Source organism: Aeromicrobium endophyticum, assembly GCF_003586285.1.
GTDB classification, from domain to species: Bacteria; Actinomycetota; Actinomycetes; order Propionibacteriales; family Nocardioidaceae; genus Aeromicrobium; species Aeromicrobium endophyticum.
The window spans coordinates 1-54,000 of the sequence record NZ_QUBR01000002.1 but is presented as its reverse complement, the minus strand read 5'-3'; the positions used below and the strand labels follow the sequence as shown (position 1 = coordinate 54,000).

Here is a 54,000-nt window from a genome sequence, read left to right as displayed (position 1 = left end):
CGTCCTCGAGCGCGTCCATCGCCTTGCGCTCGCCGTCGAAGACCCGGGCCGTGCCGGTGAAGACGTCGGAGTCGAAGCCGGCGCTCTTGACGACGGCGCCCTCGGGAGCCAGCGTGCCGTGCAGGATCGTGAGGCCGCCCGTCTTGTGGATCGGCTTGTCGATCGCGCGGATGACGTCGCCGTCGATGCGCTGCTCGATGTGGGCGAGGTTCTCGGCCATGGTCTTGCCGGTGACCGTCAGGCAGTCGCCGTGCATCAGGCCCGCGTCGAGCAGCGCCTTCATGATGACCGGGATGCCGCCCACCTTGTCGACGTCGTTCATGACGTAGCGGCCGAACGGCTTCAGGTCGCCCAGGTGGGGCACCTTGTCGCCGATGCGGCTGAAGTCCTCGAGCGTCAGGTCGACCTCGGCCTCGCGGGCGATCGCCAGCAGGTGCAGCACGGCGTTGGTCGAGCCGCCCAGCGCCATGACGACCGTGATGGCGTTCTCGAACGCCTGCTTGGTCAGGATGTCGCGAGCCGTGATGCCCTTGCGGAGCAGCTCGACGACGGCCTCGCCCGAGGCGATGGCGTACTCGTCGCGGCGGCTGTCGATCGCCGGCGGAGCCGACGAGCCGGGCAGGCTCATGCCGAGCGCCTCGGCGGCCGACGCCATGGTGTTGGCGGTGTACATGCCGCCGCAGGCACCCTCGCCGGGGCAGATCGCGCGTTCGATCTTGTCGACCTGCTCGCGCGACATCCTGCCCGCCAGGCACGCGCCGACGGCCTCGAAGGCGTCGATGATCGTGACGTCCTTGCCGTCGACGTTGCCGGGCATGATCGAGCCGGCGTAGACGAAGACGCTCGCGAGGTCGAGGCGGGCGGCGGCCATGAGCATGCCGGGCAGGCTCTTGTCGCAGCCGGCGAGCAGCACCGAGCCGTCGAGGCGCTCGGCCATCATGACGGTCTCGACGGAGTCGGCGATGACCTCACGGCTGACGAGCGAGAAGTGCATGCCCTCGTGGCCCATCGAGATGCCGTCGGAGACCGAGATGGTGCCGAACTCGAGCGGATAGCCGCCGCCGGCGTGCACGCCTTCCTTGGCGCGCTTGGCCAGGCGGTCGAGCGACAGGTTGCACGGGGTGATCTCGTTCCAGCTGGACGCGACGCCGATCTGGGGCTTGACCCAGTCGTCGTCGCCCATGCCGACGGCCCGCAGCATGCCTCGCGACGCGGTGGCCTCGAGGCCATCGGTGACGGTGCGGCTGCGCGGCTTGATGTCGATCTCGTTCTCGGGAGGCATGGTGCACAGATTACGCCGTGGTCTCGATCGCCGGTCTGCGAGTCCGCTCAGAAGAGCGGGACGAACACCAGGGCCAGGCCCCAGCTGACGAAGCTGCCGACGAGCACGTACTCGGCACGCAGGCCGTCGGCGTTGTCGCGGGAGATCTCGGGGAACCGCAGGATGCCCTTCGCGGCGACGACGATCGCGATCGCGGCGAGGTTGCCGCTGAGCGCGCACGCCAGCACGAACCACCGCTCGAGCGGGCCGAGCACGCGTCCACCCTTGAGCTCGGCCCCCTGCGCGAGCACCTGCGGTCCGGTGGCCTGGAGGACGCGCCGGACCACGACGTTGGCGGCGGTGGACAGGAACAGCACGACGCCCAGCCCCAGGGCCGCGCGGTCGATCGGCACGTCGGCCAGGCGCGGGATCGGCAGGTCGTCGTACCAGCCTCGGGCCGGCACGTCGTCGAACGTCCACCACCCCGACGAGACCACGAGGAGGACGACCACGACACCCAGGAGCGTCACGCCGGCCGACGAGTCGTGGCCCGCCGCGACGACCCACACGACGAGCACGACGGTGAGCAGCGCCGCGAGCCACACGGTGTGCCAGCCGGCCCCGAGCAGGAGCAGGCCTGCCACCGCGACCAGCACCCCCGAGCCGATCTTCCATCGGCGCACCAGGTCGGCGACACCGATGCTCGCCAGCAGCACCGCGAGCACGCTCATGCCGTGCCTCCGGACGCCTGGGCGATCGACTCGAGCAGCGCGCCGATGCCGGCACGGTGCCGTTGCGAGACGGCCGACGGCGAGATGCCCTCGTCGGCGGCCAGCTGCGTCAGCGACCGCCCTCGCAGCTGGCCGAGCGCGATGCGCCGCTGGCGCCCGTCGAAGCCGCTGACGAGGTCGTCGCGGACCAGCAGGTAGGCCTGGGCCATGTCGGGTGCCTCCGTCGTGTCGTCGCGCACGATCCACGTGCGCAGCCCCGGCAGCTGGCGGCTGCGGTCCTTGGCCGTGTCGACGGCCTGGCGTGCCGACCACCAGGCGGGGCCGTCCTGGGTCAGACCGTAGTTGGACTCACCGACGATCTCGATCCCTCCGACCCCGATGCCGAACCGGCAGTCCATCGATTCCGGCAGCGCCAGCCGCACCAGCACCGTGGCGAGCATCGCGCTGGAGAGGTCGGCGTAGACGCCCTGCAGCTCGTCGCCGATCGTCGGCTCGAGCGGCTGCTCGGCGTCGACCATCTCGTTGGCGACGGCCAAGGCGGTCGTCAGGTGTCGCTGCGCCTCGCTGCGCGACGCCTGCTCGCGCGAGCCCACCAGGTCGCCGATCACGGCGTGGAGCTGAGGTGAAGCGGGACGGTTCATCTGGCCATAGTGAAGCATTTGACTTCATTTCACAAGATTGAAGCATTTAACTTCATTCTCGGTGGACGGTCACGCGATCTCGGACAGACGTCCCGCGGCCAGCCGGTCGACGAGATCGGCCCACACGAGGTTCACCCCGGTCTCGAGCGGCGTCGCCAGCATCCGCTCGATGCGCGGGTCGGGGTCCGACCGCAGCCGGAGATCCACGGGCGAGTCCGATCCTGCCGCGAGCAGGTGCACCAGGGGCAGGGGATGCCCCGCGACCTGCTCGACCATCGCGATGAGCTCGGCGATGCTGACCGACCGCCCCGAGCACACGATGCGACGCACGCAGGACACCTGGTCGGACGACGCCATGGCGACGACGTCATCGGCCACGATCCTGGCCGCGTCGTCGACGTAGACGAAGTCGCGCAGCGTCTCCAACGGCGCGAACACCGTCGCCGGACGACCCATCAGCATGCTGAGGCACAGCTGCGTCACCAGGCCTTGGCGCTTGGTCAGGTCCTGGCCCGGGCCGTAGGCGTTGGAGAGACGTCCGATCGTGACGTCGACGTGCCCGCCCGACAGCTCTTCGAGGGCGTCCTCCTGCGCCAGCTTGGCTCGCCCGTACGCGTTGAGCGGCACCGGGGTCGTCGAGAGCCCGAACGGAGGACGCTGCGACCCGGCGTACGTCCCACCGGCCGACGACACGAGGTAGACGCCGCCCCTCCCCCGCGGGAGCACCTGCTCGCCGCTGGCGCAGAACCGGCGGAAGGTGGCCACCTCGAGGTCGAGGACGTCCTCTCCGGTGAGCATCACGCCCGAGCCCGCCGCCCACACCACGGCCCACGGACGCCCGTCGGCCCAGGCCACGAACCGGCTCAGCTCGGCGTCGAGCACGTGCGGCGCGTCGGGGGTGCCCCAGGGCACGGGCACGGCGTCGAACACGTCCAGCTCGGGCCGCCGCGCGATGGCCGATCCGACCAGCCCGCCCCGACCGACGACCCACGTCCTGACACGCTCCATCAGGCGGTCGGATCGTCCTCGGGCTCGGCGCCCGGGAACGCGAGAGCCGGGTCGCGGGTCACCAGGAAGTTCGAGCGCCCCATCGAGCGGGCCGCGATCATGCCGATGTACTCGGCGATGACGCCCAGCGAGAGCAGCACGAGCCCGCCCCCGACCAGCGCCAGCACCGTCAGGGTCGTCCAGCCACGGACCTCGACCTCGCCGAACAGCTTCTGGACCGAGTAGAAGATGCCCAGGCAGAAGCCCACCACGGCGGAGAACATGCCGAGGGCCGCGATCATCCGCAGCGGCTTGGTGCCCGACGACAGCACCAGGCGCCAGAAGTGCGACAGCAGACGCCGGGTCGAGTAGTTGGTCGCCGGCCGGCCCTCGACACGCATCGGCAGGTCGACGTCGGTGGCCAGCGGGATGGCCCAAGCCAAGGCGACGTCGAGGTAGACGCCCGGGCCGACCGACGCCGCCACGACCCGACCGGCGCCTCCGGCGACCAGACGGAAGCTGTGGAAGTCGACGACCGGGGCGGAGTCGCCCATCAGCACCTTGAACATCCACTTGGCCCCCCGCGAGGCGGCGTTGCGGAGCATGCCGTGCGGCGGCTCGTTGGACGGCCTGGCGTAGACCAGCTGACGTCGCGACGCGTACGCGCGGTCGAGCATCGCGGGGATGTGGGCAGGGTCGTGCTGCCCGTCCTCGTCCATCGTGACGATCCAGTCGGCGCCGGTGGCGAGCATGCCGGCGCACGTCGCCGGGTGCTGCCCGTAGTTGCGCGACAACCACACGGGGCGCACCCACGAGTGCGTGCGAGCCAGCTCGCGGATGACGTCGTCGCTGCGGTCGGGACCGTGGTCCCACGCCAGGACGACCGACTCGACGACGTACGAGAGCCCCGCCTCGGTGCGTCCGGCCGTCGTCATGACCGACAGCTCGTCGATCAGCGCGGGCAACGTCTGCGATCCGCTGTAGACGGGGATGACCACGGCCACCGAGATGGGCTGGCGACCTGGTGCTGGCATGCACGAAAACGTAGCAGCAGCGCCGAGCATGCCTCGCCTCCGTGGAGCCGGCGGCGCCGAACCTAGACTGACCGGCATGACCATCGCCTTCGTCACCAGCTCGGCCCACGGCGCGTTCGACGCCGACCTGCCCCTCCTCGTCGCCGCCGCCGAGGCGCGGGGCGCGGGCGGCGAGATCGTCGTCTGGGACGACCCGTCGATCGACTGGACGGGCTACGAGGTCGTCGTCGTGCGCTCGTGCTGGGACTACCTGTCCCGCCGGGACGAGTTCCTCGCGTGGGCCGCATCGGTGCCCCACCTGCACAACGACGTCGACGTCCTGACGTGGAACACCGACAAGTCCTACCTGCGACAGCTCGAGGCCGCAGGCGTCCCCATCATCGAGACGCGGTGGGACGTGGCGCCGGGCGACGACATCGGCGACCACGCCGAGTGGGTCGTCAAGCCGACGATCTCGGCCGGCTCGAAGGACACGGCCCGCTGGGGCACCCGCGACGAGGTGTGGGAGCACAGCGCGTCGCTGGTCGCGGCCGGACGCAGCTCGATGACCCAGCCCTACATCTCGTCGGTCGACGACGAGGGCGAGACGGCGATGCTGCACTTCTCCGGCTCGTTCTCCCACGCGATCCGCAAGGGCCCGCTGCTCGAGCGCGGCGAGGGGGTCCGGCAGGACCGCGACAGCCGCGAGTCCATCACGCCGCGCACGCCCACGCCGGCGCAGCTGGAGGTCTCCGAGCACGCGATCGCGACGGCGTGCGAGGCCATCGGTCTCGACCGTCCACCGCTGTACGCCCGGGTCGACCTCGTCACGGCCGCCGACGGCTCGCCACTGCTGATCGAGCTCGAGCTGGCCGAGCCCAGCGTGTTCCTGCCCTGCTCGGACGGCGCGGCCGAGCGCTTCGTCGACGCGGCACTCGCCCGGGCCTGACGCTTCCCCAGCATCCGCCTGGCATTGCAGAGCCTCGGCGCCCCGTGGACAATCGGCGCGTGACCACACCCACCGCCGCGCTGGTGCGCTACTACGACGTGGCCAGCGCCGACGGCACCCGTCTGCGCGCCTGGACCAACGACGGCGACGGCCCGGCCGTGCTCGTCTCGAACGGCCTCGGCACCAATCCGCACGCTTGGCCGTCGTTGCTGCGAGCCGGCAGCGGCGTGCGTGTCGTGGGGTGGAACCACCGCGGCACGGGTGGGTCCGCCCGCCCCGACGACGGACGCGTCGACCTCGACTCGCTCGTCGAGGACGCCCTCGCCGTGATGGACGACGCGGGCATGGGGCGCGTCGTGGTCGCCAGCTGGTCGACCGGCGTCACGGTCGCCTTCGAGCTGGCCACCCGGCACCCCGACCGGGTCGCCGGCATCCTCGCGGTCGCCGGCGTGCCCGGCAACACCTTCTCGACGATGCTCTCGCCGCTGCGCGTGCCGCCCGTGCTGGGCCGGACGCTGATGGTGGGGCTGGCCCGGTCGGCGACGGTCACGGGCCATGCCTTGGCCCCCGTCACCCGCAAGCTGCCGTGGACCAACCTCACGACCGACCTCGTCCGGTGGTCGCACCTGATCTCACCGGCCGCCGACACCGCCGAGCTGCGCACCCTGCTGCAGGAGTTCTTCACGACTCATCCGGCCTGGTACGCCAAGCTCGCGCTGAGCGTCGCCGAGCACGAGCGGGTCTCACTGAGCGACGTCGACGTGCCCGTCACGTTCGTGGCAGCGCGCTGGGACGTCTTCACCGGCGCACGCGACATGCTGACGGCGTCGCAGCGGGTGAAGGGATCGCGCTACCGCGAGGTCAACGCGACGCACTTCGTGCCGGTCGAGCACCCCGACCTCGTGCTCCACGAGCTGAAGGAGCTCCTGGCGCGCGTCGGCTGAGCTGCCCTGCCCGCGGCGGTGGACACTCCACCGAATCCCTGATGGCGGTGGAACATCCACCGTATGGCGGCGAAATCCGCGTCATACGGTGGTGGATCCACCGGTTCCGGAAAAAGGTGGATCATCCACCGCCACCCTGGGGGCTACGACAGCTTCTCGAGGATGAGCTCGCGGACGCGACCCGCGTCGGCCTGACCGCGCATCTCCTTCATGACCGCGCCGATCAGCGCACCGGCCACGCCGAGGTTGCCGGAGCGGATCTTGGCGGCGGCGTCGGGATCGCCCTCGATCGCCCGGTCGACGGCCGCGCCGAGCGCGCCGTCGTCAGAGACGACCTCGAGCTTGCGGGAGACCACGACCTCCTCGGGCGTGCCCTCCCCCGCGATGACGCCGTCGAACACCGATCGCGCGAGCTTGTCGTTGATGCGCTTGGCGTCGATCAAGCCCTGGATCTCGGCGACCTGCGCGGGGGTGATGCCGAGCGCATCGAGGTCGCGGCCGGTCTCGTTGGCGCGACGCGCCATCTCGCCGAGCCACCACTTCTTGGCCGCCTGCGGCGTCGTGCCGGCCTCGACGGTCGCCACGATCAGGTCGAGCGCACCGGCACCGATCGTGTCGCGCATGTCGAGGTCGGAGAAGCCCCAGTCGTTCTGGAGGCGGGCGCGCCGGACGGCCGGCGGCTCGGGCAGCGTGGCTCGCAGCTCCTCGACCCACTCGCGCGACGGCGAGACGGGCGCGAGGTCGGGCTCCGGGAAGTAGCGGTAGTCGTCGGCGTCGGACTTCTCGCGTCCCGACAGCGTCGTGCCGGTGTCCTCCTGGAAGTGCCGGGTCTCCTGCACGACCGTGCCGCCGGCGTCGAGGATGCCCGCGTGGCGCGAGATCTCGAAGCGGACGGCCCGCTCGACCGAGCGGAACGAGTTGACGTTCTTGGTCTCCGAGCGGGTGCCGAGCACGTCGCTGCCCTTGGGCTTGAGCGACAGGTTGACGTCGGCGCGCAGCGAGCCCTGGTCCATGCGGACGTCGGAGACGCCGAGGCCGCCGATGAGGTCGCGCACGTACGAGACGTAGGCGCGGGCGACGGCAGGAGCCTTCTCGGGCGGCACCTCGATCGTGCGGGTGACGATCTCGATCAGCGGGATGCCCGCCCGGTTGTAGTCGACCAGCGAGAAGTCGGCGCCGTGGATGCGTCCGGTGGAGCCGCCGACGTGCAGCGCCTTGCCGGTGTCCTCCTCCATGTGGGCGCGCTCGATCTCGATGCGGAACGTCTCACCCTCGACCTCGACCTCGACCCATCCGTCGTGCGCGATGGGCTCGTCGTACTGCGACGTCTGGAAGTTCTTCGGCATGTCGGGGTAGAAGTAGTTCTTGCGCGCGAAGCGGCACCACTCGGCGATCGAGCAGTTGAGCGCGAGGCCCATGCGGATCGCGGACTCGACGGCCTTGGCGTTGACGACCGGCAGCGCGCCCGGCAGTGCCAGGCACACGGGGCAGACCTGCGTGTTGGGCTCGGCGCCGAACTCGGTGGGGCAGCCGCAGAACATCTTGGTCGCGGTGTTGAGCTCGATGTGGATCTCGAGACCCATGACGGGGTCGTAGCGGCTGATCGCCTCGTCGAAGGGGACCAGGACGTCGGTGCTCATCGGGTTGCCTCCAGCTCGGGTGCGCGGGACAGCAGCGTGCCGCCCCACTTCTGCTCGAGCAGCTGCTCGAGAGCGGCCGCCGCGTTGTAGAGGCGGTCGTCGGCCTTCTGCGGGGCCAGGAATTGCAGGCCGACCGGCAGGCCGTCCTCGTCGGCCAGGCCGACCGGGAGCGACAGGCCCGGGATGCCGACCAGGTTGGCCGGGATGGTGGCGATGTCGCCGAGGTACATCGCCAGCGGGTCGTCCAGCTTGTCGCCCAGCGGGTAGGCGGTGGTGGGCGACGTGGGAGACACCAGCACGTCGACGTCGGCAAACGCGGCGTCGAAGTCGCGCGCCAAGATGGTGCGGACCTTCTGGGCCGAGCCGTAGTAGGCGTCGTAGTAGCCGCTCGACAGCGCGTAGGTGCCGAGGATGATGCGGCGCTTGACCTCGTCGCCGAAGCCCGCGTCGCGGCTGGACGCCATGACCTGCTCGGCGCTGGGGTCGTCGACCCCCGCCGGCGGCACGCGCACGCCGTAGCGCATCGCGTCGAACTTGGCGAGGTTGCTGCTCGCCTCGCTCGGCATGACGAGGTAGTAGGCGCCGAGCGCGTACGAGATGCTCGGGATCGAGACCTCGACGACCTCGGCACCCGCGGACGTCAGCAGCTCGACGGCCTCGGTGAAGCGGGCCTCGACGCCGGGCTGGAAGCCCTCGCCGCCGAGCTCGCGGACGATGCCGACGCGCAGGCCCTTGACGTCGGCGCGACGCGCCGCGGCGACCACGGCCGGAACGGCGTCGGGGATGCTCGTGGAGTCCATGGGGTCGTGACCCGCGATGAGCTCGTGCAGCAGGGCCGCGTCGAGCACCGTGCGGGTGACGGGCCCGGCCTGGTCGAGGCTGCTGGCCATCGCGACCAGACCGTAGCGGCTGACGCCGCCGTAGGTCGGCTTGACGCCGACCGTGCCGGTGAGCGCGCCGGGCTGGCGGATCGAGCCTCCGGTGTCGGTGCCGATCGCGAGGGGTGCCTCGAAGGCGGCCACGGCAGCGGCCGAGCCGCCGCCCGAGCCGCCGGGGATGCGCGTGGTGTCCCACGGGTTGTGGGTCGGGCCGTACGCGGAGTGCTCGGTCGAGGAGCCCATCGCGAACTCGTCCATGTTGGTCTTGCCGAGGATCGGCAGGCCGGCGGACCTGATCTTGGCGGTGACCGTGGCGTCGTACGGAGGGATCCAGCCGTCGAGGATCTTGGAGCCGCAGGTGGTGGGCATGCCCCGGGTGGCGAGGACGTCCTTGACCGCGATCGGCACACCGGCGAGGTACGACAGCTGCTCGCCCTTGGCGCGGCGGTCGTCGATGTCGGCCGCGGTGGCCAGCGCACCCTCGGCGTCGACGTGCAGGAACGCGTGGATCGAGCCGTCGACGGAGCCGATGCGGTCGACGAGCGCCTGGGTCACCTCGACGGAGGAGACCTCCTTGGACGCGAGCGACTGCGCGAGCTCGTCGGCGGTCTTGCGGGTCAGGTCGCTGCTCATCAGCTCTCCCCCAGGATCTTCGGCACCAGGAAGCGCTGCTGGTCGGACGCCGGCGCGGCCGCGAGGGCGTCCTCGGGCGACAGGCTGGGACGCACGACGTCGTCGCGGAACACGTTGTCGACGGGCACCGGGTGGCTCATCGCGGGCACGTCGGCGCCGGCGGCCTCCTGGACGCTCGCGACGTGCTCGAGGATCGCCGGCAGCTCGGTGGCGAGGTGGTCGAGCTCAGCGTCGCTGAGGTCGATGCGGGCGAGGCCGGCCAGATGGACGACGTCCTCGCGCGAGATACCCGTGACGGGCTCAGACATACAGATCCTTTGAGTCTCAGTCTTCGTGTTGCAGTCTTTGACAGTGGTCGCACTGGTGTGGGTGACCGAGACCATCCTAGTGACCGCGCTCCATCCCTCCGACGGGGCGTCGCGGAGCCGCGGACCACCGTGTTCTCTGCCAAGATCGGACGATGGACTCGACGCGACTCACCCGATTCGACCGCGCTGGCCTCACCTTCGACGTCATCGACTCCGGGCCCGTCGACGGCGCTCCCGTCGTCCTGCTGCACGGCTTCCCGCAGCGGGCGACGGCCTGGGCCGGGGTCTCCGAGAGGCTGCACGCCGCGGGCCTGCGCACGTACGCGCTCGACCAGCGCGGGTACTCCCCCGGCGCGCGGCCGCTGTCGCGGTTCGCCTACACGGTCGACGAGCTCGTGGCCGACGTGATGGCGCTGGTCGAGGCCATCGGCGCGCCCGTGCACCTGGTCGGTCACGACTGGGGATCGGGCGTGGCGTGGGCGGTCACGGCCCGGCACCCGGCATCCGTGCGATCGCTGACGGCGGTCTCCGTGGCACACCCCGGCGCGTTCATGCGGTCGATGGTGAGCAGCAGCCAGGCATTGAGGTCGTACTACATGCTGATGTTCCAGCTGCCGGTGCTGCCCGAGCGGGTGCTGAGCCGTCGAGGCGGTCTGGGCGAGCGGATGCTGCGGGCGTCCGGCATGGACACACCGATGATCGAGACGTTCCGCGACGAGATCGTCGCCGACGGCGCCTTGCGCGGCGGCCTGGGCTACTACCGCTCGCTACCTCGGTCGGCGCGCAGCTTCGCCGGACGGGTGTCGGTGCCGACCACCTACGTGTGGAGCGACGGCGACACGGCCCTCGTGCGCCGCGGTGCCGAGCTGACGCCGCAGTTCGTCACCGGGCCGTACGAGCTGGAGGTCCTGTCGGGCGCGACCCACTGGATCCTCGACCAGAACCCCGACGAGCTGGCCGAGATCATCCGGCGCCGCATCGCGTCTGCCTAGACGTCGTCCTGGGCGACGTCCTCGTCGCGCCGGAACGAGAACGACCTGTGCCCGACGAAGCTCAGCAACGTCGTGATCAGCACCACGACCGCCTGAGCCGCGAGGGGCGGCACGCCAGCGACCTCCACCAGGACGGGCAGGACGACGGCGTTGATCCCGATCGACACCGCGTAGACCGTCACGAAACGGACGAAGTCGCGCATGACCTGTCCCTGCACCTTGAAGACGAGGCGGCGGTAGAGGACGAAGGCCACCGAGATGCCGATCGCGTACGAGCCCACCAGGCTCAGCAGGTAGCCGAAGCGCACCTCGTGGAAGACCCACAGCGTCAGCGCGCTGAAGGTCACGTAGCCCAGGACGGTGTTGAAGCCGCCGACGGCCAGGAACCGCACCCTCTGGTCGTCGACGAGGCCGCGGACCGTCGACGACCCCGAGCCGGACGGCCGGCTCACGACACCGTCTCCTGCTCGGCAGGCGTCTCGGACGCCGACGCGCGTGCACCGCGGAACCGCTCCCAGCGCGTGCGCGGCGACCACAGGCGGAAGCTGTCGCACGGCACAGCGGTGCTCAGCGGCACGCCGGCCACGACGTCGCGCAGGCAGGCCTGGCAGTTGCCCTGGTGGTGGACGTGGGCGTGCCCGCACTTCAGGCAGCCCTCGTCATCGTCGATGGGCAACGGCCAGAGCAGGTGGACGCACAGCAGCGTCGGGGCACCGACGACGATCCCGATCCAGTTGCCGAGCTGCCACAGCCAGGCGCCGACAGCTGCGCACGCGACGACCTGGATCGCGACGTCGAACGCCAGCGACACGGCAGGCGGCAGACGTGGGACTCGCATGCGCGACCGTAGCAACGTCACGGCTCAGTCCGGGGTCGGCGCGAGGAAGGCGTGCACCTGGGCCACGGCACCGGCACCCTCGCCACTGGCCGACGCGACGCGCTTCATCGAGCCGGCCCGGATGTCGCCCGCCGCGAAGACGCCCGGCACGGTGGTCTCGAGCGGCGCCGGCGGCAGACCGTCGCGCCAGTGCGTCTTCGGGATGTCGCGCCCCGTGAGCACGAACCCTCGAGCGTCACGCGCAACCTCGTCGGGCAGCCAGTCGCAGCCCGGCTCGGCCCCCAGCAGCAGGAACAGACCGTCGGCCGGCCTGCGACGCGAACTGTCGTCGGTCTCGAGCTCGACCCACTCCAGGCGCCCGTCGCCACCACCGTCGGACACCCGCGTGCGGGTCATCACCGTGATGTCGTCGTGCGTGGCGATCTCGTCGACGAGGTAGGCCGACATCGTCTCGGCGAGGGTCGGGCGGCGCACCACGATGGCCACGCTCCGCGCGAAGCGGGCGAGGTGCAGGGCAGCCTGACCGGCGGAGTTGCCGCCGCCGACGATGACGACGTCGCGGCCCTCCATCTCGCGGGCGACGCTGGTGGCCGCTCCGTAGTAGACGCCCATGCCCACGAGCGCCTCGAGCGCCGGCACCCCGAGCCGGCGGTACCGGACGCCGCAGGCGATCAGCACGGCGCGGGCGCGCAGCACCCCGTCGTCGTACGACACCTCGTGCAGGTCGCCCAGCGTGAGGCCGTCAGCCGCTCGTCCGGTGAAGATGCGTGCCCCGAACCGGGTGGCCTGCAGCCGGGCCCGGAAGGCCAGCCGCATGCCCGAGACGCCCCGCGGGAAGCCGAGGTAGTTGCGGATCATCGAGCTGGTGCCCGCCTGGCCGCCCACCGCCTCGGGGTCGAGGACGACGGTGCGCAGGCCCTCCGACGCGCCGTACACCGCTGCTGCGAGGCCGGCCGGTCCGGCGCCGACGATCAGCAGGTCGGCGACGTAGTCGTCGCCCAGGTCGCTCGGCGCGCCGTAGAAGCCGCTCGCCACCGAGCGGTCGGTCGCCGCCGTGATCGTGGGTCTCCCGAAGGCCGACACCAGCGGGAGCGGCGCGTCGTCGCCGACCTCGGCGAACAGCTCGCGCGCGACGTCGCTGCCCGGACGGTAGCGGGTCCATGGCACCGCCATGCGGTCGAGGAAGTCGCGGATGCCGGCGACCGACGGCTGATGACCGTCGTCGACGATGCGGACACCGGCGACCTCGGGGGTCGAGGCCGTCGTGGCCCACTCGGACAGGTACTCGGTGATCGCGGTGTGGAACTCCTCGTCACGCGGTCCCTGCGGGATCAGCAGGTAGGTGTCGAGGCGTCCCACCGCCAGCGCGGGACGCAGCACCTCCAGCGCCTCCCGGAACGTGCCGGACGACACCAGCACGATGCGCCGGCTGGTCGGCGACAGGCGGCGCAGCTCGTCGACCAGGTCGAGCGCGTCGCCGTCCAGCGCGTGGTCGACGCCCAGCAGCGCGATGCGGCGGCCGTCGGCGACCAGCTCGGTGGCGGCCTCCACGCAGCCCCCGGGGCCCAGCAGGGTGCGGACGTCGTAGTCGCGGGCGTACCGGCTGCGGAACTCGCTCTCGAGCACGTCACGACTCGCCTCGGTGGCGGCGAGGAGGATGACCGGCTTCTGCCGCGGAGACTCTGTCATGGCGTGAAAGTAGCAGTCCCTAGGGTGGAGCCATGCCACCCCAGAAGCCGGTCGACCTCGGACCCCTCGACGCCGTCGCGTTCCTGTGCGAGGTCGCGATGGTCGTTCTCCTCGTGCTGGCCGGGCACGGCTTCGTCGACGGGTGGCGCGGCTGGGCCGCGGGCGTGTTCCTGGCGCTCGTCGCGATCGGCATCTGGGCGCAGTGGATGGCACCCACGTCGGTGCGCCGCCTCGAGCTGCCCACGCGCCTGGTCGTGCAGATCATGCTGTTCCTGACGACGGCCCTCTACGCCGCCGCCGGCGGGCTGCTGTGGCCCGGTCTGGTCTTCGCGGTGGTCGCGATCACCGTGTTCGTCGCGCTGTCGCGTCAGGACGCCTGACCCAGTGGCAGGCTGAGCGTGCTGCGGAACTCCCGCGGCGTCCCGTCGAACGGGTCGGTGAAGGCCACCTGCTCGGCCAGCAGCTGCAACGGCTTCGTGAAGTCGTCGATCGCGACGTCGCGCACGACGGGGTACAGCGGGTCGTCGACGATCGGGATGCCCAGGCCCGCGAGGTGCACCCTCAGCTGGTGCGTGCGACCCGTGCGGGGTGTCAGGCGGTAGCGCCCCACACCGTCCACCTCGTCCACCAGCTCGACGAGCGTCTCGGCATTGACCCGCTCCCCCGCGACCACCTCGGCCTGCCAGCTGCCGCGCCGCTTGACGATGTGGTTGGCGACGGTCGTCGGCAGCGCCAGGTCAGGACGGACGGGAGCCAGGGCGCCGTACGTCTTGCGCACGGCCCCCGCCTGGAACAGCGACTGGTACGGCCCGCGCCACCGTCGCTGCGTCGCCAGCAGCAGCAGGCCCGACGTGATGCGGTCGAGCCGGTGCAGCGGCGACAGCTCAGGCAGCCCCAGCTCGTCGCGCAGGCGCACGACGACACTCTGGCGGACGTGCTGCCCCCGCGGGATCGACGACAGGAACGCCGGCTTGTCGACCACCACGAGTCGCTCGTCGCGGTGCACCACGCGGATCTGGCCCGGCACCTCGACCTCGTCGGGCAGGTCGCGGTGGAACCAGACGAACGTGTGCGGCGCATACGGCTCGTCGTCGCGCACCGGGGTGAGGTCGTCGTGCACGAACCGCCGCTCGGCCAGCATCGCGTCGACGTCGACGCGCTCGGGCAGCCGCTCGCGCAGCCAGGCGCCCATCGTGGGCCACGGGTCAGCACGCGGCACTCCGCGGTCGGGGGTGCGCAGCCAGGCTGCGGCCAGCCCGTGCCGCGGGGGCAGCGGTGAGCGCGGCGGCACTACTCGGGCAGCAGCCTGCTGCGCAGCGGCGGCAGCTCGGGGCGGACCGACTGGAACGGTCGGCCGCGGAAGAACATGATGTGCTCCTCGTCGTCCCACCGCGAGCTGATCAGCTCGTCCAGCTCTCCGAGAGCGATGGCGAGTCCGTCGCCGGCCCCCCAGGCGTCCTCACCCGAGTCTCTCTCGGCGAAGGCCTCGCACTGGTCGACGAAGTCGCGCCACTGCTGGGGGGTCAGGTGGATCGTCACGATCTCGCCGTCCTCGTCGACGACCTCGACCCGCCCGTGCGAGACCTGGTTGACGTTGACGTAGTCGCGGACCAGCGACTGCTGGAGCGTCCGCCACAGCCCGGTCGTGTCGGACGCCGCCTGACGGTGGGGCGCCGGCGGACGTGCCTCGCCGCTGCGGGCGCCCTGCCAGGTGCCGACGATGTAGGCGGCGCAGGAGCTTGCGTCGACGAGCCCGCTCGCCTCGCGCCAGGCGCGGTCGAACAGCAGCCTCGCCGTGACGGCCTGGCCGCCGTACAGGACCGAGACCTCGAGGTCGTCGAAGCCGTCGTCGGACGGCACCACGCGGAGCCCGACGACGCGGTAGTCGCGGCCGTATCCGTCGTGACGGTCGATGCCGTCGGAGGGATCGTCGGCGTCGAACAGCCTCTGCAGCGCAGAGAGCAGCTCGGCCACCCGCTCGTCGTCGGTCATGCGGGCACCGGTCGGCAGTCGGGGTTGAACACGCGGTTCGTCGACGGCGGGTCGTCGAGCAGCCGGGACGCCGACGGGACCGGGCGGCGGGCGAGCTCGCCGCCGCAGTTCGGGCACCTGCCGCGCAGCACCGTCGTCGCGCACTCGAGGCACCACGTGCACTCGTAGCTGCAGATCATGACGTCGGGTGATGTCGGGTCGAGGTCGGTGTCGCAGCACTCGCAGCTCGGGCGGATGTCCAGCATGGGTCCAGTATGAGGCTCAACCGGCCGGTTCGCGGCCCCCCTGTCACCGATGCGGTCGCTCGGGGGCGTCGAGGATGCGACTGACCTCGTCGGACTCGTAGAACGGCGCGAGCTCGGCCCGCAGCAACCGCTCGAGCTCGCCGGACTCGAGCAACGCGCCGACGGCACCAGGGGCGAACCGCACCGCGTCGGCCACCAGGTCGTCGCGGTCGAGCCCGAGCTCGTGCAGCAGCTCGAGCGGCGTGTACCCGCCGAAGGCTTCGAAGAAGCCGTCGACCACGGCGTGGCCGAGAGCGACGACCTGCGGGGCGCGCAGCACCGAGGCCACGAGATCGTGAGCGGCGTCGACGACGCCCGCCAGCTGCTCGACGTCCGCGTCGTCGCCCAGGCCGCGCAGCTGCTCGGCCGCCGCGAGGTCCCACACCTGCAGCACCGCGTCGCGGGTCGTGGGGTCGCGCAGCGTGTCGACGATGATGCGGTTGAGCCGGCGGACGGCGAGCGTGCCGCCCTTGCCCGCGGTGTCGGCCAGCAGCCCGTCGAGCTGCTTGTCGGCGGCTCCGACCATGCCGGCTGCGGCCCGCGTGCCCAGCGAGAGCAGGGAACCGAGCCCCGGCACCTTGTCGGCGACGGCCTGGTTCGCGGCGATCGCCTCGCCGACGATGCGACCCATGAACCGCGTCGCCGTCGCCCCGACGAGAGGGCTGGCGGTGAGTCGTTCCAGCGCGCGCTCGAGGGCAGGGGTCAGCGCGAGGGTCTCGTCGAGCAGCCGCTCGACCTCGGCCCGGTCGACGACGTCCGACAACGCGAACGGCTCGGGCGGCCCCGCCAGCACCAGGTCGCGTCCCAGCTCGACGAAGGCAGCGACTGCCGGGCTGGCCGGGACGTCGGTGAGGGCGCGGGTCACCACGGCCTTGACGGCGTCCGCGTCGGCCAGGTCGGCGAGCTGGCGCCTGCCCGCAGTGTCGAGCAGCGCCGAGACCACCCGGGCGACCGTCGCCTCGAGCTCGACGCCGGTCAGGCGGGCGAGGTGGAAGGCGACCTGTGCGTCGAGCAGTCGGTCGGCGGGCGTCGGATCCTCGGTGGGCACGTCACGACGGTACGGCACGCCCGAGCGCCTGCACGGCGATCGACGTGCCGCAGCTCCGTCCCGTCGTCAGGTCGGCGTCAGACCTCCGTCAGGCCGGACCGGACCTCGTCGAGGGCCTCGGGCAGCGCGACCTGCGGCGACCAGCCCCACCCGTGCGCGCGGTCGGCCACGATCCGGCCCGTCCAGGCGGCCGACTCGTCCCACACCGGCGAGACGCCGACGGCGTCGGCCACCACCTGGTGGTAGTCGGCGACTCGAGCAGGCCCGGCGGCGACATTGACGGGCGTGCACTCGCCCGCGACCGGTCCGGAGGCCACGTCGTCCGACGTCGGGATGCTCGCGGCCGCGACATCGGCGATCAGCGCCGCAAGGTCGGTGACGTGGACCCACGGGAACGACTGGTCGGCGACGGCGTGCCGCTGCGACTCGTGCTCGCGCATCCCGGCGGGACGCAGCGTGTTCCAGACCGAGGTCTCGCCGGCCCCCAGGATGGCCGGCGGACGCACCAGCACCCGCGTGATGCCGTCGACACCTGCCAGCGCGGCGTCGGTGTCGCGCTTGGTGACGCTGTAGTCGTTGGCGTCGTCACCGACCAGCGCCGAGCCCTCGCTGACGTCGCCGGCGCCGGGCGACCGGTCGTAGACAGCCGCTGTCGACACGTGCACGAGCAGGGGGACGCCCGCGCCGGCGGCTGCCCGCGCGATCGTCGTCGTGCCGACGACACCGATCTCGTGCTGGACGTCGCGGTCGGAGCCCATCGGGTGCACCGTCGTGACGACGGCGTCCGCGCCGTCGACGGCGTGCGCGGCGAACGACTCGTCGGTGAAGTCCCCGACCACCTCGGTGACGTCGGGATGCGCGGGCGCCGTGCCGGACCGACGTACGACGGCGCGCACGGTCGCTCCGCGGCTGACGAGGGCGTGGCACACCTGAGCGCCGACGAAGCCGTTGGCGCCGGTGACGACGACCGTGGGGCGATGGAAGCTGTCAGGACTCGATGAGGACGTCATGCTCCCCACTGTGCCACCGCGACCCAGCGCACCCGCCCGACACCGGCACGAGGCGGGGGTGGACGGCCGGGACGCCCTCAGGCCGGCTGGATGAGGTCCCAGCCGTTGCCGTACAGGTCGTCGAAGACCGCGACGGTGCCATAGGGCTCGTGCCGCGGCTGCTCGCGGAAGCGCACGCCCGCCGCCGTCATGTGCCGGTGGTCGCGCTCGAAGTCGTCGGTCTCGAGGAAGAACAGCACGGCTCCCCCACCCTGCCGGCCCACCGCAGCACGCTGGTCGTCGTCGGTCGCGGGCTTGAGCACGAGCGATGCCCCGGCCCCGCCGCGAGGTGCCACGACGGTGCGGCGGCGGTCGGGACCGATCTCGTCGGCGACCACCTCGAAGCCCAGCTGCTCGCGGAAGAACGTGAGTGCCTCGTCGATGTCGTGCACGAGGTAGTTCAGCGAGGCGATCGACGACATCACGCCTCCTCGGCGGCGGCGTCGACTGCGTCGTCGTCCGCGTCGTCGTCCGGGGTCGGCGGCGGGCCCTCGGCGAGCAGCTTCTCGAAGCCCTCCTCGTCGAGGATGGGCCGGCCCAGCTCTTCGGCCTTGTCGGCCTTGGAGCCGGCGTTCTCGCCGACGACGACGAAATCGGTCTTCTTGGACACCGAGCCCGAGGCCTTGCCGCCGCGGGCGATGATCGCCTCCTTGACGGAGTCGCGGGTGAAGCGCTCGAGCGATCCGGTGACGACGATCGTCAGGCCCTCGAGCGTGCGCGGGATCGACTCGTCGCGCTCGTCGGCCATGACCACGCCCGCCTCGCGCCACTGCCTGACGATGTCGACGTGCCAGTCGACGGAGAACCAGTCGACGACGGCCTCGGCGATCGTCGGACCGACCCCGTCGACCGCCGAGAGGGTCTGCACCGGGTCGTCGACCGTCAGCACCTGCTGGATGGCTTCCATCGTCGCGAAGTGCGTGGCCAGCGCGCGGGCCGCGGTGGGCCCGACGTGACGGATCGACAGGGCCACCAGCACTCGCCACAAGGGCTGGGTCTTGGCCTTCTGGAGGTTCTCGAGCAGGGCGTGGCCGTTGGCGCTGAGCACCCGCTCGCCGGCACCGTCCTCGAGCTCGTTCTTCTTGGCGGCGCGCGTGTAGAGCGGGACGCGCAACAGCTGCTGCTCGGTCAACGAGAACAGTCCGCCCTCGTCGACCAGCACCCCGGCCTCGAGCAGCGCGGTGGCTCCCTCCCAGCCGAACACCTCGATGTCGAAGGCTCCTCGGCCGCCGACGTGCGTGAGTCGCTCGCGCAGCTGCGAGGGGCAGCTGCGCGTGTTGGGGCACCGGACGTCCTTGTCACCCTCGCGCGACGGGGCCAGCGGCGTGCCGCACGACGGACAGTCGGTCGGGAAGACGAACTCGCGCTCGGAGCCGTCGCGCAGCGCCACGACCGGCCCGACGATCTCGGGGATGACGTCGCCGGCCTTGCGCAGCACGACCATGTCGCCGATGAGGACGCCCTTGCGCTTGACCTCGTGCTGGTTGTGGAGGGTGGCCATCTCGACCGTCGAACCCGCGACGCGGATCGGCTCCATGACGCCATAGGGCGTGACCCGGCCCGTGCGGCCGACGTTGACGCGGATGTCGAGCAGACGGGTGTTGACCTCTTCGGGCGGGTACTTCCAGGCGATCGCCCACCGCGGAGCCCGCGAGGTGGACCCGAGCCGCCGCTGGCGGTCGACCTGGTCGACCTTGACGACGACGCCGTCGATCTCGTGGGCGACGTCGTGACGGTGCTCGCCGTAGTAGGCGATGAACTCCTCGACCGCCTTCAGGTCGGGCACGACCTTGGCGCGGTCGCTCGTGGGCAGGCCCCACGCCTCGAGCGCCTCGTACGCCTGGCTCTGCCGCTCGGGGCTGAACCCCTCGCGGTAGCCGAGGCCGTGGCACACCATCGACAGCGGACGGCTCGCCGTGACCGAGACGTCCTTCATGCGCAGGGTGCCGGCGGCCGCGTTGCGGGGGTTGGAGAACGGGGTCTTGCCCGACTCGGCCCACGCGGCGTTGAACTCCTCGAACTCCTGGGTCGGGAAGAACACCTCGCCCCGCACCTCGACGTAGGCCGGCACGGGGAACTCGTCGGACGGCGTGAGCACGTGCGGGATGACCTTGATGGTGCGCACGTTGTTGGTGACGTCCTCGCCGACGCGTCCGTCGCCGCGCGTGACCCCTCGGGTGAGCTTGCCGTTCTCGTACGTCAGCGAGATGGCCAGCCCGTCGACCTTGAGCTCGCACAGGAACTCGGCGTCGTCGACCCCCTCGCGGAGCAGCCGGCCGTGCCAGGCCTCGAGCTCTTCGGTGGAGAAGGCGTTGTCGAGGCTGTAGAGCCGCTCGCGGTGCTCGTAGGCCTCGAACGACGACGACGGGCGACCCCCCACCGTCTGGGTCGGCGAGTCGGGCGTGCGCAGCTCGGGCAGCTGCTCCTCGATCTGCTCGAGCTCGCGCATGAGCTGGTCGTACTCGGCGTCGGACACGGTGGGCGAGTCGTCGACGTAGTAGCGCTCACGGTGCTCGGTGAGCGTCTCGGCCAGCGTCTTGTGCTGCTGCCTGAGCTCGTCGTCGGTCGCCATGCCCCGACTTTATCGCCGACGGCGGACACTCACGCGGTGGTCGGCGCCGCTCAGCCCTCGAGGCGCTCGGCCGTGGCGGCGGCGAGCTGCAAGGCACGTCCTGCCCACTGGGGTGAGCCGCCCGCCAGCCCGCACGTCGGTGTCACGACGAGACGCTGGGCGTGCGACTCGACGCCGAAGCCGAAGCGGTCGAGGAACGTCCGGACGCGGCTCGCGAGCAGCTGGTCGGTGACGCCCGGTGCGTCGGTCGACGGCACGACGCCGAACCAGAGGTCGACCCCCTTCTCGAAGGTCTCGGCCCACACGTCGTCGGGGCGCGCCAGGCCGAGGTCGAACGAGATCGCGGTGAAGCCGGCGCCGGCCAGCAGCTCGACCGGCACGTCGGGGGCGCACGAGTGCACGACCGGACGGGCGCCGCCGTCGACGATGGCCTCCACGACGTTGCGCAGCAGCGCATCGGCCTCGGGAGGGTGGACGCTGCGGTGGCGCGACCATCCGCTCGCGGTCGGGACTCCCCCGTCCAGCACCGCCGCGATCGCCGGCTCGTCGACCTGGACGACCACGTCCGCCCGCCCGAACCTGCGGCGGACGTCGGCCACGTGGGCGCGCAGGCCCTCGGCGAGCGACTCGCTGATCTCGCGGCGGGCGCCGTGGTCGGCCAGCATCTTGTCGCCGCGCGGACGCTCGACCGTGGCCGCGAGCGTGAGCGGCCCGGTGACCTGGATCTTGACGGGTCCCGCGTGCTCGTGGGCGAGCTCCTCGGCGACGTCGAGGTCCTGGGCGAGGAGCGACCGTGCCCGCCGCACGTCGCCGCCCTCGCCGACGCCGACGCGCCAGCCGTCCGGCTGCAGATCGGCCTCGAGGCCAGACAGCAGCGCCAGCGTGCGGCCGATCATGCCGGCGTGCACGCCGCGCGCCGGCAGCTCGGGCACGAAGGGCAGGTCGCCGGCGGTGTCGAGCACGATCCGCAGCGCCTCGGAGAGGTCGGTGCCGGGCATCGAGCCGATGCCGGTGGCGATCGTCATATCGGGCGTCCTGTCGTCGGTGTGTCGTGAGCGGTGCGCGAGCGTCCACCTGCCGCGTCCGGCTGGACGCCAGCGCACCGCCCCGAGGCGCGGTGGACGCTAGCTCACCGCTACGCGGGAGGTGGCCGAGATGGTGGCCGAGCCGACGACGCGCGTGCCGTCGTAGATGACGCAGGCCTGGCCAGGGGCGATGCCGCTGGCCGGGTCGATCAGCTCGACGTGGACGACTTCGCCGGTCACGCTCACCCGGGCGCGGTGCTCGTCGCCGTGGGCGCGCAGCTGCACCGTGCAGTCGAGCGTCTCGGTGGGCGCCGTGCCGCACCACAGGGGCTTGATGCACTCGAGGGCGTCGACGAGCAGCGCCTCGCGCGGGCCGACCGTGACGGTGCCGCTGACGGGCTCGATGTCGAGGACGAAGCGCGGCTTGCCGTCGTCGGCCGGCACGCCCAGGCGAAGCCCCCGTCGCTGCCCGATCGTGAACGCGTAGGCCCCGTCGTGCTCGCGCAGCACCGCGCCGTGCTCGTCGACGACGGTGCCGGGCTTGGGGCCGAGCTTCTCGCCCAGCCAGCCGGCGTTGTCACCGTCGGGGATGAAGCAGATGTCGTGGCTGTCGGGCTTCTGCGCCACCTGGATGCCGCGCGCCGCGGCCTCGACACGCACGACGTCCTTGGTCGTGTCGCCGAGCGGGAACAGCGAGTGCGCGAGCTGCTGCTGCGTCAGCACGCCGAGCACGTACGACTGGTCCTTGCCGTGGTCGATCGCCCGGTGCATCTCGATCGTGCCGTCGGGGGCGGTCTCGAGCTGCGCGTAGTGGCCCGTCGCGACCGCGTCGAAGCCGAGCGCCAGCGCCCGGTCGAGCACGGCGGCGAACTTGATCTTCTCGTTGCAGCGCAGGCACGGGTTGGGCGTGCGGCCCGCGGTGTACTCGGCGATGAAGTCGTCGACGACGTGGTCGGCGAACTCCTCGCTCATGTCCCAGACGTAGAACGGGATGCCCAGCGCGTCGGCGGCGCGGCGTGCGTCGCCGGCGTCCTCGATCGAGCAGCATCCGCGGGCTCCCGAGCGGTACGAGCGGGGGTTGCGGCTGAGGGCCAGGTGGACGCCCGTGACGTCGTGACCCGCGTCGACGGCCCGCGCCGCGGCCACCGCCGAGTCGACGCCGCCCGACATCGCTGCGACGACCCTCATCGGTGCCTCCGGCACAGGGCCCTCATGACCCGCTCCGCACGAGCGAGGCCCGTCGCGCCCGCTGGTGGACGGCGGGCAGCGCGGCCAGCACGCGGTCGACGTCGGCCTCGGTGGAGGTGTGGCCGAGGCTGAACCGCAGCGATCCGCGGGCTGCGACGTCGTCGTAGCCCATCGCCAGGAGCACGTGGCTGGGCTGCGGCACGCCCGCGGCGCAGGCCGAGCCCGTCGAGCACTCGATGCCCTGGGCGTCGAACAGCATCAGCATCGCGTCGCCCTCGCACCCCGGGAACGTGACGTGGGCGATGTTGGGCAGCCGGTGGTCGGACCCCGGCTCGGGGTCGCCGTTGACGATCGCGTCGGGGACGGCCGCCACGATGCCCTCGACCAGGCGACGACGCAGCCCCTCGATGCGGGCGACGGTCTCGCGCTGGTGGCCGATGGTCACGTCGACCGCGGCCGCGAAGGCGGCGATCAGCGCCGTGCTGACGGTGCCCGATCGCAGGTCGCGCTCCTGCCCGCCGCCGTGCAGCAGCGGGGTCGCCTCGAGCTCGCGGGCGATGACGAGCGCGCCGACGCCGACCGGTCCGCCGAGCTTGTGCGCGGTGACGGTCATGGCGTCGAGGCCGCTGGCGGCGAAGTCGAGCGGCACGTAGCCCGCGGCCTGCACCGCGTCGCTGTGCACGGGGATGTCGTGGGCGCGGGCGATCGCCACGACGTCGGAGATCGGCTGGATCGTGCCCATCTCGTTGTTGGCCCACATCGTGGTGACGGCCGAGACGCTGGACGGGTCTCGTTCCACCGCTGCGCGCAGGTCGTCGACGACGATGCGTCCCTGCTTGTCGACGGGCGTCATCTCGACCTCGGCGCCCTCGTGCTGGGCCAGCCACGTGACGGGGTCGAGCAGCGCGTGGTGCTCGATCGAGCTGAAGACGATGCGCCTGCGTGCGGGCTGCTGCGCGAGGCGCGACCAGTACATGCCCTTGATGGCCAGGTTGTTGGCCTCGGTGCCGCCCGAGCAGAAGACGACCTCGCTCGGCCGTGCGCCGAACCGCTCGGCGATCAGCTCGCGCGCCTCCTCGACGGTGCGACGTGCCGCACGGCCGGATGAGTGCAGCGACGACGCATTGCCCGTGACGGCCAGCTGCTCGGCCATCGCCGCGATCGCCTCGGGGACCATGGGCGTGGTGGCCGCGTGGTCGAGGTAGGCGGTACGGGAGGTGGGGGTCATCGCAGGACAAGCGTAGTCCGCCCCTGAAGAGCGTCCGGCCCCCGCTGGGCAGCGCGCGACGGGCAGCCGTCAGTCCAGCAGGGTGATGAGCCCGGCAGCCACCACCAGGGTGACCGCGACGCCGAGCATGATCGCCGTGTACGGCCACCGCACGACCCACGGCAGCAGGCCCGGGGCGAGACGTTGCCAGTCGCGACGATCCATCGCGCCGGGGGCCGGCTCGACCCCCACGGCATCGGCGACCCGCTTGACGTCGGCGGACGTCCAGACGCCCTCGGCGAGGGTGATGCGTCCGCGGACGCCGGGGCGACGCATCACCAGACGTGGCGGCGACGAGACGCCGCCGAGGTTCGACACGTACCGCGCGTGCAGGCCCTGCAGGTCGTCGTCGACGGGCAGCGTGAGGCTCCGGCCGTTCCAGCGCGTGAGCCGCACGATGCCGGCGCCGACGACCACGCTGCGCGGCACCGTCATCAGCACCACGAGCAGCAGGATGCCTGCCAGCAGCACGGGCGCCGCGAACACCGCGACCACCACGTGCCCCGTGCACGTGGCCACCACCAGCACGACGGCTGTGACCGCGGTCCCGGCCGCGATCCACGGCCGGGCCGCGTGCAGCGCCGAGCGGTCGGGCCGCACGACCAGCTCGGTCACCCTGCGCTCACCCGTGCTCGTCGAGCCCGGCCTCGGCGAACGAGATGCCGACCTGCCGGCGGATCTCGTCGGACGCCTCGAGCGAGATGATCGAGGCGCTGAGCAGACGGATCGGCGTCTCGCGCTCGCCGGCGGCGATGCGTCGCGCCGCCTCGGCGGCCTGGAAGTGCAGCCCGCCGACCTGGTCGCCGTGAGGCTCGTCGTACGTCAGCGTGACGCCGCGGTCGGCCGACGTGATCGTGATCGGCCCGGGCGAGTTGTGCAGCGCCTCGACCGTGGCGACGCCCTCGCTGCCGATGATCGTGATCTCGTTGCGCGGCCAACCGTGCAGGGTCGTGGCCACGACGCTCATCGTGCCGCCGTCGTGCAGCATCGTCGCGCCGAGCTGGCCGTTGACGCCGCGGACGTCCGGCACCCCCGCCGCCGCCACGCTGCGGGCCGGACCGAGCAGCGACGTGACGTAGGCCAGCGGGTACGTGCCGAGGTCGAGCAGCGGTCCGCCGGCCAGCGCCGGGTCGAAGATGCGGTGACCGTCGGGGAAGTGCTCGCCGTAGACGGTGTGGACGCTGCGCAGCTCGCCGAGCCCGCCCGCGTCCAGCACCTGCCGCAGCACGTCCCACTTGGGCAGGAACAGCGTCCAGAGCGCCTCGGCGCAGAACTGGCCCGTGCGCGCCGCGACCGCCGCGATCTGCCGCGCCTGGTCGGCGCTGATCGCGATGGGCTTCTCGACGAGCACGTGCTTGCCCGCCTCCATGCTCATCACCGCGTGCTCGAGGTGGGACGGGTGCGGTGTCGCGACGTAGACGACGTCGACGTCGTCGAGCGCGACCAGCTCGTCGTACGAGCCCACCGCGGTGGCGATGTCGTGGCGGGAGGCGAAGGCCTGCGCCCGGTCGAGCGAGCGGGAGCCGACGGCGGCCACCACCTGGGTGGTGTGCGCCTGGAGCGAGGCCACGAACTGCTCGGCGATCCACCCGGGGCCCATGATCGCCCAGCGCAGCGGCGGCGCGTCGCGGGAGTCGGGCGTGCGGGGGGACGGCAGCGCCTGCGGGAACGTCATGCGGCACCACCGTCGAGCTCGGCGTGCACGAGGGGCGCGACCTCACGGCCGTACAGCTCGATGCTGCGCATGAGCCGGTCGTGGCCCAAGGCACCGTTGCTGAACTTGAGGTCGAACCGGTCGATGCCCAGGATGCGGGCGTTGCGGACGATCTTGTCGGCGACGGTCTGCGGAGAGCCGACGTAGATCGCACCCTCGGGGCCGGCACCGGCCTCGAACTCCTCACGCGTGGGCGGCGGCCAGCCGCGCTCACGTCCGATGCGCTCGCGCTGCAGCGCGAAGTGCGGCCACAGCTCGTCGCGGGCCTGCTGGTCGGAGTCGGCGACGTGCCCGGGCGAGTGCACGCCGATCGGCAGCCGCGGCTGGCCCAGCTGGTCGAGGGCGCGGCGGTACAGGTCGGTGAACTGCGCGAACTGCGCCGGGGGCCCACCGATGATCGCCAGCATCAGCGGGATGCCGTAGCGGGCTGCGCGCACGACCGACTCGGGGCTTCCGCCGACGCCGATCCAGGTCTTCAACGAGCCGGACGCGGTCTTCGGGAACACGTGCTGGTCGACCAGGGGCGGCCTCAGGCGGCCCTCCCACGTGATGGGCCCTTCCGAGCGCAGGGCCGCGAAGAGGTCGAGCTTCTCGGAGAAGAGCTCTTCGTACTGCGAGAGGTCGAGCCCGAACAACGGGAACGACTCGGTGAACGATCCGCGCCCCAGGATCACCTCGGCCCGACCGTGCGACACCGCGTCGAGCGTCGCGAACCGCTCGTAGACGCGGATCGGGTCGTCCGAGCTGAGCACCGTCACGGCCGTTCCGAGCCGGATCCGGCTCGTGAGGGACGCGATGGCCGCCAGCACGACCTCGGGCGCGCTCACCGCGAAGTCGTCGCGGTGGTGCTCCCCCACCCCGAAGAAGGCCAGGCCGAGCTCGTCGGCCAGCACCGCCTGCTCGACGATGTCGCGGATGACCCGGTCGTACGGCAGCGGCCGGCCGTCCGGCCCGGCCGTGACGTCGCCGAAGGTGTCGAGGCCCAGCTCGAAGCGGGTGGGACGGTCGTCAGGAGGCATGCGCCCATCGTAGGGACGTCCGCCGCGGCGCGTACCTGGTGCAGACTGGTGCCGTGCTGGAGATCGTCGTCATCGTCGTCATCGGCCTGCTGCTCGGCTTCGTCGCGTTCGCCCTCGTCGGACTGCTGCGGGTGCGGTCGTTGCGCGCCCGGCACCGTGGGCGCCTCGCGACCATCGAGCCACAGCACTCCGAGCCGGCCAGCCTCGTGGGGGTGGCGTCCGAGGGACGCGTGCAGACCCGCGGCGTCGGCACCCTCGCACTCGGCGACACGCACCTGCTGTTCGCCCAGCTGCTGCCCGAGCGGGACGTCCTGGTGCCACGCGACGCCATCACGTCCACCCGCGCCACGCGGCACTTCCTCGGCAAGACCACAGGATCCGACCTGCTGCTCGTCACGTGGGACGTCGACGGCCTCACCGATGCCGCAGCGTTCTCGGTGCCCGACGTCGGCGCCTGGCGCGACCGCCTGGCCTGAGCGGGGTCTGCGTCAGCCGACCTGCGCGACGTGGGTCTGCGCGGCGGTGCGCACCTCGACCACCATGCCCTTGCCGAGCTGGCGTCCTCGACGCGTCTCGACCTCGCCGTCGACCAGCACGTCGCCGTCACCGATCATCGCCCCGGCGTGGGCGCCCGACTCGGCGAAGCTCGCGAACTTCAGGAACTGACCCAGCCGGATCATGTCGCCGCTGATCTCGATGACCTCGATGTCGTCGCGTCCGGTGCCCATGCGGGCCAGTCTAGAGTCGGTCGCATGGACAGCTCCGCCCGCGCCGACGTCTGGGTGTCCGCCGTCCGCCTCTACAAGAACCGCTCGATCGCCTCGAAGGAGTGCCGCGCCGGCCACGTCCGCATCAACGGGGCGAAGGCCAAGCCGTCGCAGCCCGTCAACATCGGCGACCGCATCGAGGCGCTGACCGAGGGCGGTCTGCGCATCGTGGTGGTCACCAAGATCATCGCCAAGCGCGTCGGCGCCCCGGTGGCCGTGCAGTGCTACGTCGACAAGACTCCCCCGCCGCCGCCCAAGGAGGAGGTCGCGGTCATGCCCCGGCGCGACCGCGGCGCCGGACGTCCGACCAAGCGCGACCGCCGGGCGATGGACCGTCTGCGCGGACGCTGACTCAGCCGAGGTGCGAGGTCACGAAGGCGTGCACGTCGGCGAGCTCGTCGGCGGAGATGCCGTGAGCCAGGCCCGCGTACGTCCGCTCGGTGACGTCGACGTGCTGGGCGAACCACGCTGACGCCCGTTGCGTCGCGTCGGCCGGGATGATCGGGTCGGCGTCGCCGTGTCCGAAGAACACCGGCACGCGACGGACGGCCAGGGCCTCGTCCCCGGCAGCCGGCTCGTCGAGCACGAAGCCCGACAGCACGAGCGCCGCCCCGAAGCGGTCGGGACGGGCGCGCAGCAGCTGGCTGACCATGAGGCCGCCCTGCGAGAAGCCCAGGGGCACGACGACGCGGTCGGGTGCCACGTGCTCGTCGAGCCAGCTGAGCAGCGCCTCGGTCGACTCGGCGACCACCGTGGGGTCGGGACGTCCCGGCACCCCGATCGGCACCCAGGCGTAGGCGCCAGGCGCCATCGTGATCGGGGCCCGCACCGCGGCGTGGGCGAACCCGGGTGGCAGGTGCGGCACGAGACTCGGCAGGTCCTGCTCGTTCGAGCCGTATCCGTGCAGGAGCAGCAGAAGGGGCTCGGAGTCTGCTCCGCCGCGGACGGTGCTCGAGTCGTCGATCGTCATGGTCATGCGATCACACTAGTTGACATCTCAACCACCCGGCTGGTCCACGGCGCCCTCTGGCTGAGCCAACAGGATCGGGAGGAGAAATCGCGAGCTGAGTGGGGCGAGGTCGATGCCGTCCAGGTCGTCGAGCTCGACCCACCGGAACTCGGCGATCTCGGCGGCCGCCACCGGCGCCGCGGCCTCGACCGTCACCGAGTACACGTCGGCCCTGACGACGTGCCCGGGCTCGTTGGCCGCGTCCTCCTCGAACGTCCCGACCCAGGTGAACGCCTCGGCGGGCAGGTCGAGGCCAAGCTCCTCACCCAGCTCGCGGCGGAGCGCCACCAAGGGGTGCTCCCCCGGCTCGAGCTTGCCGCCGGGCTGCATGAACATCGTCGTGCCGTGCTTGCGCACCATCAGGGCCCGACCCCGGTCGTCGACCGCCAGCGCCGCGGCCACGTGGATGACCGGCGGCGTCACGGCTTCGGCGTGGTGGCAGCGCCCCACTTGTCGGTCCACGACGGCGGCGCCGCCAGCGCCTGCAGCAGCGAGTCGAGATCGTCGTCGAAGGTGACGATCCCCGACTGCTCGGCTCGCACGAAGCCTGCCGAGACCATCGAGTCGAGCATCTGGCGCATCGGCGCCCAGAACCCCGCGACGTCCAGGAACCCGCTGGGCTTGGCGTGGATCGTCAGCTGCGCCCAGGTCCACTGCTCGGCGACCTCCTCGAGCGTCCCGGCGCCTCCCGGCAACGCGATGAAGGCGTCCGACAGATCGGCCATGAGCTGCTTGCGCTCGTGCATCGACTCCACCACGTGCAGCTCGGTGACGCCGCGGTGCGCGAGCTCACGGTCGTCCAGCTGGCGCGGGATGACACCGACGACGCGACCACCGGCGTCGATCGCGGCATCGGCCACGGCTCCCATCAGGCCCACGTGACCTCCGCCGTAGACGACGTCGATGCCGCGCTCGGCCAACGTGCGTCCGGTCAGGCGCGCCGCCTCGGCGTACACAGGATCGGTGCCGAGGCTCGAGCCGCAGAAGACGGCGATGGCCGAGAGTGTCATGGGTGCTCCGAGCTGGGGGACGAGGACGACGCCCCACGATAACGTCAGTCCTCCGACGCCCGGGACGGGCGCGACCCCGCACTCGGGAGGGCCGCGAGCCCGCGCGCCAGCAGCCCCAGCCAGCCCCAGCAGACGCCCGTCAAGCCGGCCACCTGGGGCAGGAGCACGGCACCCCGCAACGGTTCGGACAGGCCCCGGAGACCATCCGCCCCAGGTCCGATGCTCCAGACCAGGGCGGCGGTGCCGGCCGCCGTCACGACGGCGTGGAGGACGGCTCCGCGCCAGGGCGACCGAGCCCTCGACGTCACGTCGACGAACGACATCGCGACGAGCCAGCCGGCGACGAGGGCCAGCGCGAAGGGGACGAGCTCGATCCCCCGCCCGTGGACGAAGAAGGGCAGCGCGACCGCCGCGGCGGCAGCCGCCCAGGTGGTACGACGGCCCAGCAGACGACGCAGAGGTGCGGTCGTCGCGCGGTCGCGAAGGGCCATGGGACATCGATGGTAGGTCCAGCGCCTCGGTAGTGTCGTGGCACGCCCACGGAAGGAATCGGTGATGGCCGCCATCCGCGACAAGATCCGCTTGCTCAGCCGGCACCGGGGCGTCTCGATCGACGGCCCCGTCGACGTGCTCGGCTCCGAGCAGATCGCCCCGTCGTTCCGGCGGGTCGTCGTCCGTGGGGACTGCCTGGCCGCGTACGAGCAGGTGCTGCCTGCCGACGGCTTCAAGATCGACCTCGGCACGCCTGAGGCGCCCGCGATCAGGGGCTTCACCGTGCGCGGATTCGATCTCGCCACCCGCACGCTGCACTTCGACGTGCACGTCCACGCCGACGGCATCGCGTCGACCTGGGCGCGCCAGGCCGGTCCCGGATCGCGTGTGCGCTTCCTCGGCTTCCGCCGCGACTTCGCGATCGGCGACGACGTCGGTCACCACGTGCTGGTCGCCGACGCGAGCGCCGTCCCCGCCCTCGCGCGCATCCTGGAGGCGATCCCGGCCGAGCACCGGGTCGTCGTGCTGGCGGAGACACCGACCCGCGCCGACCTCGACCTGCTGCCCGTCCGAGACTCCGTCGAGGTGCACGCCGTCGTCGGCGGACCCTCCGTCGGCCCCGACAGCCCGCTCGCGACCGCTGCGGTCGCACTGGCCGTCAGCACCCGGGCCGAGTACTGGGTCTCGGCGGAGACCACGACCGTCCGAGCCATACGGCGGCACCTGCTCGACGCCGGCCTCGACCGTCAACGGCTCCACGCCACGGCCTACTGGGTCGCGGGACGCACCAGCAGCCAGCGCGACGACGACGAGGCCGTCACGTTCGACCGCGCGGCACGGGCAGGCCTGGACGTCGACGACCCAGCCGTCTACGACCTCATCGAGTTCGAGGGCGCCGGGCAGCCCCGCGCCTGAGCCGGACCGGCCGCACCGAGCCGCGCCGGGTCGCCAGCATCCTCGTCGGGTGTGCTCAGATGGAGTCATGCGCCGGTTCTCGTCCGTGCCCGCCGTGGGCGCCGTCCTGCTCACCGCGACCGCCCTCACCGCCTGCGGGAAGACATCCGCTCCCGCGGCCTACAGCCCGAAGGACGACACGTCGACGTACGACTCGGCGCGGCAGCTGTCCGACTGGTCATCAGGCGACGCGGACGACTTCAGTGCCGTCATCGACCTGCCCGACGGCCGCAAGGTGTCGATGTTCTACGCCAAGGACCGTGGCCTCGCCGAGCAGCACTACTCGCCGGAGGCCGACGCCTGGACGGCGCCGAAGATCGTCTACAAGACTGCGACCGATCCTTGTCAGGGCATCGCCCTGGCCCAGCACGACGGCACTGTGGCGGTCACCGCCGACTGGAACCTGTACTGCTACGACGGTGAGCCGCCGGACGAGAGCATCGCGGGCGTGGCCACCGGCGACCTCACCGAGTGGACCACCGACCTCACCCGGCACTTCGACGGCTGGAGCGCGCCCGTGGTGTCGGACGACGGCACGCGCGCCACGTGGAAGCACCACGCCGACCGGCTCGTCTGGTCGAGTGACGGAGGGTTCGACAAGGACCTGGGATAAGCCCCATGAGGAGTGGACCGAGGAGCTGGGCGACCTGGAGGCCACTGAGTGGCCGGCATACCTCGTCGAGCGCTCGGGACTGCCCGGCCCGCGCGCCAACGTGCCGCTCGTCCAGGTGGTGGCCGACCTCGGCGACGCCGGCGTCGTCGAGGCGTTGCCGAGTGACGACCTACCCCGACTGCGCAGGCTGACGCTCGTCGGGTGCGGCCACGTAGAGAGCACCTCAGCGCATGAGCTGCCGCACCCCTCGCTCGAATCGACGGTCCTCGTCCGGCTCGAAGATGTGTCCGGCGACCGTCAGCAGGGTCGGGCGCTCGGCGTTGACCTGTTCGAACCGGGCCCGACGGTCCACCTGGTGCGGCTGATCCGTGGCGGCTTGCTGCTCGATGACGGAACCGACGACGAATCGCACCAGGTTGAACCACGTGTCCAGCGCGTCGTCAGGATCGTCAGTGCCGTTCCGCACGATCAACGTCACCGCCGCTTCGCTGAGGTCGAGAACATGGCTTCCGAGCGTGAAGGTTCCCGCGAAGACCCGGCCGCCGTCGCGGCGGCCGAGCAGGGACGTGCGGAATCGGACCAGCAGGCCGAAGAGCTGCTCGGATGGATCACCGTCGTCGACGGCGAGGTCCCGCATCTCGGCGACGATCGCGTCCGCGATGGCCTCGAGCAGATCCTGCTTCGAGCGGAAGTGCCAGTAGAGCGAAGGCGCCTTCACGTGAAGACGGTTGGCGACCGCTCGCATGCTGACAGCCGCCTCGCCACCCTCGTCCAACAGGTCCAGCGCGGCATCGACGATCTCCTGACGGTCCATGACACCACCTCCGCTTGACACCCTAACAGTGTTAGGGCAACACTGCCGGCATGACTAACACTGTTAGGGACAACAATCACGAATATGACATCGCCGTCGTGGGTGGCGGTCCGGTGGGGTTCTGGCTGGCGGCCGAGGCCCGTCTCGGCGGGGCGCGCGTCGTCCTGCTGGAGCGGCGACGCGAGCGGGTCACGCAGTCGCGCGCGCTGACGATCCACGGGCGGACGCTGGAGACGTTCGGTCTGCGCGGACTCTCGTCACGGTTCCTGGACGTAGGGCGTCCCATGCCGACCTGGCACTTCGCCGGCCTGGACACGCGCCTGGACTTCTCACGATTCGACTCGTCCTACCCGTTCACGCTGTTCATCCCGCAGTCGCGAACCGAGGCGATCCTCGAGGGCCACGCGCTCGAGGTCGGCGTCGACGTCCGGCGTGGCGCTCTCGTCACCGCCGTCGAGGACCGCGGTGATCGCGTCGACCTCACGCTGGAGGACGGCACGGCCATCTCGTCTCGGTGGGTGGTGGGCGCGGACGGCGCCCGCAGCATCGTTCGTCGGACCGCGGGTATCGACTTCCTGGGGCTGCCGGCCACCGACTCCATCGCGATGGGCGACGTGGTCCTCGACCTGCCCGGAGGTGCGCCGCTGGGTGGCGGGGAGAACGAGCTCGGCGGGGCGAGCATCATTCCCTCGGGCGACGGCATCCACTCGCGGGTCATCGTCCTGGACACCACGCGCCGGCACGTGCCGCAGGACGAACCCCTCACTTTGGACGAGCTGCGCGAGTCGCTGCGACGGACCACCGGTAGCGACTTCGGTGCACGCGACGCCTCCTGGCTGACCCGGTTCACCAACGAGACCCGACTGGCATCCAGCTACCGCGTGGGCAGGATCTTGCTGGCCGGCGACGCGGCTCATATCCACGCACCGATGGGAGGGCAAGGGCTGAACGTCGGAGTGCAGGACGCGATGAACCTCGGCTGGAAGCTCGCACTGGTCGCCACCGGCCGGGCGTCCGACGATCTCCTCGACACCTACGAGAGCGAGAGACGACCCATCGGGGAACGACTGTTCGCCAACACCGTGGCCCAGTACCAGCTGGTGTCGACGTTCACCCCGGCGAATGCCTACCTTCGCGACGTCGTCAGCGGCTTGCTCGCCGTTCCGGAGGCCAACCGAGCCATGGCCGGGGAGGTGTCCGGGTTCTCGGTCTCCTACCCCCACCCACTCACCCACGACACGGACGCGGGCGCGTCGGCCCCGATGAGCCGGCGGATTCCTGACCTGCCGCTGACTGGCGGGGCGTCGCTCCACGGCGCGCTGGCCGACGGACACTTCGTTCGCGTGACCAAGCCTGGCCACCCGCACGTCCCGATGCCCGCCTCCCTCGGTGGAGCCCCGATCGTCGACGTCCAGGCGGTGCGCCTCGGACCGGTCGACCAGCCGGCGACCGCGTCGATCATCGTCCGCCCGGACGGATACTCGCTCAGGGGCGTCAGCGAGGCCGCGACGGCAGACGTGCTCCGGCCATGAGCATCCGACGGTTGAATCCTGCTGGCCTCCACGGAGCTCCCGGCTTCGTCAGCCAGATCGTCCGGACGACAGGACCCCTCGCCTTCGTGTCCGGGCAGGTCGCCCAACGACAGGACGGCTCGTGGGTGGGGATCGGACGACACCGGGAGCAGGCAGAGCAGATCGCACGGAACATCGACGTCGCCCTCCGTGCGCTCGGGCTCGGCAGGGACGCCGTCGTGAAGGAGACGATCTTCGTCGTCGACTACGACCCTGCTCTGCTCCTGGACGTCGTCGGCCCGCTGCGGGACGGGCACAGCGAGCCGCCTGCCAGCACGCTGGTCGCCGTGTCGAGCCTCTTCGCGACCGAAGCCCTCGTGGAGGTGGAGGTCGTCGTCGACCTCGAGCCCTCGTCACGGCTCGGCCCACCGCTGTCGAGGCCGGACGCCTCGCTGGCCTGACGCACGGCGTCGAGGCTCGCAGCAGACGTCCGGATACGACGAAGCCCTGGTGAGAGTTCTCTCACCAGGGCTTCTCTGTCGGGCTGACAGGATTTGAACCTGCGACCCCTTGACCCCCAGTCAAGTGCGCTACCAAGCTGCGCTACAGCCCGTTCGTACCGAAGAGAGACTTTACCGCAGCCCCTCCTCGAACCCACCATCGGCCACCCCCGACCCAGATCTGCGGACCACCGCACCGATATCCCGGAGAAAAAGGTGCGGAGCTCCGCAGATCGGGGCTGGGAGCCCCGCCGGGGTCAGCGACGCTCGCGCTTCTTGCGCGGACGCTGCTGCAGGTGGATGGGCGAGCCGACGAAGCCGAACTCCTCGCGCAGACGACGCTCGATGAAGCGCATGTACGAGGCCTCGAGCTTGCCCGTCGTGAACAGCACGAACGTGGGCGGCGCCGTGGACGCCTGCGTGCCGAACATGATCTTGGACTGCTTGCCACCACGCACGGGGTGCGGGTGCTCGGCCACCAGACGGCCGAGGAAGGCGTTGAGCGTGCCGGTCGGCACACGGGTCTCCCAGCCCTCGAGCGCCGCGTCGAGCGCGCGGACCAGGCGGTCGACGTGCCAGCCGGTGCGGGCCGTGATGTTGATCGTCGGGGCCCACGGCACCTGCACGAGCTCGCGCTCCATCTCGCGCGACAGGTAGTACTGGCGCTCCTCGTCGACGAGGTCCCACTTGTTGAACGCGATGATGAGCGCACGGCCGGCCTCGGCGACCGAGCTGATGATGCGGGTGTCCTGCTCGGTCAGCGGCACGCTGCCGTCGATGATGACGACGGCGACCTCGGCCCGGTCGATCGCCGAGCTGGTGCGCAGGCTGGCGTAGTACTCGTGCCCCGACGCGTCGCGCACACGGCGGCGGATGCCGGCGGTGTCGATGAAGTTCCAGGTGCGCCCGCCGAGCTCGACGATCTCGTCGACGGGGTCGACCGTCGTGCCCGAGGCGTCGTCGACGACGACCCGCTCCTCGCCCGCGAGGCGGTTGAGCAGACTCGACTTGCCGACGTTGGGCTTGCCGACGATCGCGACGCGGCGGGGGCCCTGCGGGGCGTCGAAGTCCTCCGGGGGCGGGTCGGGCAGCGCGTCGATGACGGCGTCGAGCATGTCGCCGCTGCCGCGTCCGTGCAGGGCCGAGACCGGGAAGGGCTCGCCCAGCCCGAGGTTCCAGAGGCTGGCGGCCTCGATCTCGGTGCGCTGGTCGTCGACCTTGTTGGCCGCCAGGACGACGGGCTTCTTGGCCGCGCGCAGCAGGCGGACGACCTTCTCGTCGACGTCGGTGATGCCGACCGTCGCGTCGACGACGAACAGCACGGCGTCGGCGACCTGGATGGCGATCTCGGCCTGCGCGGCGATGCGCTCGGCGAGTCCGCGGGCGTCCGGGTCCCAGCCGCCGGTGTCGACGACGGTGAACGCGCGACCGTTCCAGACCGCGTCGTACGAGACGCGGTCGCGGGTCACGCCCGGCACGTCCTCGACGACGGCCTCGCGTCGACCGATGATGCGGTTGACCAGCGTCGACTTGCCGACGTTGGGTCGCCCGATCACAGCGAGTACGGGAACGACGTCAGACATCAGGGGATCCTGTCGGAAGGGGGCCGGGCAGATCGCGCTTCAGCGCGTCCTTGGCCCGGGATACATGGGCACGCAGATGGTCGTGGATGGTGTCACCTGCGTCCTCCAGCATCCCACGATCTCGCGGCCAACCCTGCATCGGCAGCCGGATCGGCTCTCCGTAGACGATGTCGAGCCGCGTGCCGGGGGCCGGACGGGCGCTCGGGCCCTCCCCCGGCTGGCGGGTGCCGAACAGCGCGACGGGCACGATCGGCGCGCCCGTCACGAGTGCCAGGTAGGTCACGCCGCCCTTGAACTCGGTGAGCTCGCCGTCGCCGCGCCGTCCCTCGGGGTAGATCAGGACGCACTGCCCAGCCGTGAGCGCGCCGATCGCCTGGCGCAGCGCCCCGCTGTCGGTGCGTCCGCGGGCGATCTTGATCTGACCGACGAAGCGCAGGAGTCGTCCGGTGCGCCCGACGAACTCCTCTTCCTTGGCCATCGCGTGCAGGGGACGCGGCGCGGTCGCGACGAGCAGCGGCCCGTCGAGCCAGCCGATGTGGTTGCTGGCCACGATCACCGGGCCCGCGACCGGGACGTGCTCGAGCCCGTGCTGGTGGATCTGCCACCGCCGGTGGAAGTAGCCCGCCGCGCGGCCCCGCACGAGGTTGAGTCCGCGCTCGGGCAGGCCCGCACGGACGGCGCCTGCGCTCACGCTCATGGCGCCGCGTCGACGATGCGGACGATGGCGTCGATCACCTCGTCGAGGGTCAGGTGGGTGCCGTCGACGACGACCGCTCCCTCGGACTGCACGAGGGGCGACGCCGCTCGTGTGGAGTCGATGCGGTCGCGTGCGGCGAGGGCCTGCTCGGTGGCCGCCGCGTCGGCTCCGCCGTTCTCGGCGGCACGGCGGGCCGCCCGGGCGGCGGGATCGGCCACCAGGTAGATCTTGACCTTCGCGTCGGGGGCGACGACGGAGCCGATGTCTCGTCCCTCGACCACGATGCCGTCACTGCCGGCGATGACCTCGCGCTGCCGCGCCACGAGCAGCTCGCGGACGTGCGGGACCGCCGCGACGAGGCTGACCGATCCGGTGACCTCGTCGCTGCGGATGGGTTCGGCGACGTCGACGCCGCCGACGTGGATCGTCGGGTCGAGCGGGTCGGTGCCCGACACCAGCGTGACCGCGTCGGCGGCCGCGGCGACCGCCCCGGGGTCGTCCAGGGCGACGCCCTGCTGCAGCAGGGCCCAGGTCATGGCCCGGTACATCGCACCGGTGTCGAGATAGGCCAGCCCGAGGCGGCCCGCCACTCCGCGGGACGTGCTCGACTTGCCGGAGCCGGACGGACCGTCGATCGCGACGACGAGGGGGGATGTCACAGGGGCTCAACTTCCTTCGGTGGAACGGTGGTGGTCACGGGCGTGGCCCGTGCGGTGGAGAGGGACGATCACAGGTAGGCGGTCCAGCCGCGGTCGGTCAGCGCCTGCACCAACGAGGGGCCGACGCCGAGCGCGACCGCGATCTCGGCCAGGCCGACAGGACGTCCGAGGTCGTGGTCGAGGCGCAGGTCCTCGATGTTCACGCCCGATTCTCCCGTATCCGTCATCAGGCGCGACAGCTCGCCGGGACGGTCGGCCACCTGCACGTGCACCAGGTCGAAGCGGGCCGCCGACGATCCGTGCTTGCCGGGGATCAGCGTCGTGCCGTGGCGCCCCGACTCGAGCACCCGCGCCAACGTCGCCTCGTCCTCGCCGAGGGCGTCGATGACCCGGTCGAGGTCGTCGCGCACCAGCTCGAGGACGGCTCTGACGTCGCGCGCGTTGGTGCCGAGGATGTCGAGCCACATCGCGCCGTCGCTGCCGGCGATGCGGGTCGTGTCGCGCAGGCCGGGGCCCGACAGCGCCAGGTCGTTGCCCTCGGCGTCGTTCAGCCGGGCCGCCGTGAGGGTCGACATCACCTGGGGCACGTGCGAGACCAGCGCCACCGCGCGGTCGTGCGCCGCGGGGTCCATCACGATCGGCACGCCGCCGACGTGCAGCGCGAGGTCGACGACCGCGTCGAGCGCCGCGGGCCTGGTCGTCGCGCCGGGCGTCACGACCCACGGACGTCCCTCGAACAGCTGGGCCGACGCCGCCATGGGGCCCGAGCGCTCGCTGCCGGCCATGGGGTGGCCACCGGCGAAGCGGTCTGCTCCGGGACCGTCGTCGACCGAGCTCTGGATGGCCGACTTGACGCTCGTGACGTCGGTGACGAGCGCATCGGGCCAGCGCAGCAGGCTCTCGGCGACCACGGACGCCGACGCCGATGGCGGCACGGCCACGACCACCAGGAGCGGCAGGACGTCATCGGTGAGCAGACGGCCGGCTCCCATCGATGCGGCCACCTCGGCATGGCCCGGGAGCGAGTCGTGCAGGACGACGTCGACGTCGTGCTGGCGCAGCGCCAGGCCCACGGACGTGCCGATCAGCCCACAGCCGACGACGAGGACGGGTCCGTCGAGGGCCTGCGGGGACAGCGCCGTCATGCGTCGTCGACGCTGTCGTAGAGGGCTCCCAGCTCGTCGCGGGTCAGGTCTCGCATCGCGCCCGACGCAAGACCCTTGACGTGCAGGGGCCCCAGCGCCGTGCGGGTCAGCTCGCGCACCGGGTGCCCCGCCGCGTCGAGCAGCCGGCGGACGATGCGGTTCTTGCCCATGTGGATGTCGAGCTCGACCAGCGACCGGCCGCGCGAGCGGTCCTTGACCAGGAAGCGGTCGACGTTCGCCGGGCCGTCATCGAGCTCGATGCCGGCCTTCAGGCGTGCGCCCAGCGTCTCGGGCACGTCGCCGTCGACCAGGGCGATGTACGTCTTGACGATCTCGAACGACGGGTGGGCCAGCTTGTGCGCGAGGTCGCCGTCGTTGGTCATCAGCAGCAGGCCGGACGTGTCGGTGTCGAGACGGCCGACGTGGAACAGGCGGTCGTCGCGTCCCTCGACGAACGTCGACAGGTCGGGGCGCCCCTGCTCGTCGGCCATCGAGGTCACGACGCCGCGGGGCTTGTTGAGCATGACGTAGGCGTGGTCGCTGGCCACCGGGATGCGCTTGCCGTCGACGCGGATGACGTCGGTGGCGGGGTCGACCCGCGCGCCCATGACGTCGATGACCTCGCCGTTCACCTCGACCCGCCCGTGGGCGATCATGTCGTCGCACCGGCGACGACTGCCCAGCCCGGCCTGGGCCAGCACCTTCTGCAGTCGGATCTCAGCCACGGTCGTCCCCCTCGTCGTCGGCGGTGTCGCCGGCTGGGCCTGTCGAAGCCCCACCCTCGTCCGTCTCCGCCTCGTCCATCTCCCCCAGCGCCGGATCATCGGCCGCCAGCCCGGCCAGGACGTCGTCGGCCCCGGCGAGCGCCTCGTCCTCCATGTCCTCCATCTCGGGCAGGTGCTGCGCGATGTCGGGCAGCTCGGTGATCGAGCCCAGGCCCATCCGCTCGAGGAAGTAGCTCGTCGTGCGGTAGAGCACCGCACCGCTCTCGGTGTCGGCCCCCGCCTCCTCGATCAGCCCGCGGGTCACGAGGGTGCGGACGACGCCGTCGACGTTGACCCCACGGATCGCCGAGATGCGCGAGCGGCTGATCGGCTGGCGGTAGGCCACGACGGCCATCGTCTCGAGCGCAGCCTGGGTCAGACGGGCCTGCTGCCCGTCGAGGATGAACCGCTCGACGGCGCCTGCGTACTGCTCTCGGGTGAAGAAGCGCCAGCCGCCGGCGATGTTGCGCAGCTCGAAGCCCCTGCCCTGCGCGGTGTACTCGTCGGCCAGCTCGACCAGGGCCTGGTCGACGTCGGACGGCGGATGTCCCACCGCCTGGGCCAGCGTCAGGTGGTCGAGCGGCTGGTCGGCCACCATCAGCACCGCCTCGAGGGCGGGCCGGAGCTCGAGCATCTCCAGCTCGAGCTCGTGCGGTCCGGTCGGGAAGCTCTGCTCAGTCATCGGTGCTCTCTGCTGCGTCGGAGGTGGGTGCGGCGTGGGACGAGGGCTCGTCGTCGACCAGGCTCGCATCGATCAGACTCGTGTCGATCAAGACAGGCTCGTCGTCGGCCACGATCGGCGGCGCGTCGAACTCCGCACCCACGTCGATGTCGCCGTCGTCGGTGCCGGTCCAGCGGATGTGCAGGTCGCCCAGCGGCGTGGCCTGCTCGAACGAGATGGCGCCCTCGCGGAACAGCTCGAGCACCGCCAGGAACCGGGCGACCTTGGTCGCGAGGTCGGGTGCGTCGACCGTCAGCGCCCGGAACGTCATGCCGCCCTTGCGGCGCAGCTGGTCGACGACCAGGTGCGCCTGCTCGCGCACGCTCACCTGCGGGGCGTGCAGGTGGGCCAGCGACAGGATCGGCACCGGCTTGTCCTCGAACGCCTTGGCGGCCAGCTGGGCGAGCTCGGCGGGTCCGACCGAGATCAGCACCTCCGGCAGCAGGTCGGCGAACCGCGGCTCGAGGGTCACGACCCGCGGGAACCGCCGCGACTCCTGCGCGAGCCGGTCGGCCATGATGCCCGCCACCTGCTTGAAGGCGCGGTACTGCATCAGACGGGCGAACAGCAGGTCTCGGGCCTCGAGCAGGGCGAGGTCCTCCTCGTCCTCGACCTCGGCCTGCGGCAGGAGCCGGGCGGTCTTGAGGTCGAGCAGCGTCGCCGCGACGAGCAGGAAGTTGGTGGTCTGCTCGAGGTCGTCGCCGAGCGCCTTGATGTAGGCGATGAACTCGCCGGTGACGGCCGACAGCGCGACCTCGGTGATGTCGAGCTCGTGCTTGGAGATCAGCTGGAGCAGCAGGTCGAAGGGACCCTCGAAGTTGGTGAGGTTGACCTGGAACCCGGTCGGCGCGGACTCGTCGACGTCCGCGATGCTCACGACTCGCTCAATCGGCGTGCGACGTCGCTCTGCGTGCCGCGGGCGTCGAGGTCGGCCAGGGCCACGGCCAGGGCGGCCCGCACGAACCGGCCACGGTCGACGCTGCGTCCCAGCTCGGCCCGCAGCCCGAGCCGGGCCTGCTCGACCGCCAGCAGCTCGGCCGCCGTGACGTAGACCGTCATCTTCTCGTCGTGCTTGACCCGGCCGCTGGCAGCGACAGGTGCTTCCGGCTCGGCCTCGGGCTCGACCTCGGGTGCCTGACGAGCCGGCGCGGTCGCACGGAAGAGCTCGTCGGCCCCGGGCATGGCGGGCCGACGGCTACCTCCCGAGGACGGGCTGGTCACGCGTCGGGGCATCGAACGAGGACCTCCCGCGCGAGCTGTCGGTACGACGTGGCGCCCGGGGACGTCGTCGCGTACTCCGTGATCGGCTCGCCCGCCACGGTCGAGTCGGAGAACTTGACGGTACGACGGATGACCGTGTGGAAGACCAGGTCGCCCCATCCCTCGACGAGGGTCTGGAGCACCTCCTTGCCGTGCAGGGTGCGGCTGTCGTACATCGTGCCCAGCAGGCCGATGATCTCGAGCTCGTCGTTGGTGCGGTCGCGCACCTTCTCGATCGTGTCCTTCAGCAGCGCGACCCCGCGCAGGGCGAAGTACTCGCACTCCAGCGGCACGAGCACGCCGTTGGCGGCCGTCAGCGCGTTGACCGTCAGCAGGCCGAGCGAGGGCTGGCAGTCGATCAGGATGACGTCGTAGTCGCCGCGGACGGGCTTGAGCACCCGGGCCAGCACCTGCTCGCGGCCGACCTCGGTCACCAGACGCATCTCGGCGGCCGACAGGTCGATGTTGGACGGCACGAGGTCGAGGCCCTCGACCGCGGTGGGCAGGATGAGGTCCTTGATCGAGATCTCGCGGTCCATGAGGACGTGGTAGATGCTCTGCTCGAGCTCGTGCGCGTTGACGCCCAGCCCGACCGTCATCGACCCCTGGGGGTCGAAGTCGACGAGCAGCACCTTGCGGCCGAGCTCGACGAGCGCGGCACCCAGGTTGATGGTCGTCGTGGTCTTGCCCACGCCGCCCTTCTGGTTGCACAGGGCGATGATCGTGGCTGGCTTGGCGGGATCGCGCGGCTTCGGCTCGGCGAAGACGGGCATGGGACGCCCGGTGGGGCCCAGTTCCGCGGTCATGCTGTCTTGCTCATGTGGTACCCCTGCAACTCGACCTGGCGGACGACCGACACTCTACCGCCAGATGTCGACTTGACGACCATCCGTCGCGCATCTCGGAGCGCCCGGCGGCGCCGAGCCCGGACGGCTCAGCCGCGTGCGGCGCGAGGATGCGCCGTCGCGTAGATCTCGCGCAGCTTCTCGACCGTCACGAGCGTGTAGATCTGGGTCGTGGTGACCGATGCGTGGCCCAACAGCTCCTGCACGACCCTGACGTCGGCTCCACCGTCGAGCAGGTGCGTCGCGAACGAGTGCCGCAGGGTGTGGGGCGAGACGTCAGCCGTCACGCCCGCCCGCTCGGCGGCCTTGGTCAGCACGGTCCACGCGCTCTGCCGCGACAGGCGCCCTCCCCTGGCGTTCAGGAACACCGCCGGAGTGCGGGTCTTGGCCGAGACGAGCGACGGACGCGACGCCGCCAGGTAGTCGGCCAGCGACGCCTTCGCGTACGACCCCAGGGGCACGATGCGCTGCTTGCCGCCTTTGCCGCGCAGCAGGATCGTGGACTCGTCGAGATCGAGGTCGTCGATGTCGAGGCCCACGGCCTCCGAGATGCGGGCGCCCGTGCCGTAGAGCACCTCGAGCAGCGCCCGGTCGCGCGCCGACAGGTTGGTCCCCGGGGCACCGGCGGCGTCGAGGATCGACTCGACGTCCGACAGCGGCAGGGCCTTGGGCAGCCGCGCCGCGGGCCGCGGCGGCTTGATCGCGGACGTCACGTCGGTCTCGACGAGCTGCTCGCGGAGCCAGAACCGGTGCAGGCCGCGGACGGCGACGATCGTGCGGGCCGCGCTGGCCGTGCCGAGCGGGACGTGCTCGTCGTCACCGGTGCGCAGCGCGCCGAGGAACGTCATGACGTCGCTCTCGGCGATCGCGGACGGCTCGTCGATCGCATGCAGGGCGAGGAAGTCGAGGTAGCGCCGCAGGTCACGGCGGTACGAGCGCAGCGTGTTGTCGGCCAGTCCGCGCTCGACCGTCAGGTGGCTGAGGTAGTCCTGGACGCCGCGGGCGACGCCATCGCTCATCGTGAGCGCCCGAGCCCGCGACATGTGACGCCCACGGCGTCACTGGGCCGCGATGACGCCGTCCGCGTCACACATCGCGGCGGGTGGTGGCTCATCGTGAGCGCAGTGCCTGCACCGCGAGGATCGCCGAGACCGTCTTCGCATCGGCGATGCGTCCGTCGAGCACCGCGGTGACCGCGTCGGCGAAGGGCAGCCACCACTGGGCCATGTGCGCCTCCTCGGCCTCGCGCGCCGTGCGGTCCTCCTCGGCGACCGGGGTGAGCCCGCCGGCGACGAACACCTCGATGCGCTCGGTCGAGTAGCCCGGCGTCATCTGCAGGTGCAGCAGCGGCGACCACGTCGACGCGACGACGTCGGCCTCCTCCGCGAGCTCGCGCGCCGCGGCGTCCTGAGGCTCCTCACCGGGGACGTCGAGGGTGCCGGCCGGCAGCTCGAGCAGCCGGCGTCCGGTCGGGTGGCGATACTGCTCGACCAGCAGCAGGCGGTCGGCGTCGTCGATCGCCACCACGGCGACGGCCCCGTTGGGCCTGACGACGGCCCGGGAGTGCTCGCCGCCCGAGGGATCGACGATCGTGTCGACCGTCAGGCCGACGTAGGGGCTGTCGTAGACGGTCTCGACGCCTGCCACCGGCCACGACTCGTCCGTGTCGGCGACGGACGTCTCGGCGAGGCGTCCGGGCAGGCTGGGGTGGGCCGTCACACCTCGACCTGCACCACGTGGTCGACGGTCTCGTCGACCGGCAGCCGCGTCTCGCGCTGGCGCTGGAGCGCCGCGCCGATGAGCCCGGCGAACAGCGGGTGGGCCTTCGTCGGACGCGACTTGAGCTCGGGGTGGGCCTGCGTCGCGACGTAGTACGGGTGCACCTCGCGCGGCAGCTCGACGAACTCGACGAGGTTGCCGTCCGGCGAGGTGCCGCTGAAGATCAGGCCGGCCTCGACCAGCTGGTCGCGATAGGAGTTGTTGACCTCGTAACGGTGCCGGTGACGCTCGTGGACCGCGGTCGATCCGTACGCCTCGGCCACCAGGCTGCCCTCGTCGAGCGTCGCGGGGTACGAGCCGAGGCGCATCGTGCCGCCGAGGTCGCCCTCGCCGTCGACGATCGACAGCTGCTCGGCCATCGTGGCCACGACGGGGTGGGGCGTGCCCGGGTCGAACTCCGACGAGCTGGCCCCGGCGATGCCGGCCACGTTGCGGGCGTACTCGATCACCATGCACTGCAGGCCCAGGCACAGCCCGAGCACCGGGATGCCGCGCTCGCGGGCGTAGGTCAGCGCGCCCAGCTTGCCCTCGATGCCGCGGATGCCGAAGCCGCCGGGCACGCAGATGCCGTCGACGTCGCCCAGGTGCTGCGCGGCACCCGCGGGGCTCTCGCAGTCGTCGGAGCCGACCCAGCGCAGCGTGATGCGCGCGTCGTGCGCGAACCCGCCGGCGCGCAGCGCCTCGCCCACCGACAGATAGGCGTCGGGCAGGTCGACGTACTTGCCGACCAGCGCGATCGTGACCTCCTCGGCGGGCTGGTGCACGCGGCGCAGCAGCTCGTCCCACTGCGTCCAGTCGACGTCGCGGAACGGCAGGTCGAGCCGGCGCACCACGTAGGCGTCGAGCCCCTGACGGTGCAGGACCTTGGGGATGTCGTAGATCGACGGTGCGTCGCTGGCGGTCACGACGGCCTCGGCGTCGACGTCGCACATCAGCGAGATCTTGGCCTTCATGCTCTCGGGGATCTCGCGGTCGGCGCGGCACACGATCGCGTCGGGCTGGATGCCGATCGAGCGCAGGGCCGCCACGGAGTGCTGGGTCGGCTTGGTCTTGAGCTCGCTCGACGGGCCGATGTAGGGCACCAGCGAGACGTGCAGGAAGAACACGTTGCCGCGCCCGACGTCGTGGCGCACCTGGCGAGCGGCCTCGAGGAACGGCAGCGACTCGATGTCGCCGACGGTGCCACCGATCTCGGTGATCACGACGTCGACGTCGGGGCCGGCCATCGCACGGATGCGCGACTTGATCTCGTTGGTGATGTGCGGGATGACCTGGACGGTGTCGCCCAGGTAGTCGCCGCGGCGCTCCTTGGCGATGACCTCGGAGTAGACCTGGCCCGTCGTGACGTTGGCCTTGCCCGACAGGTCGACGTCGAGGAACCGCTCGTAGTGACCGACGTCGAGGTCGGTCTCGGCGCCGTCCTCGGTGACGAACACCTCACCGTGCTGGAACGGGTTCATCGTGCCCGGGTCGACGTTGAGGTACGGGTCGAGCTTCTGCATCGTCACGCGCAGACCGCGTGACGACAGCAGCCGTCCGAGGCTCGAGGCGGTGAGGCCCTTGCCGAGCGAGGATGCGACCCCGCCGGTGACGAAAACGTGCTTGGTAACGGCGCTACCTGGCAAGGGGACTCCCGTGGTCGAGGTGATGTCGAGCGCTCACGATGCAGGAATCTGCATCAGGCCTCCACGGGATTCCAGCCTACCAAGTAAACCGCCTCGGGGGCCAATGACACCCGGGCGCGCGTCAGGGTGTCAGCACCGTCACTGGGGCAGCGCGCCGCCGCTGCTGCGCGAGGTGCCCCAGGCGCCGGGCTGCCCGGCCGCCTGCGCCGCGGCCGCCATGACCGTCACGACCCGGCCGGCCGCCGAGTCGGTGACGTCGACGGTCGAGACCGCCGTCGCGAACGCGCCGTCACGGACGGCCTTGACGGCTCCCCCGTCGGTGCTGGACGAGGCCGGACCGGCCACCACGACACCCTTGCCGGTGTCGTTCATGGCGCCGGCGAGCGCCGCGATCACGGTGCTGCGATCGGCGGTGCCGGCGCGCTCGGGCCCCGTCACCAGCACGGCCATCGTCGCGCGGTTCGTCGGAGCCGTGTCGGCGCTCAGCAGGTCTCCTTCGGTGAAGGCCGAGCGGATCGCCGTCGCGGACTGGTCGACCGCGGTGGTCTCGTCGGCCATGAAGGCGCGGGCCAGGGCGGCGCCGATGCGGCCGTAGCTGTCCTTGGCGGCGCTGACGTCGGGATCGCCCGAGGCCGACTGCTGGGCGACGCCCTCGGCGAACTGACGATCGGCGGCGTCGAGCAGCTTGCTGGACAGCTCGACCTGCCCGGTGACCTCGGCGCCGGCCAGCTGAAGGTCGCTGACGATGCCGCCGACCTCGCCCTGGCTCGCACCCGGGACCGTCATCACGACGACCGACTGGCCCTTGAGCTTGTCCTCGAGCAGTCCTTCGGCCGTACGACCGGCGAATCCCTCCTCGAACGAGACGACGGCCGGATCGGCTGATGCCCTGCCGCTGGTGCCGCGCAGCGAGTCGCCGGCCTCGTCGAGCGGGCCCGACCCGAGGGCGATGCCGGCGGCCAGCGCCAGCAGGATCGCGGCGACGGAGACGAGGTGGTAGCGGAACGAGATCACGTGAAGAGTCCTTTGGTCCAGGAGCCGAGGTCGGTCAGCCGGTCGGCGATGGTGTCGAGCCAGTCCTGGCCCACCGGGGTGACGCCGATCGCGACGACGACGGCGACGACCCCTGCCAGGAGCAGCAGCGCGACCGGCCACACGGCGTGGCGGCGTGACGAGAAGTGGTGGACCGCCTTGGCGTCGACGATCTTGGCACCGGCACGCAGCCGGGCCACGAACATCCGGGCGGCCTCGGTCGGCGGCTGCTCCAGCAGCTTGGCCAGCGAGCTCGGCGCGCCGACGTGCACGATCGCCGCGGCGTCGTTGGTGTCGGCGAGCAGGATCGCCAGGTCGTCGTCGGAGCCGGTCGACACGAACGTCACGATCTCCTTGCCGTGGCGCTCGAGTCGCTCGGGCCCCTCGACCATGCCCGACGCGGTCGTCACGACGACCTCTCCGGCCTTCTTGATGGCGGCGTCGGAGATGTTGTCGAGCGCCCCGACCACGATGCCCGGCGTCAGACCGGCCGAGATGAGCACGTCGGCGCCGGGTCCGGCACCGATCAGGACGGGATCGTGATCGCGGATCCAGCGTCGCAGGTGCTTGAGGTCGGCCGCGTCGTCGTAGGCGCGAGAGACGACCACGACCGGGCGCCCGCGCAGTGGCGTCCTCAGACGGGGCACCTGCGCGCCCGACATCAGCATCGCGTGCTCGCGGTGGATGTGGTCGGTGGCGTTGGCCGCCAGGGAGTCCAGTCGCGTCGCGAGCCCGTCGCGGGCCGCCTGGAGATCGTTGGCGGTGCGCTCCTCGTCGAGCTCGATGCCAGAGGCCACCAGCACCTCGTCGCGGAAGACCTGGCCGCCCTCGACGCGCACCACGTCGCCGTTGCGCAGGCGCGCCCACACGTCCTCGCTCGTGACGTCGATCAGGAGGATGCCGGCCTTCGAGAGCAGCTGGGGTCCGGTGTTGGGGGCGCGGCCCGACGTTGACCGGGTGGCGTTGAGCACGGCGGCGACGCGACGCTCGATCAGGGTCTGCGCATGCTGGGCGTCGAGATCGGGCAGCTCGACGACGGCGATCTCGCCCTCGTCCAGCGCTGCGAGGTCGTCGTCGCGCCGTGCGAGTCGCACGGTGCCCACGAGCCCCGAGGCGTCGGTGGGCATGACTGTCTTGCGTCTCCAGGTGACCATCGGGGTCCATGCTTCCCGCTGCACCGGCCTGAGCCGGGAGCCACGGCGGCGTGTCGCCGGAAAGCCTGGCGCGGGACGACGCGGTCGGAGCGTGTCAGGACCCGTCGCGCGCCAGGGCCAGCAGCTCGCGGGCGTGGGCCTGCGCTGCCGCCGACTCCTCCTGGCCGGCCAGCATGCGGGCCAGCTCGTCGACCCGGTCGGACTCCTGCACCTCGGCCACCGAGCTGCTGGTGACCGTGCCGTTGTCGTCCTTGGAGACCACGAAGTGGTGGTCGGCGAAGGCCGCGACCTGCGGCAGGTGGGTGACGGCGATGACCTGGGCGTGCTGCGCGAGCCGTGACAGCCGCCGCCCGACCTCGACGGCCGCCTTGCCGCCGATTCCGGCGTCGACCTCGTCGAACACCAGCGTGGGCACCGTCGTCCGATCGGCCAGCACCACCTCGAGCGCCAGCATGAGCCGCGACAGCTCTCCCCCGCTCGCCCCCTTGTGCAGTGGACGCAGGCCCGTGCCGCTGTTGGCGGCGAACAGCAGCTCGACGTCGTCGAGCCCGTGAGGGCCGGGGACCGCATCGGGCCGCGTCGTCACCGACACCTCGAGGTGCGCGGACGGCATCGACAGCTGGGCGAGCTCGGCGTCGACCAGCTCGCCCAGCCGGCCGGCTGCGTCGACCCGCAGCTTGGACATCTCGCCGGCGAGCCGGTGCACCTCGGGCTCGAGCTCGGCCAGCTCGGTCACCAGTGCGGCCACGGCCTCGTCGTCGTTGCCCAGCTCGCCGAGCCGGGTGGCGCTGGTGGCGGCCCAGGCCAGCACGTCGTCGAGGGTCGGCCCGTACTTGCGCTGGAGGGCGGCCAGCGCGGCCCGCCGGTCCTGCAGCGTGGCGAGGCGCTCGGGATCGAGCTCGACACCGGCCGAGTAGGCCGCGAGGTCGGCGCCGACCTCGTCGACCAGGATGCCGATCTCGACGACCCGCTCGGTCAGCTGGTCGAGGGCGGGATCGTGCCCGCCGACGTCCTGCAGGTGTGCCGAGGCCTCGGCCACCTGCGTGCGGGCCGCGCTGGGCCCTGCCTCGCCGGTCAGCACGCTGTGGGCCAGGTCGGCCGCGCGGGCGAGCGACTCGGCGTGCGCCAGCACGCCCTCCTCGGCCTTGAGCGCCTCGTCCTCGCCGGGCTGGGGGTCGACGGACTCGACCTCGTCGAGCCCGAAGCGCAGCACGTCGAGCTCGCGAGCACGCTCCTGCGCATGCGTGCGCAGCTCGTCGAGGGTGCGCTGGGCGGCCCGCCACCGTGCGTGGACGGGCCCGTACGCGGCTGCCGCGGCGGCGAACTCGTCGCCCGCGAACCGATCGAGCGCCGCTCTCTGCTCGGCCGCTCGCAAGAGGCGGTGCTGGTCTGACTGGCCGTGCACGGCCACCAGCTCGTCGGTGACCTCGGTCAGCAGCGCGGCGGGCACGGTGGCTCCGCCCGCGACGGCACGTGAACGTCCTTGCGCCGACAGGATCCGGCCCAGGATGACGACGTCGTCGTCGATGCGTCCACCGGCCTCCTCGACCGCGGTCGCGGCACCTGCTCCTGCCCGCACGCCGATGCTGGCCTCGACCCGGGCGCGGTCGGCCCCGCGGCGCACCAGGCCCGGATCGGCCCGGTCGCCGCGCAGCAGACCGAGCGCCGTGACGACCATCGTCTTGCCGGCACCCGTCTCGCCGGTGATGACCGTGAAGCCCTCGGAGAGCTCGAGCTCAGCCGAGTCGATGACACCGAGGTCGCGCAGCGTGAGCTGCTGCCAGATCGTGCGCTCGGCCGTCATCGGGCGGGCCTCTCCCATCGCCGCTCGGCCGCGCCGCGCCACCCGGCCACCGGCAGGTCGAACTTGCGCACCAGCCGGTCGGCGAACGAAGCGGGGTCGAGGCGGGCCAGCCGCACCGTCTCGCGCCCCTTGACCACCTCGACCCGCGAGCCCACCGGCAGCTCGGCCGCGCGCCGGCCGTCGCACCAGAGCACGCCCCTGGACTGCTCGCCCACGACCTCGATCGCCAGGGTCGAGTCGGGCGACACCACGAGCGGACGCGAGAACAGGGCGTGCGCGCTGATCGGGACCATCAGCAACGCCTGTACCTCGGGCCAGACGATGGGTCCGCCGGCGCTGAAGTTGTAGGCCGTCGAGCCCGTCGGCGTGGCGCACACGATGCCGTCGCAGCCCCAGCGCGACACCGGACGGTCGTCGATCTCGACGACGATCTCGAGCATCCGCTCGCGGGCGGCCTTCTCGACCGATGCCTCGTTGAGCGCCCAGTTCGTGGCGACGACCTCGCCGCCGACCATGACCGAGACGTCGACCGTCAGCCGCTCCTCGACCGTGTAGGTGCAGTCGACCACCGCGCGCACGACGTCCTGCATGTCGTCGACGTCGGCCTCGGCGAGGAAGCCGACGTGCCCCAGGTTGACCCCCAGCACCGGCGTGTCGGTGCCGCGGCACAGCTCGGCCGCCCGCAGGATCGTGCCGTCGCCGCCGAAGACGACGGCCAGCTCGCAGCCGGCTGCCGCTGCCGGCGCGGGCTCCACGACCTCGGCGTCCTCGACTCCCGCGGCGCGCAGGGCCTCGGCCTCGGGCTCGAGCACCCGCACCGCGATGCCCTCGGTGCGCAGGTCGGCGGCGAACGAGGCGGCGATCTTCACGGCCGCGTCGCGTCCTTCGTGCACGGCCAGCAGAACGGTCCTCATCGGGTCACCTCGTCGTCTGCGGTCGCGGGCGTCGTGGCGGCCAGCGGCCCGGCCGCCACGACGTCGCGGGCGGCCTGCTCGCTGGGGGCGTCGGCGTCGGACCGCAACCAGCAGAAGTACTCGACGTTGCCGGCCGGTCCGGGCAACGGGCTGGGCGCGAGAGCACGGGTGCCCCAGCCGAGCTCGTGGGCCGAGAGGCACACGCGGTGCACGGCGTCGGCGTGCAGCGCGGGGTCGCGCACGACACCGTTCTTGCCGAGATTGCTCTTGCCGACCTCGAACTGCGGCTTGATCATCAGCACGATGTCGCCTTCCGGACTCGGCTCGCACACCCGCGTGAGTGCCGGCATGACCACGGTAAGGGAGATGAACGACAGATCGGACACCACCAGCTGCACCGGCCCGCCGATGTCGGACGCCTCGAGGTGGCGGATGTTGGTGCGGTCGAACACGTGCACCCGGTCGTCAGACTGCAGCGCCCACACCAGCTGCCCGTAGCCGACGTCGACGGCGCAGACCTCCTTGACGCCCTTGCGCAGCAGCACGTCGGTGAATCCGCCGGTCGAGGCACCGGCATCGAGGCACCGGCGTCCGGCCACCGTGAGACCCATGGGCTCGAAGACCGAGAGCGCGCCCAGCAGCTTGTGCGCGCCGCGGGACGCGTAGGTGGGCTCGTGGCTCTCTCGCACGACGATGGCCTGGTCGGTCGTGACGCCGGTGGCCGCCTTGGTGGCGACCGATCCGGCGACCCGGACCGAGCCGTCCTCGATCAGCGAGCTGGCGTGCTCGCGAGAACGCGCCAGCCCGCGTCGGACCAGCTCGGCGTCGAGCCGCAGGCGTCTGCTCATGCCGACTCGGGCGCGACCTCGTCGCGTCCCGCATTGGCCAGCGACTCGCGCAGCACCCCGTGGATCGCGTCGAACTCCTCGACGTGCAGCGACAGGTCGACGTCGTCGAGTCGCTCCAGCCGCTCGAGCGCCTCGTCGATCGCGGGGTGGCCTGTCGGCGTCACCTCGACCGCTTCGTGCTCGGCCGGCACGTGCTGGGGCGCTCGGTCGTCGTGGGGCGCGTCGAAGGCGTCGGGCGACTCGGTCATGCGACCAGTGTCCCATCCAGGCGCACGCGCGCACCGGAGCGATCGCGCACGTGCCAGGCGAGCGCGACCGCTGCCCGAAGCACGGGGGTGGACGACGGCTCACCGCTCTCGAGCGTCACGACGCCGTCGGCGAGCGTCACGACCGCGTCGCCGCAGCGCGCGCGATCGTCGGTGAGCTCGATCTCCGGGTGCTGCTCGTCGAGACCGCGCAGGTCGGCCGAGACGAAGGTCGGTCGACGTCCGTCGTCGGCGTCGGCGATCTCCTGCACGGTGCTGACGCCCGTCAGCACCGCCAGGCTGTCGATGCCGGCGTTGATGGCTCCATCGATGTCGGTGTCGAGCCGGTCGCCCACCATCAGCGGGTGCTTGCCCCCGACCCGGGCGATCGTCTCGTCGAACAGTGCCTTCTCGGGCTTGCCGGCCACGATCGGGTCGACACCTGTGGCGTTGCGCACCGCCTGCACCAGCGAGCCGTTGCCGGGCGCGATGCCGCGCGCCGTCGGAACCGTCATGTCGGTGTTGCTCACGTACCAGGGCAGCCCGGACGAGATCGCGTACGACGCCTCGGCCAGCTGCTCCCAGCCGACGCTGGGATCGAAGCCCTGGACGACCGCGACCGGAGCCTCGTCGAGCGATGCCACGCACCGCAGCCCCCGCTGCTCGAGCGGCGCCCGCAGACCCGGTCCCCCGACGACCAGCACGGGCGACCCCGACGGCAGCGCATCGGCCATCAGGTGGGCGACCGCCTGGGCCGAGGTCACGACGTCGTCATCGTGCACGTCGGGCATCCCCATCGACCTCAGCTTGTCGGCCACGGTGTCGGCGGTGCGCGAAGCGTTGTTGGTGATGTAGGCCAGCCGCAGGCCGTGGTCGCGGGCCGTCGTGAGGGCCACGGCGGCACCGGGTATCGCGTCGGGCCCCCGGTAGACCACGCCGTCGAGGTCGAGCATCGCCAGGTCGTAGGTGGTGCTGAGCGATTGCGTCGTCGAGCCCAAGGTCATGCGTCCGAGGCTACCGCCGCAGGCGTCAGCCTCCGGCAGGAGTCGACCTCGACGCTGACCCAGCTCGCCGTGCTTCCGCCGCCGCTGGTGAACCGACGTCGCAGCTGGCCTTGGACCTCGACCTCGACGCCCGCCGCCAGCCGCGCCACGGACCGTCGTAGGGCCGCCCGCCACACGGTGCACTCGATGGTGTCGACCAGCTGCTTGGACCGGCGGAGGGCGGCCGCATCACGCCGAACGACGAGCCGGAAGCTCACCAGCTCGTCACCGCTGGGCAGCACCCTGGTCTCGGGGTCGGCCGAGATGCGACCGGTCAGGTGGACGAGGTTCTGGTGGGCGGCAGCCGCCGGAGTCTGTGGGGTCATGACACGACGATGCCCCTCACCACGGGGTGAGGGGCATCGTCGATCGCCGGGCTGTGGACGGCTGTGCGGCAGCGTCAGCCCTGTGGACGCGGGTCGAGCTCGGCGAGGCGCTCCTCGGCATCGGTCGTCTTGTTGCCGTCGACGGCCACCGTGCGGTGGAACCACTCGATGGCCTCGTCGCGGCGTCCGGCCGCGAGCAGCGAGTCGGCGTAGGCGTAGCGCAGCCGCGGCACCCACTCACCTCGACCCTTGGTGTGCAGGGGTTCGGTCTCGAGCAGCCGGATGGCCGCGTCGTACTGACCCTGATCGCGTCGAGCGCCGGCGACGACGATCGACAGCTCGATCTGACCTGCGTCGTCGAGCTGGGACCGGATCTCGGTGGTGTCGTAGGCGATCGCCTTGTCAGGACGCTTCAGCGCACGCTCGCAGTCGGCCATCATCGGCGCGTAGATGTACCCGCCGGTCATGCGACGTGCCGCACGGAACTCCGACAGGGCCTCGGCCCACTTGCCGCAGGCGTAGGCCGTCTCACCACATGCCTCGCGCACCAGACCCGTACGGGTGGCGCGGGCACGAGCCGCGAGTGCATGCTTGTGTGCCGTCTCAGGGTCCTCGGCGATCAGCATGCCGGCCATCACGAGGTGCCGGGCGACCTTGTCGGCCAGCTTCTCGGGAAGGCTCTGCAGTGCCTGACGAGCGTGCTTGTCGAGGTCGGACGCACTGACGTCGTCCGGGATCGGCGGACCGTCGTAGATCTTCTGGGCTGCGGTGCGATCGCCATCTTCCTGACGACGGTCACGGCGCGCCTCGTACGGCTTGCCGTCACGACGGGGCGACGAGGGCTTGCCGTCACGACGAGCCGGTGCCGCTTTGCCGTCGCGTCGGTCGGACGGCTTGCCGCCGGTGCGCGGTGCGTCGCCGCTACCGCGCCGGTCACGTCCGCCGGTGCCGGACGGCTTGCCGCCTCGGCCGCTCGAGCCGCCACGGCCCGCTGATCCTCCAGAGGAGGGCTTCCCGCCGTCGCGGCGGGGACTTCTCGACTCTGCCATGAGTCGTTCCTTCCATCGAACACTTGAATTCCCCCCATCGTAGGGGGGTCCCGCTGGTGGGCGGGAAATGCAGCGAGGCCGCCCCTGGTGGGGCGGCCTCGCGCTAATGATTGTCCGGCGACGTCCTACTCTCCCACACCGTCTCCAGTGCAGTACCATCGGCGCTGAGAGGCTT

At 71.7% G+C, this 54,000-nt stretch carries 61 protein-coding genes and 1 tRNA gene (1 of these 62 only partly in view); 10 read left to right on the top strand and 52 right to left on the bottom strand.

Annotated features, from left to right (window positions below; genetic code table 11):
* The 5 genes from ilvD to DX116_RS10800 all read right to left on the bottom strand — a co-directional run.
* Positions 1–1,282, bottom strand: partial view of a dihydroxy-acid dehydratase gene (ilvD, locus tag DX116_RS10820; RefSeq protein WP_119704289.1) — the 5' portion only. The gene continues 404 nt to the left of window position 1, outside the view; the window shows 1,282 of its 1,686 coding nt (coding positions 1–1,282); the start codon lies at positions 1,280–1,282; its stop codon lies off the left edge, out of view.
* A gap of 47 nt (positions 1,283–1,329) precedes the next feature.
* Positions 1,330–1,992 carry a hypothetical protein gene (locus DX116_RS10815; RefSeq protein ID WP_119704288.1) on the bottom strand — a complete coding sequence of 221 codons (663 nt, stop codon included), beginning with the start codon at positions 1,990–1,992 and terminating at the stop codon, positions 1,330–1,332.
* A complete protein-coding gene (locus DX116_RS10810; RefSeq protein ID WP_119704287.1) occupies positions 1,989–2,633 on the bottom strand; it encodes a SatD family protein in 645 nt (214 codons plus the stop codon). Before DX116_RS10810 ends, DX116_RS10815 begins: the two co-directional genes overlap by 4 nt.
* A 69-nt stretch (positions 2,634–2,702) precedes the next feature.
* Positions 2,703–3,641 (bottom strand): NAD-dependent epimerase/dehydratase family protein, encoded by a 939-nt coding sequence (locus DX116_RS10805; protein ID WP_119704286.1) that lies wholly within the window; start codon positions 3,639–3,641, stop codon positions 2,703–2,705.
* Entirely contained in the window at positions 3,641–4,654 is a 1,014-nt protein-coding gene (locus DX116_RS10800; protein WP_119704285.1) for a glycosyltransferase, read from the bottom strand. Before DX116_RS10800 ends, DX116_RS10805 begins: the two co-directional genes overlap by 1 nt.
* A gap of 76 nt (positions 4,655–4,730) precedes the next feature.
* On the opposite strand from DX116_RS10800, the gene DX116_RS10795 reads away from it, so the two are divergent.
* Positions 4,731–5,582: an ATP-grasp domain-containing protein gene (locus tag DX116_RS10795; RefSeq protein WP_119704284.1), complete on the top strand. Its 852-nt coding sequence runs from the start codon at positions 4,731–4,733 to the stop codon at positions 5,580–5,582.
* 59 nt (positions 5,583–5,641) lie between these two features.
* Positions 5,642–6,526 (top strand): alpha/beta fold hydrolase, encoded by an 885-nt coding sequence (locus DX116_RS10790; RefSeq protein ID WP_158591976.1) that lies wholly within the window; start codon positions 5,642–5,644, stop codon positions 6,524–6,526.
* Between the two features lie 143 nt (positions 6,527–6,669).
* Here the strand turns inward: DX116_RS10790 and gatB are convergent, their stop codons facing one another.
* The 3 genes from gatB to gatC are packed head-to-tail and all read right to left on the bottom strand — an operon-like array spanning position 6,670 to position 9,985.
* Entirely contained in the window at positions 6,670–8,166 is a 1,497-nt protein-coding gene (gene gatB / locus DX116_RS10785; protein WP_119704282.1) for an Asp-tRNA(Asn)/Glu-tRNA(Gln) amidotransferase subunit GatB, read from the bottom strand.
* Positions 8,163–9,677, bottom strand: coding sequence for an Asp-tRNA(Asn)/Glu-tRNA(Gln) amidotransferase subunit GatA (gene gatA, locus DX116_RS10780; protein WP_119704281.1), 1,515 nt, complete (start codon positions 9,675–9,677; stop codon positions 8,163–8,165). The genes gatB and gatA overlap by 4 nt, the downstream gene beginning before the upstream one ends.
* Entirely contained in the window at positions 9,677–9,985 is a 309-nt protein-coding gene (gatC, locus tag DX116_RS10775) for an Asp-tRNA(Asn)/Glu-tRNA(Gln) amidotransferase subunit GatC (protein ID WP_119704280.1), read from the bottom strand. The genes gatA and gatC overlap by 1 nt, the downstream gene beginning before the upstream one ends.
* Before the next feature lie 152 nt (positions 9,986–10,137).
* Between gatC and DX116_RS10770 the strand changes: the two genes are divergently transcribed.
* Positions 10,138–10,977 carry an alpha/beta fold hydrolase gene (locus tag DX116_RS10770; RefSeq protein WP_119704279.1) on the top strand — a complete coding sequence of 280 codons (840 nt, stop codon included), beginning with the start codon at positions 10,138–10,140 and terminating at the stop codon, positions 10,975–10,977.
* Here DX116_RS10770 and DX116_RS10765 read toward each other — a convergent pair.
* Genes DX116_RS10765 through DX116_RS10755 form a run of 3 tightly spaced genes read right to left on the bottom strand, consistent with a single transcriptional unit; the run spans position 10,974 to position 13,504 of the window.
* Entirely contained in the window at positions 10,974–11,429 is a 456-nt protein-coding gene (locus tag DX116_RS10765; protein WP_119704278.1) for a GtrA family protein, read from the bottom strand. The genes DX116_RS10770 and DX116_RS10765 overlap by 4 nt on opposite strands.
* Positions 11,426–11,815, bottom strand: coding sequence for a hypothetical protein (locus DX116_RS10760; RefSeq protein WP_147393648.1), 390 nt, complete (start codon positions 11,813–11,815; stop codon positions 11,426–11,428). The genes DX116_RS10765 and DX116_RS10760 overlap by 4 nt, the downstream gene beginning before the upstream one ends.
* A gap of 24 nt (positions 11,816–11,839) precedes the next feature.
* Positions 11,840–13,504 (bottom strand): FAD-dependent oxidoreductase, encoded by a 1,665-nt coding sequence (locus DX116_RS10755; protein ID WP_119704276.1) that lies wholly within the window; start codon positions 13,502–13,504, stop codon positions 11,840–11,842.
* 32 nt (positions 13,505–13,536) lie between these two features.
* Here DX116_RS10755 and DX116_RS10750 point away from each other — a divergent pair, with 32 nt between their 5' ends.
* Complete coding sequence (locus DX116_RS10750) at positions 13,537–13,884, top strand: YrdB family protein (RefSeq protein ID WP_119704275.1); 348 nt, start codon at positions 13,537–13,539, stop codon at positions 13,882–13,884.
* On the opposite strand, the gene DX116_RS10745 is transcribed toward DX116_RS10750, so the two are convergent.
* The 13 genes from DX116_RS10745 to DX116_RS10685 all read right to left on the bottom strand — a co-directional run bounded on the left by DX116_RS10745 (position 13,872) and on the right by DX116_RS10685 (position 26,662).
* The gene (locus tag DX116_RS10745; RefSeq protein ID WP_199716123.1) at positions 13,872–14,696 is read right to left on the bottom strand and encodes a pseudouridine synthase; all 825 of its coding nucleotides are present in this window, start codon (positions 14,694–14,696) and stop codon (positions 13,872–13,874) included. The genes DX116_RS10750 and DX116_RS10745 overlap by 13 nt on opposite strands.
* Positions 14,697–14,794: 98 nt before the next feature.
* Positions 14,795–15,496 (bottom strand): hypothetical protein, encoded by a 702-nt coding sequence (locus tag DX116_RS10740; RefSeq protein ID WP_119704273.1) that lies wholly within the window; start codon positions 15,494–15,496, stop codon positions 14,795–14,797.
* Positions 15,493–15,741 carry a DUF1272 domain-containing protein gene (locus DX116_RS10735; protein ID WP_119704272.1) on the bottom strand — a complete coding sequence of 83 codons (249 nt, stop codon included), beginning with the start codon at positions 15,739–15,741 and terminating at the stop codon, positions 15,493–15,495. Before DX116_RS10735 ends, DX116_RS10740 begins: the two co-directional genes overlap by 4 nt.
* A 43-nt stretch (positions 15,742–15,784) precedes the next feature.
* A complete protein-coding gene (locus tag DX116_RS10730) occupies positions 15,785–16,828 on the bottom strand; it encodes a hypothetical protein (protein ID WP_147393647.1) in 1,044 nt (347 codons plus the stop codon).
* Positions 16,829–16,905: 77 nt separating this feature from the next.
* The gene (locus DX116_RS10725; RefSeq protein ID WP_119704270.1) at positions 16,906–17,838 is read right to left on the bottom strand and encodes an NAD-dependent epimerase/dehydratase family protein; all 933 of its coding nucleotides are present in this window, start codon (positions 17,836–17,838) and stop codon (positions 16,906–16,908) included.
* 77 nt (positions 17,839–17,915) lie between these two features.
* Positions 17,916–18,299, bottom strand: a complete 384-nt coding sequence (locus tag DX116_RS10720) for a VOC family protein (protein ID WP_119704269.1) — start codon at positions 18,297–18,299, stop codon at positions 17,916–17,918.
* Positions 18,299–20,449 (bottom strand): NAD-dependent DNA ligase LigA, encoded by a 2,151-nt coding sequence (ligA, locus tag DX116_RS10715; protein WP_119704268.1) that lies wholly within the window; start codon positions 20,447–20,449, stop codon positions 18,299–18,301. The genes DX116_RS10720 and ligA overlap by 1 nt, the downstream gene beginning before the upstream one ends.
* Before the next feature lie 50 nt (positions 20,450–20,499).
* Complete coding sequence (locus DX116_RS10710; protein ID WP_119704267.1) at positions 20,500–21,474, bottom strand: uroporphyrinogen decarboxylase/cobalamine-independent methonine synthase family protein; 975 nt, start codon at positions 21,472–21,474, stop codon at positions 20,500–20,502.
* 99 nt (positions 21,475–21,573) lie between these two features.
* The gene (gene mnmA / locus DX116_RS10705; RefSeq protein ID WP_119704266.1) at positions 21,574–22,662 is read right to left on the bottom strand and encodes a tRNA 2-thiouridine(34) synthase MnmA; all 1,089 of its coding nucleotides are present in this window, start codon (positions 22,660–22,662) and stop codon (positions 21,574–21,576) included.
* 22 nt (positions 22,663–22,684) lie between these two features.
* The gene (locus DX116_RS10700; protein WP_119704265.1) at positions 22,685–23,890 is read right to left on the bottom strand and encodes a cysteine desulfurase family protein; all 1,206 of its coding nucleotides are present in this window, start codon (positions 23,888–23,890) and stop codon (positions 22,685–22,687) included.
* Positions 23,891–23,959: 69 nt separating this feature from the next.
* Entirely contained in the window at positions 23,960–24,544 is a 585-nt protein-coding gene (locus DX116_RS10695) for a hypothetical protein (protein WP_119704264.1), read from the bottom strand.
* A 7-nt stretch (positions 24,545–24,551) separates the two neighbouring features.
* A complete protein-coding gene (locus DX116_RS10690; RefSeq protein WP_119704263.1) occupies positions 24,552–25,604 on the bottom strand; it encodes a Gfo/Idh/MocA family protein in 1,053 nt (350 codons plus the stop codon).
* Positions 25,601–26,662, bottom strand: a complete 1,062-nt coding sequence (locus tag DX116_RS10685) for an LLM class flavin-dependent oxidoreductase (RefSeq protein WP_119704262.1) — start codon at positions 26,660–26,662, stop codon at positions 25,601–25,603. Before DX116_RS10685 ends, DX116_RS10690 begins: the two co-directional genes overlap by 4 nt.
* 53 nt (positions 26,663–26,715) lie before the next feature.
* Between DX116_RS10685 and DX116_RS10680 the strand changes: the two genes are divergently transcribed.
* Complete coding sequence (locus DX116_RS10680; protein ID WP_119704261.1) at positions 26,716–27,138, top strand: hypothetical protein; 423 nt, start codon at positions 26,716–26,718, stop codon at positions 27,136–27,138.
* Positions 27,139–27,150: 12 nt separating this feature from the next.
* On the opposite strand, the gene DX116_RS10675 is transcribed toward DX116_RS10680, so the two are convergent.
* Positions 27,151–27,390, bottom strand: a complete 240-nt coding sequence (locus DX116_RS10675; RefSeq protein WP_119704260.1) for an RNA-binding S4 domain-containing protein — start codon at positions 27,388–27,390, stop codon at positions 27,151–27,153.
* A 24-nt stretch (positions 27,391–27,414) separates the two neighbouring features.
* On the opposite strand from DX116_RS10675, the gene DX116_RS10670 reads away from it, so the two are divergent.
* On the top strand, positions 27,415–27,780 hold the full coding sequence (locus DX116_RS10670) for an RNA-binding S4 domain-containing protein (RefSeq protein WP_119704259.1): 366 nt from the start codon (positions 27,415–27,417) through the stop codon (positions 27,778–27,780).
* A 1-nt stretch (position 27,781) separates the two neighbouring features.
* On the opposite strand, the gene DX116_RS10665 is transcribed toward DX116_RS10670, so the two are convergent.
* From DX116_RS10665 to DX116_RS10650, 4 genes are read right to left on the bottom strand one after another with little or no spacing between them, the layout of a single operon-like run.
* The gene (locus DX116_RS10665) at positions 27,782–28,405 is read right to left on the bottom strand and encodes an alpha/beta hydrolase (protein WP_119704258.1); all 624 of its coding nucleotides are present in this window, start codon (positions 28,403–28,405) and stop codon (positions 27,782–27,784) included.
* A 21-nt stretch (positions 28,406–28,426) separates the two neighbouring features.
* Positions 28,427–28,861: an NUDIX hydrolase gene (locus DX116_RS10660; protein ID WP_233556705.1), complete on the bottom strand. Its 435-nt coding sequence runs from the start codon at positions 28,859–28,861 to the stop codon at positions 28,427–28,429.
* A complete protein-coding gene (locus DX116_RS10655) occupies positions 28,858–29,448 on the bottom strand; it encodes an LOG family protein (RefSeq protein WP_119704257.1) in 591 nt (196 codons plus the stop codon). Before DX116_RS10655 ends, DX116_RS10660 begins: the two co-directional genes overlap by 4 nt.
* A gap of 44 nt (positions 29,449–29,492) precedes the next feature.
* Positions 29,493–29,939, bottom strand: coding sequence for a hypothetical protein (locus DX116_RS10650; protein ID WP_119704256.1), 447 nt, complete (start codon positions 29,937–29,939; stop codon positions 29,493–29,495).
* A gap of 64 nt (positions 29,940–30,003) precedes the next feature.
* On the opposite strand from DX116_RS10650, the gene DX116_RS10645 reads away from it, so the two are divergent.
* Together DX116_RS10645 and DX116_RS10640 are read left to right on the top strand one after the other, a co-directional pair.
* Positions 30,004–30,855, top strand: coding sequence for a siderophore-interacting protein (locus tag DX116_RS10645; protein ID WP_119704255.1), 852 nt, complete (start codon positions 30,004–30,006; stop codon positions 30,853–30,855).
* A gap of 67 nt (positions 30,856–30,922) precedes the next feature.
* On the top strand, positions 30,923–31,507 hold the full coding sequence (locus DX116_RS10640; protein ID WP_119704254.1) for a hypothetical protein: 585 nt from the start codon (positions 30,923–30,925) through the stop codon (positions 31,505–31,507).
* A 223-nt stretch (positions 31,508–31,730) separates the two neighbouring features.
* On the opposite strand, the gene DX116_RS10635 is transcribed toward DX116_RS10640, so the two are convergent.
* Positions 31,731–32,321 (bottom strand): TetR family transcriptional regulator, encoded by a 591-nt coding sequence (locus DX116_RS10635; RefSeq protein ID WP_119704253.1) that lies wholly within the window; start codon positions 32,319–32,321, stop codon positions 31,731–31,733.
* A gap of 50 nt (positions 32,322–32,371) precedes the next feature.
* Here DX116_RS10635 and DX116_RS10630 point away from each other — a divergent pair, with 50 nt between their 5' ends.
* Together DX116_RS10630 and DX116_RS10625 are read left to right on the top strand one after the other, a co-directional pair.
* A complete protein-coding gene (locus DX116_RS10630) occupies positions 32,372–33,853 on the top strand; it encodes an FAD-dependent monooxygenase (protein WP_119704252.1) in 1,482 nt (493 codons plus the stop codon).
* The gene (locus tag DX116_RS10625; RefSeq protein WP_119704251.1) at positions 33,850–34,293 is read left to right on the top strand and encodes a RidA family protein; all 444 of its coding nucleotides are present in this window, start codon (positions 33,850–33,852) and stop codon (positions 34,291–34,293) included. Before DX116_RS10630 ends, DX116_RS10625 begins: the two co-directional genes overlap by 4 nt.
* Before the next feature lie 78 nt (positions 34,294–34,371).
* Here DX116_RS10625 and DX116_RS10620 read toward each other — a convergent pair.
* The 22 genes from DX116_RS10620 to DX116_RS10515 form a co-directional block, all read right to left on the bottom strand.
* Positions 34,372–34,445 (bottom strand) — tRNA-Pro (locus tag DX116_RS10620).
* Positions 34,446–34,589: 144 nt separating this feature from the next.
* Positions 34,590–35,915, bottom strand: a complete 1,326-nt coding sequence (gene der / locus DX116_RS10615) for a ribosome biogenesis GTPase Der (RefSeq protein WP_119704250.1) — start codon at positions 35,913–35,915, stop codon at positions 34,590–34,592.
* Positions 35,908–36,612 (bottom strand): lysophospholipid acyltransferase family protein, encoded by a 705-nt coding sequence (locus DX116_RS10610; RefSeq protein WP_119704249.1) that lies wholly within the window; start codon positions 36,610–36,612, stop codon positions 35,908–35,910. Before DX116_RS10610 ends, der begins: the two co-directional genes overlap by 8 nt.
* On the bottom strand, positions 36,609–37,271 hold the full coding sequence (cmk, locus tag DX116_RS10605) for a (d)CMP kinase (protein WP_119704248.1): 663 nt from the start codon (positions 37,269–37,271) through the stop codon (positions 36,609–36,611). Before cmk ends, DX116_RS10610 begins: the two co-directional genes overlap by 4 nt.
* A gap of 68 nt (positions 37,272–37,339) precedes the next feature.
* Entirely contained in the window at positions 37,340–38,416 is a 1,077-nt protein-coding gene (locus tag DX116_RS10600; protein ID WP_119704247.1) for a prephenate dehydrogenase, read from the bottom strand.
* Positions 38,413–39,141 carry a pseudouridine synthase gene (locus DX116_RS10595; protein WP_233556703.1) on the bottom strand — a complete coding sequence of 243 codons (729 nt, stop codon included), beginning with the start codon at positions 39,139–39,141 and terminating at the stop codon, positions 38,413–38,415. The genes DX116_RS10600 and DX116_RS10595 overlap by 4 nt, the downstream gene beginning before the upstream one ends.
* Entirely contained in the window at positions 39,134–39,862 is a 729-nt protein-coding gene (scpB, locus tag DX116_RS10590; protein WP_199716049.1) for an SMC-Scp complex subunit ScpB, read from the bottom strand. Before scpB ends, DX116_RS10595 begins: the two co-directional genes overlap by 8 nt.
* Positions 39,855–40,778 (bottom strand): segregation and condensation protein A, encoded by a 924-nt coding sequence (locus DX116_RS10585; protein ID WP_199716048.1) that lies wholly within the window; start codon positions 40,776–40,778, stop codon positions 39,855–39,857. Before DX116_RS10585 ends, scpB begins: the two co-directional genes overlap by 8 nt.
* Positions 40,775–41,083, bottom strand: coding sequence for a hypothetical protein (locus DX116_RS10580; protein WP_199716047.1), 309 nt, complete (start codon positions 41,081–41,083; stop codon positions 40,775–40,777). The genes DX116_RS10585 and DX116_RS10580 overlap by 4 nt, the downstream gene beginning before the upstream one ends.
* A 35-nt stretch (positions 41,084–41,118) precedes the next feature.
* On the bottom strand, positions 41,119–41,967 hold the full coding sequence (locus DX116_RS10575) for a ParA family protein (RefSeq protein ID WP_119704243.1): 849 nt from the start codon (positions 41,965–41,967) through the stop codon (positions 41,119–41,121).
* Between the two features lie 128 nt (positions 41,968–42,095).
* Positions 42,096–43,025 carry a site-specific tyrosine recombinase XerD gene (xerD, locus tag DX116_RS10570; protein ID WP_119705588.1) on the bottom strand — a complete coding sequence of 310 codons (930 nt, stop codon included), beginning with the start codon at positions 43,023–43,025 and terminating at the stop codon, positions 42,096–42,098.
* Positions 43,026–43,116: 91 nt separating this feature from the next.
* Complete coding sequence (locus DX116_RS10565) at positions 43,117–43,725, bottom strand: NUDIX domain-containing protein (RefSeq protein ID WP_119704242.1); 609 nt, start codon at positions 43,723–43,725, stop codon at positions 43,117–43,119.
* The gene (locus tag DX116_RS10560; protein WP_119704241.1) at positions 43,722–45,410 is read right to left on the bottom strand and encodes a CTP synthase; all 1,689 of its coding nucleotides are present in this window, start codon (positions 45,408–45,410) and stop codon (positions 43,722–43,724) included. The genes DX116_RS10565 and DX116_RS10560 overlap by 4 nt, the downstream gene beginning before the upstream one ends.
* 138 nt (positions 45,411–45,548) lie before the next feature.
* Positions 45,549–46,424: a copper transporter gene (locus tag DX116_RS10555; protein ID WP_158591975.1), complete on the bottom strand. Its 876-nt coding sequence runs from the start codon at positions 46,422–46,424 to the stop codon at positions 45,549–45,551.
* Positions 46,421–47,569, bottom strand: a complete 1,149-nt coding sequence (gene steA, locus DX116_RS10550) for a putative cytokinetic ring protein SteA (protein ID WP_119704240.1) — start codon at positions 47,567–47,569, stop codon at positions 46,421–46,423. The genes DX116_RS10555 and steA overlap by 4 nt, the downstream gene beginning before the upstream one ends.
* Before the next feature lie 121 nt (positions 47,570–47,690).
* Positions 47,691–49,400 carry a DNA repair protein RecN gene (gene recN / locus DX116_RS10545; protein ID WP_233556701.1) on the bottom strand — a complete coding sequence of 570 codons (1,710 nt, stop codon included), beginning with the start codon at positions 49,398–49,400 and terminating at the stop codon, positions 47,691–47,693.
* Positions 49,397–50,314, bottom strand: coding sequence for an NAD kinase (locus DX116_RS10540; RefSeq protein WP_119704239.1), 918 nt, complete (start codon positions 50,312–50,314; stop codon positions 49,397–49,399). The genes recN and DX116_RS10540 overlap by 4 nt, the downstream gene beginning before the upstream one ends.
* The gene (locus tag DX116_RS10535) at positions 50,311–51,162 is read right to left on the bottom strand and encodes a TlyA family RNA methyltransferase (RefSeq protein WP_119704238.1); all 852 of its coding nucleotides are present in this window, start codon (positions 51,160–51,162) and stop codon (positions 50,311–50,313) included. Before DX116_RS10535 ends, DX116_RS10540 begins: the two co-directional genes overlap by 4 nt.
* Positions 51,159–51,410: a hypothetical protein gene (locus tag DX116_RS10530; protein WP_119704237.1), complete on the bottom strand. Its 252-nt coding sequence runs from the start codon at positions 51,408–51,410 to the stop codon at positions 51,159–51,161. The genes DX116_RS10535 and DX116_RS10530 overlap by 4 nt, the downstream gene beginning before the upstream one ends.
* On the bottom strand, positions 51,407–52,411 hold the full coding sequence (locus tag DX116_RS10525; protein ID WP_119704236.1) for an HAD-IIA family hydrolase: 1,005 nt from the start codon (positions 52,409–52,411) through the stop codon (positions 51,407–51,409). Before DX116_RS10525 ends, DX116_RS10530 begins: the two co-directional genes overlap by 4 nt.
* Entirely contained in the window at positions 52,408–52,776 is a 369-nt protein-coding gene (locus DX116_RS10520) for a single-stranded DNA-binding protein (protein ID WP_119704235.1), read from the bottom strand. The genes DX116_RS10525 and DX116_RS10520 overlap by 4 nt, the downstream gene beginning before the upstream one ends.
* A gap of 74 nt (positions 52,777–52,850) precedes the next feature.
* On the bottom strand, positions 52,851–53,825 hold the full coding sequence (locus DX116_RS10515; RefSeq protein ID WP_119704234.1) for a tetratricopeptide repeat protein: 975 nt from the start codon (positions 53,823–53,825) through the stop codon (positions 52,851–52,853).
* Positions 53,826–54,000: the final 175 nt, after the last annotated feature.

What these genes read in the sequence shown, in the direction of transcription:
- DX116_RS10815 (WP_119704288.1), bottom strand. Translation starts at nt 1,992, where the DNA reads ATGAGCGTGCTCGCGGTGCTGCTGGCGAGCATCGGTGTCGCCGACCTG.
- DX116_RS10810 (WP_119704287.1), bottom strand. Translation starts at nt 2,633, where the DNA reads ATGAACCGTCCCGCTTCACCTCAGCTCCACGCCGTGATCGGCGACCTG.
- DX116_RS10805 (WP_119704286.1), bottom strand. Translation starts at nt 3,641, where the DNA reads ATGGAGCGTGTCAGGACGTGGGTCGTCGGTCGGGGCGGGCTGGTCGGA.
- DX116_RS10800 (WP_119704285.1), bottom strand. Translation starts at nt 4,654, where the DNA reads ATGCCAGCACCAGGTCGCCAGCCCATCTCGGTGGCCGTGGTCATCCCC.
- DX116_RS10795 (WP_119704284.1), top strand. Translation starts at nt 4,731, where the DNA reads ATGACCATCGCCTTCGTCACCAGCTCGGCCCACGGCGCGTTCGACGCC.
- gatB (WP_119704282.1), bottom strand. Translation starts at nt 8,166, where the DNA reads ATGAGCACCGACGTCCTGGTCCCCTTCGACGAGGCGATCAGCCGCTAC.
- gatA (WP_119704281.1), bottom strand. Translation starts at nt 9,677, where the DNA reads ATGAGCAGCGACCTGACCCGCAAGACCGCCGACGAGCTCGCGCAGTCG.
- gatC (WP_119704280.1), bottom strand. Translation starts at nt 9,985, where the DNA reads ATGTCTGAGCCCGTCACGGGTATCTCGCGCGAGGACGTCGTCCATCTG.
- DX116_RS10770 (WP_119704279.1), top strand. Translation starts at nt 10,138, where the DNA reads ATGGACTCGACGCGACTCACCCGATTCGACCGCGCTGGCCTCACCTTC.
- DX116_RS10760 (WP_147393648.1), bottom strand. Translation starts at nt 11,815, where the DNA reads ATGCGAGTCCCACGTCTGCCGCCTGCCGTGTCGCTGGCGTTCGACGTC.
- DX116_RS10755 (WP_119704276.1), bottom strand. Translation starts at nt 13,504, where the DNA reads ATGACAGAGTCTCCGCGGCAGAAGCCGGTCATCCTCCTCGCCGCCACC.
- DX116_RS10750 (WP_119704275.1), top strand. Translation starts at nt 13,537, where the DNA reads ATGCCACCCCAGAAGCCGGTCGACCTCGGACCCCTCGACGCCGTCGCG.
- DX116_RS10745 (WP_199716123.1), bottom strand. Translation starts at nt 14,696, where the DNA reads ATGGGCGCCTGGCTGCGCGAGCGGCTGCCCGAGCGCGTCGACGTCGAC.
- DX116_RS10740 (WP_119704273.1), bottom strand. Translation starts at nt 15,496, where the DNA reads ATGACCGACGACGAGCGGGTGGCCGAGCTGCTCTCTGCGCTGCAGAGG.
- DX116_RS10735 (WP_119704272.1), bottom strand. Translation starts at nt 15,741, where the DNA reads ATGCTGGACATCCGCCCGAGCTGCGAGTGCTGCGACACCGACCTCGAC.
- DX116_RS10725 (WP_119704270.1), bottom strand. Translation starts at nt 17,838, where the DNA reads ATGACGTCCTCATCGAGTCCTGACAGCTTCCATCGCCCCACGGTCGTC.
- DX116_RS10720 (WP_119704269.1), bottom strand. Translation starts at nt 18,299, where the DNA reads ATGTCGTCGATCGCCTCGCTGAACTACCTCGTGCACGACATCGACGAG.
- ligA (WP_119704268.1), bottom strand. Translation starts at nt 20,449, where the DNA reads ATGGCGACCGACGACGAGCTCAGGCAGCAGCACAAGACGCTGGCCGAG.
- DX116_RS10710 (WP_119704267.1), bottom strand. Translation starts at nt 21,474, where the DNA reads ATGACGATCGCCACCGGCATCGGCTCGATGCCCGGCACCGACCTCTCC.
- mnmA (WP_119704266.1), bottom strand. Translation starts at nt 22,662, where the DNA reads ATGAGGGTCGTCGCAGCGATGTCGGGCGGCGTCGACTCGGCGGTGGCC.
- DX116_RS10700 (WP_119704265.1), bottom strand. Translation starts at nt 23,890, where the DNA reads ATGACCCCCACCTCCCGTACCGCCTACCTCGACCACGCGGCCACCACG.
- DX116_RS10690 (WP_119704263.1), bottom strand. Translation starts at nt 25,604, where the DNA reads ATGACGTTCCCGCAGGCGCTGCCGTCCCCCCGCACGCCCGACTCCCGC.
- DX116_RS10685 (WP_119704262.1), bottom strand. Translation starts at nt 26,662, where the DNA reads ATGCCTCCTGACGACCGTCCCACCCGCTTCGAGCTGGGCCTCGACACC.
- DX116_RS10675 (WP_119704260.1), bottom strand. Translation starts at nt 27,390, where the DNA reads ATGGGCACCGGACGCGACGACATCGAGGTCATCGAGATCAGCGGCGAC.
- DX116_RS10670 (WP_119704259.1), top strand. Translation starts at nt 27,415, where the DNA reads ATGGACAGCTCCGCCCGCGCCGACGTCTGGGTGTCCGCCGTCCGCCTC.
- DX116_RS10665 (WP_119704258.1), bottom strand. Translation starts at nt 28,405, where the DNA reads ATGACCATGACGATCGACGACTCGAGCACCGTCCGCGGCGGAGCAGAC.
- DX116_RS10655 (WP_119704257.1), bottom strand. Translation starts at nt 29,448, where the DNA reads ATGACACTCTCGGCCATCGCCGTCTTCTGCGGCTCGAGCCTCGGCACC.
- DX116_RS10650 (WP_119704256.1), bottom strand. Translation starts at nt 29,939, where the DNA reads ATGGCCCTTCGCGACCGCGCGACGACCGCACCTCTGCGTCGTCTGCTG.
- DX116_RS10645 (WP_119704255.1), top strand. Translation starts at nt 30,004, where the DNA reads ATGGCCGCCATCCGCGACAAGATCCGCTTGCTCAGCCGGCACCGGGGC.
- DX116_RS10640 (WP_119704254.1), top strand. Translation starts at nt 30,923, where the DNA reads ATGCGCCGGTTCTCGTCCGTGCCCGCCGTGGGCGCCGTCCTGCTCACC.
- DX116_RS10635 (WP_119704253.1), bottom strand. Translation starts at nt 32,321, where the DNA reads ATGGACCGTCAGGAGATCGTCGATGCCGCGCTGGACCTGTTGGACGAG.
- DX116_RS10630 (WP_119704252.1), top strand. Translation starts at nt 32,372, where the DNA reads ATGACTAACACTGTTAGGGACAACAATCACGAATATGACATCGCCGTC.
- DX116_RS10625 (WP_119704251.1), top strand. Translation starts at nt 33,850, where the DNA reads ATGAGCATCCGACGGTTGAATCCTGCTGGCCTCCACGGAGCTCCCGGC.
- der (WP_119704250.1), bottom strand. Translation starts at nt 35,915, where the DNA reads ATGTCTGACGTCGTTCCCGTACTCGCTGTGATCGGGCGACCCAACGTC.
- DX116_RS10610 (WP_119704249.1), bottom strand. Translation starts at nt 36,612, where the DNA reads ATGAGCGTGAGCGCAGGCGCCGTCCGTGCGGGCCTGCCCGAGCGCGGA.
- DX116_RS10600 (WP_119704247.1), bottom strand. Translation starts at nt 38,416, where the DNA reads ATGACGGCGCTGTCCCCGCAGGCCCTCGACGGACCCGTCCTCGTCGTC.
- scpB (WP_199716049.1), bottom strand. Translation starts at nt 39,862, where the DNA reads ATGACTGAGCAGAGCTTCCCGACCGGACCGCACGAGCTCGAGCTGGAG.
- DX116_RS10580 (WP_199716047.1), bottom strand. Translation starts at nt 41,083, where the DNA reads ATGCCCGGGGCCGACGAGCTCTTCCGTGCGACCGCGCCGGCTCGTCAG.
- DX116_RS10575 (WP_119704243.1), bottom strand. Translation starts at nt 41,967, where the DNA reads ATGACCGCGGAACTGGGCCCCACCGGGCGTCCCATGCCCGTCTTCGCC.
- xerD (WP_119705588.1), bottom strand. Translation starts at nt 43,025, where the DNA reads ATGAGCGATGGCGTCGCCCGCGGCGTCCAGGACTACCTCAGCCACCTG.
- steA (WP_119704240.1), bottom strand. Translation starts at nt 47,569, where the DNA reads ATGCCCACCGACGCCTCGGGGCTCGTGGGCACCGTGCGACTCGCACGG.
- recN (WP_233556701.1), bottom strand. Translation starts at nt 49,400, where the DNA reads ATGACGGCCGAGCGCACGATCTGGCAGCAGCTCACGCTGCGCGACCTC.
- DX116_RS10540 (WP_119704239.1), bottom strand. Translation starts at nt 50,314, where the DNA reads ATGAGGACCGTTCTGCTGGCCGTGCACGAAGGACGCGACGCGGCCGTG.
- DX116_RS10535 (WP_119704238.1), bottom strand. Translation starts at nt 51,162, where the DNA reads ATGAGCAGACGCCTGCGGCTCGACGCCGAGCTGGTCCGACGCGGGCTG.
- DX116_RS10530 (WP_119704237.1), bottom strand. Translation starts at nt 51,410, where the DNA reads ATGACCGAGTCGCCCGACGCCTTCGACGCGCCCCACGACGACCGAGCG.
- DX116_RS10525 (WP_119704236.1), bottom strand. Translation starts at nt 52,411, where the DNA reads ATGACCTTGGGCTCGACGACGCAATCGCTCAGCACCACCTACGACCTG.
- DX116_RS10520 (WP_119704235.1), bottom strand. Translation starts at nt 52,776, where the DNA reads ATGACCCCACAGACTCCGGCGGCTGCCGCCCACCAGAACCTCGTCCAC.
- DX116_RS10515 (WP_119704234.1), bottom strand. Translation starts at nt 53,825, where the DNA reads ATGGCAGAGTCGAGAAGTCCCCGCCGCGACGGCGGGAAGCCCTCCTCT.